Raw genomic sequence first — 45502 nt, 5'->3', positions numbered from 1 at the left:
AGGCAAAATGCATTTCAGAGGAAAGCACAAAAGCGGTCACGCTGAATCTGAAACAGGCGGTCACGCTCATTATGAAATGACCGGTCATTTGCCTGAAATGGGTGGTCACGCTGGCCTGAAATACGCAGTACATTTATCGATATAGGTATTCCTACAGACTACATTAGGGCGCAACAACTTATAAAATTCTAGTTATTTATTTTCGTTCAAGATTTTTTAAAACAATTATGGTGGGGTTTTCAATAATGATGGAATAGTTTTTTGGTGATTCAACTAGTTCGGGCCAGTTTTTTATATCAGTATTTTGAAGAAAAATATAGTCAAAATATTTGGCACAATCAAATCCTTGACAGTTTCTTATCTCAGGAAAAACCGAATATGAGAGTGGGGTTAATAAACCATCTAAAGAGTACATACCAGAGAGTGCGCTACCCGCAAGGTTAGTCCCATCCTTTGCCCAAAGTCTGTCTCCAGGCTTTGCAAGCCCATGAAGAGTATTGCCAATCTTAACCCACGGTTGCATAAAAGAGGCGTAATTTGAGAGGGAAAAACCATCCCTATGCTTAGCACGCGTTAGGGAGAATTCTCCTCCAAACACAAAAATCAGAGATGTTATAAAAACCCCAGCTTGTACAGATAGTAAAAGCATAGTCTTTTTGGCAACAGAAGAATTTTCTCTTAATAGCAATGCGCCAATTGCTAAAATAGCAATATTGGCGGGTAGTAGGTAGCGAAAAGTAAAGCCCATGTGCATATAACCAGAATACGCATGGTATATATTGATACTTAGAAAGCCTAAAAAAATCATAACTAATGATTCTTGATGAGATATTTGGCCCTCACTAGATGCTAATCTAGCGGATGAAAATTTATTTTTTATTGTTTGGAATGTATAAAAAAGCGCAGAGATATAAGATATAAGCAGAAAAATGCTAATACATATTGAAGAAATTAGATGAACTACTCCATTGCCGATAATGAAAATCTTAGATTGACCATTTTGGAAAATAATATGGCCAGCAAATGATTTAATGTATGCGGGTGTTGGCAGCCAATTATTAAATAATAATTTGTTGTAGGAGAGCCAAAACGCTATGCTGCATATGAAAAATGCTATAGCAGTAATTTTTAAGCTTTGCTTTCTATGAAAAATAATAAGATGAAATAGCGGGTAGATAGAAGCTAAAATAAACTCTGGGCGAACTAAAATTCCCAGACTTAATACTAACCATCCAAGAATATGTTCTGGCCCATACCTATTGAAAATATAAACCACTAGCAATCCCCAAAAGATTGCAAGGCTAGTTTCTATTCCTCCAAGGAACCATAGGTAGGCGGGGATGTAGGTAATAAAACCAAACAAAAGAAGGTAGATATTATCCGACCCTTTAAATTTCATTTTGTATATTAAAAAGATGCATGCAAAATAAAACGATATTCCAATTATTTTTATGCCTGTATTCCAATCATGGAAATAGTGGGCTAAGGAACCTATGTATGGCCAAATCAAGCTGGTAGATATATTTATTTTTTCTTCTGCATTCCAGTTTGGAAAGCCAAGTTCAATTACATTTTTAGTAATTCGGTACCCCATCCACTTATCATCGTTATCAAAGTCCCAGAAATATAAAATTGCACAAGAGAAAAATAGGGCAATTAATATAAATAAATCTTTTTAGATTTAATATATTCAAATACCTGCTCATAATTATTTTTATAAATGAGAACAATAGCCACTAAAGAGCCTGCAATCATCGGAGAAATTAAATATAGCTTGTCAATCAAATATTTATTGCATACACCAATGCATGGCACATCTATACCGAATAAGTAATTTCCAATCCCCGTCAAATACAGGAACAATAGCTGAAATGAAAGAATTAGCGCGTAGGATTTTACTAAAGCACTTTTCATTCTATTTACCTTTATTTTTGGAAGTGCTGCTATATATTGTTCCGCTTACTCGTTTTCCTAGTAAACTTAAACCACGCACCAGCAATCTCTTCCACGAATTAATCCATTGACGTAACTCAGAAAGCTCTGCATCTCTGTCTGCAAGTTCTTTTGAGAGGATACTAACTTCATGATTTAGGCGAATTTTCATTTCGTCTTCGCGCATATTAAATACTTCAAGCTGACGTTCACCCAATGTAGTGAAATAATCACGCACTTCATTGTTGGTAAGCTCTGGAGCACCCAGCCATTGGGCGGAGGATGGATTGGCTTGATTGTTAATGCAAATCACTCCTAAGCCTTTGGAATGTGGAAAAGAGATATGGGCATCGTATGTTTCCTGCAATTCGGCCCAAAATTTCCAGACGCCAAATCCATGATCACGCATCTCGGTGTCATGAAACAGAACAATTGCGTTAGGAGCAAGCTTTGGGAGCCAGGTTTCAAAATCATGCTTAACGGCCTCATAGGTATGCAATCCATCAATATGCAATAAATTTACGCTGCCATTAGAAAATTGGTTAAGAGCTTCGTCAAAAGTCATGCGAAGTAAGTGTGAAAACTTACTATAGTGAGCGTCATTATGAGCGCTGACTTCTTTGTATACAGTATCGTCATATTGACCTGCATGCATATCACCTTGTCAAGTATCTACTGCATAGCATTGAGTAGGTAAATGTAATTCTTTGGCGGACTGACAAAATGCAAAGTAGGAGTTTCCAGAGTGAGTACCCAGCTCTACAAAGATTTTTGGGCTGATAGCCCCCATAACCCAGTATGCGAATGGTAGATGGCCTACCCATGGGTTTGGTGATTGTAGTGATAGGGGGCGAAACCCTGCGGCCTTTAAAGGGCTAAAAGCGGTCATTTAAAAAGTCACTTTATAAGTTTGTAATTTTTAGTATCGGGTAAAAAAATAATTAGTCGATTTTCTGGGATTCGCGAACCATCCAATGGCGGCCATTACCCAAATCAGATGTCTTGCAAGGATAATCTCCATTACGGAAATAATGAGTAACTAAGCTTTTGCGGGTTAGTTTAGGATTAAAAATTTTACCGCCCCCATGAAATAGTTGACTATGCCAAATGAGGCAATCGCCTTCTTTGGGAAGAAACTGCTGCACCTTCAGGCCGCGTTGATCAATCTGAGATTGCATGTACTCCTGAAAGGCATCCATTTCATTAGCAATGGATGACATAGCACCGTTAGAGAAAAGATAAGGGGGAATTAAGTGTGATCCTGGGTAGTATTGAAGTGGCCCAGCATCGGGATGGCAGTCTTCTAGTGCAATCCAGGCCGCCGCCAAATTAAAGTCTTTGGGAGGTGTCATATATAGGCTGTCGTTATGAAACCATTACTGTGACCCATATTTAAAGTTCAGAGAATTGCATAGCATGGGATCGCCATGTAAAAACTCTCTTAAGTACTTTGTCAATAAGGGTTGAAGTGCTGCTTGACGAATGAGCTCATGCTCCAAGTAAAGATCATTGATCTTAAAACTTTCCAGCTCAGCATCATCTGGACAGTCCTTAAGATAAATACGCTTTGACTGGGTACTGACATAGATGTCAATGATCGTTTTCTCATTTGTCTTTTTATTTTTGAGAATTTGATCCACTAAATCCCGAATATTTTGAGTTTCGATGCTAGAAAACAGTTTTGGCAGAACAATATAGCCATTTTCTTTCCAAAAATCGAGATGCTCTTTTTTAAGAGATAGGCGATTGATAGTTTGTTTGATGGACTTGAAGGGCATGGATCAATTATAGCTATTGGAAGCACTTCTGTAGGAGGTTTTAAATTCCTAAATGCTTTTTTAAAGCAAGCCCCTTAGCCTTGCTTGACAAAACGCTGAAATCGTATGGGTTTCTTGTATTTCACCTGCTAAAAGAAGGGATTCAAACTCTTTAACAGAGTAGCGCTCAATAGCTTCAACACCCTCGTCAAGCTGAGGGGATCCTAAAGATTGCAGTTGGGTAAAAAAGAGATAAGAGCCATTGGCAAAAAGATTGGTGGTGCCATAAATAAAGCCTAACGGAATCAACTCACCAGCTACTCCTTCAATTTCTTCAAGCAGTTCATTTCTGGCAGTTTGTTCCAGAGTGGCATTCTCATCAATAGCGCCACGAGGGATTTCTAAGATCGATTTACGCAATGCGTGACGAAAATGTCGGATCAAAATAAGCTTATTTTCAAAAATAGGAAGAACAGCAACCCCCTCATTATTGCGATTCATGGTGCGAGTATGTAGGCGAATATCGCCATCCGAAAACTCTACCGCATCTCGAATAACCGTAACCCAAGGATCTTCTGAAATAATGCCTACCTGTGATTCTTCAGGGGGTAGTCCAAGCACTTGATTGCGTAGTAATGATGCTTGTTCTGCAGCATATATTTTTTGTGGATCAAATACGATTCGCACGCTCTCTGCATTGTTGGAAAAATGCTTGGGATGTTTTCTGGCGAACTCTAAATAGTATTCAATGCGTTTTAAAAAAGAGGAATCCATCGATATTGATTTCATTCGTTAGTAAATTTACCTACTGCCAATAGCATTACACCAATCGTTATCGTGCTCACTCCTATCCAGCGAACGGCTGTAATACGCTCTTTGAGAATAAGCGCGCTAATGAGCACTGAAAAAATGATGCTGGTTTCCCGAATCGCACTCACACCCCCAACACTTGCTTTGCTCAAAGACCAAATAAAAATCCCAAAAGAGGTTAATCCTAGTATGCCTGTAAGGGCTGTATTTTTCCATTCAATTGCCCAAATTTTTAGGGCTTTTCCTTGGGTTGCCCATAGGGCATAAGCAATAAAAACTAAGCCATCCCAAAAGACGAGGTGAACAGTAAAGGAAAAAACGCTTTCAGTAAAGCGTACACCATAAGCATCCAATACAGAATACAGGGCAACTGTTGCAGCGGCAAACCCTGCTAATAGAAAAACAAATGTCGTGACTTGTTTTTTAAGGCCATCGGTCACTAAAAAATACACTCCAGCACACACAAACAGAATGCCTAAAAGGGCAATCATGCCGGGTTTCTCACCTAATGCAAAAAAGGCAATCATGACTGCTAATACAGGACATAATCCTCGGGCTAGGGGGTAAGCAAGGCTTAGATGGGTATTTTGGTAAAGGTGCGCTAGCGCCACCTTATAGGCAAAATGAATCAACACTGAGAGGGCAATAATACCCATTGCCCAGGGCGAAAGTGGGCTAGCCGTGAAAAGCAAAAGAGCGCACACCGAAGTGGTGGCGACATTCATTCCGCCAATTGCAATAATTTGATTGCGATTGGCTTTGATGAGGGCATGCCAGGAAGCATGCAATATCGCTGCGCTAATGAGGGCCGCAATAACTAAGGGATCCAAAAGGTGAGCCTAGAAAAAAATACCATTATCGCGCATCACTATGAGATTCCTGTCTTAGAACTGATTTCACTACATCAATTCGGTTGTGCGTAGCCTTCTTATGAGTAAAAGTAGGCGCCACCCAGTTCTCTATTAGTCTTGTAGGTACTGGCGTCAATGATGGTCCTAAATAATGCTCTGGAGACGCGATACCAAATGCCAATCTCATGCACTGCTGAAGAGTGCGGTGACGCAGCATTCGAGCGCTTTTAGAGGCTCAGATCGTGGTCGATGATAAAACTACGCGTTACTTGATGAGCGCCCAAAATCGTAAGATCAAAGCCAATCAGGCACTAGCTGCTTTGAGGCAGATTGCTTGGCAAGCAGACGATAGGGCTCGAACAGTCAATCTAGGCACAGATCTAATGCCAGTAGTTCAGCCAAGCAGTCAAGGGGGCGATCGTTACCTTGGAGCAAGGCGGTGGCAATGCGAACGATGCTAGTTTTACGATCTGCGCCTAAATAGGCTAAATGGGTAAACCAAGCTCGAATTGGTTTCAAGGAGAGTAGGGTGGGGGCGGTGTTTTGCCCCTACCGCTTCTATATTGCATGTTTGAATTACAAGTGCTTTGCACCATTAGACAAAATAGACTAGCGAGGTAATTGAGTGGGGCGCAATTTGTTTAAACCTTGCCAGCACCCTTTGATCCAGTCAATATCAATATCGCTCACGTGGGGAGTAGGGGCAGGAGCTCCAGTCCATAGCCCTTGTCGCTCATAGATGGAATGGGCCATATACAGATTGGTAGAAGTGCCAATGAGGGTTGAAATGAGTAAAGCCGTCGCAACCCAGGGATCCAAAATTCTTTTGGTATCTTTTTGAGCTAAGTGCATGCCAACGGCTGCGCTTAGAAAAATCACCGAAATAAAAATACAGACTAAAGCGCTCGTATAGTGCCAGTATGCGCGGTAAGCAAAAAACTCAGAGGCGCGATTAATAAACATTTGCAATAAGGCAAAGAGGGCAAAAAAAGCCCCAATTTTAATAAAACGGCTTTTATGGGTTGGCGCTAAATAGTGGTGATAACAGTAGCACAGTCCGCTCACGATGAGAAAGACAAAAAAGGTGCCAATTGTGAGGTAGCTATTGACCCACAGTTTGATTGCAAATTTCCAGGCAGTATCCAATAAATCCAGGTAGTCAAGCGCAGAACGCTCGAATGAAGTTCCCGCCATCTTCATGCGTTTGTGACTGCCAGGCGCTACATATTGGGTCAGAACGAGACCGGCAATACAAGCGGACATAAATCCCAAATATTCTATTTTAGAAAATACAGTGTTTTGGTGTGTACGTATCAAGGCAGAAAGTAAGGTGATTGCCAAGACAATGATGATCGAGGTGGTAAGTGTAGGACCAGTGGTGCCCGCCAATAATCCCAATATAGATAACATCACTAGCCGCAAAATCGATGGCTTAGATAAAAAATGCACAATGGCATATCCGAGCAAGAACAGCGTCACTAGCTGCATGACGTAATTGCCGTTATTGGTTTGCCAGTGGGTCAGGCCATGGGCAAATGCATAGGTTTCCTGAATGGCAAATACGCGATTTTCAAAAATAAAGCCATTAAAAGACTCGGGAGCCCATAAAAATCCCCACCATAAAAAAGGAATTACGATCAATAGCAGTAGTTTGCCCAATCGAGGAAGGTTTAGGTGATAAGAAAAAAGCAATACGATGGCTGCGCCTAGCCCAAAAGCAGTGATGAGAAACGGAATAGAAGAGGCTAGCGAGATTGGAAGGTGCGCTAATGGCCAGCCTACCCATAAATCCAGATTTAATAGCGCAAAGACATAAGCGCTCTGATTATTCCATGAGTGAATAATGGGTTCGATAATGCCGCTCATACTGACTGTCCAGGCTACGCAATAATCATCGGCTGCTGGTCTTAGCCAGTGGGATACGTAGATGCTCAAAAGCACATTGAGCGCAATCAAAATGAAGGCTACTACATAGATGAAGCCAGGCGTATGGCTTAAATAACGATGGGGTAGTTTCATAGTCATTTCATTGGTTGCTTCAAAGATAGAGCCAGCATGGTCAAACTATTTTTTTTACCACTAAGGTTTGTAAATACCCTTTTTTAAATAGCACTCCAAGTTGGAAAATCATGCTTACTCCAAGGGTATAGACATATTTGATCACTATATTATTCGCTGGAAAATCAATCGATTGAATGGGAGCGTTATGGTGAATGACATCGATGATTTTCAAATCCTTGGTATTGCTAAAAAGCTTTTCTAAGCTATCTTGCGAAAAATGATTGAGGTGATGGGGATCGTATAGCCGATTAAAGATCGATGACACGCCACATAATTTTAAAAAGTTAGCAATTTGATAAAGTAGCCCCGTCTCGTTAATGGTCATAATACACGCAATACCATTAAGATTTAATAGGGAGGATATTCTTGCTGGAAAAGAATCCACCTTATCGATATGCTCAATAAAGGCAAGCGAAATCACCGCGTCAAAATGTTGATCAAATTGATGATGATTAAAGTCGCCACCAATCAACGTTATTCCATCTTTGTGCAGATTTTTTGCAGACAAGTCAATTCCTGTCAGCTTTAAATCTTTGTTCTTGTCATGCAGGTAATATAAAAAATCGCCATTACCGCAACCAATATCCAAAATCGATTTGCAATCATTAGCAGTAATTAAGCCCAGTAACTTTTGAAATAAGGGAATGTTTGGATTTTTAAACCAGTTCTCATGGGTTTTCAGATAATAGTTGACATCGTATGTCTCTTTAACTCTGATTGATTGTGTGTCGGTAAAAGGGTGATTGCATACTTGGCATCTATAGATATCTGCTGCGCTTGAACTTTTCCAAAAAGGGGCAGGCAATGCGCAAATCGGGCAGTGAAGACTTGGATGAAGGCTATTATTCATTTAATTGTGTATGGAGGGATTGCGAATGGCTGATTTGCTCAGGGGCTAGCGAAAGGACTTTTGGTTATTAAAGATAGGCTAATAGTAGTAGTGAAAGATCTTCATGAACCTCATAACGCATTTTCACCAAAATTGGTATTTAAAGCCAGTTTTTCTAAAAGATACATTCAACCTAGAGCTTTGGGGGCTCAGAAATGCAGCTCTTAGAAAGAGCCCAATAGCTGATCAGTGGGGAAAATTCGTATTTTTATAATCATTTCTTGTACTAGCATTATCTAGGCATGTCTTATTGGTGCCCCCAGAAGGTTGGATTCCCTCATATTCGTTGATTTTATACATCCTCATTCATAATATGGGTAGATAAATCGACTAGAAAAGTATGTAAGGACCATCCATTTTGTCAAATACAAAAAAGAAGCCTGAATTTGATCAATTGGCAGATGACTATGCGCAGCTTTTGAGTCAGGCGGTCACCATGTCAGGAGAGGCGCCTGACTATTTTGCTGAGTACAAGATCGCTGATCTGGCGCAATACTTAAGATCCCAATCTTTTGCCCCTCGCTCGATTTTAGATTTTGGCAGTGGTGTGGGTAACTCCATTCCTTTTTTTCGCCAGTATTTTGCGCAAGCAGCTTTAAACAATGCTGATGTTTCAGAGCAAAGTAATGCGGTAGCAAAAAAATGTTTTCCAGGAGATGAAAACTATTTCCAGATCTCAGAGGGCATTCCACTGCCAGACAATAGTCAGGATCTGGTATTTTCCTCCTGTGTATTTCATCACATTGATCCAGCAGAGCATAGTTTTTGGCTTGCGGAGATTATGCGTGTTTTAAAGCCGGGTGGCTATTTAGCCATCTATGAACATAACCCTTTTAATCCCTTAACTCAGTGGGTTGTGCGCCACTCTCCACTTGATGTCAATGCCATCTTGATTTCACCCAAAAAAATGCAGCGCCAATTTCATGCGATAGGCTTTATAGAATCTACTCTGGCTTATAAAGTGTTCTTTCCAAAAGCGCTCGCTTTTTTAAGGCGGTATGAACATCTTCTGGGCCCTATTCCCATAGGGGCGCAATATCGATATGCTGCCAAAAAACCGATAAACTGAGCTTATGAATTTAATGCCATCTCCGATACGAGTATCCATTGTTATTCCAGTTTATAAAGGCGAGAAAAGTTTGCCTTCTTTATTGGGTGAAATTGCTCAACTTCATCAGGTACAAACTACACCGTCAGGCAATATCTTTGAAGTTTCAGAAGTGATTTTGGTTCACGATTGTGGTCCTGATCATTCAGATGTAGTGATTGAGCAATTAGTGGAGCGATATGATTTTGTTCGCTCCATTTGGTTATCTCGTAATTATGGCCAACATCCGGCAACTTTGGCGGGGATGGCAAGTTGCACTGGTGATTGGGTAGTAACAATGGATGAAGATCGCCAGCAAAATCCCCAGGATATTGCTCCCATGTTAGATCTTGCAATAAAAGATTCTCTGCAAATTGTCTATGCAAAACCAATGAATGCTCCACCACATGGTTTGGTACGAAATATGCTTAGTGCCACAGCAAAAAAAATTGCGTTAACACTTTTTGGCGGCTCGCATACTCCTGGCTCATTTAATAGTTTTCGCTTGATTGATGGTGAAATAGCGCGAATACTAGCTGCCTATTGTGGCGATGGCGTCTACTTGGATATGGGGCTATTTTGGGTGGCAACGCGCATTGGTTACTGCAACGTCCTTTTACGTCAGGAAGATAGGCAGTCGAGCTATTCAATGGGTATGTTGTTGGCGCACTTTTGGCGCATGGTACTCACTTCTGGGACTAGGCCTCTCAGATTGATTGCGATTGCAGGCGTACTTTCTTTTATGTTGGCAATATTGTTAATTGTCTATGCCTTGTATGGAAAATATATCTCTAGCACTCCAATACAAGGCTGGACCTCCTTGTTGGCGATCACCGCTTTTTTCTCTGGATTAATCATGATCTCCATCGGCGTTGTCGCTGAATACCTGGCTTTAAGTATGGGGATCGCCATGGGTAAGCCCTTGTATATGATTTCGAGTAAGCCAGTACGTCCCATTCGGTAACATGAAAAAAGCGTGGGTCATTGGGGCGGGTGGTTTGCTGGGCTCTCATTTAAGGGCAGAACTTCAAGCGCAATCGGGCATACAACCATTTATCCCAAGCGCTTTATTTGCGTGGGATAACAGTGAGACACTTTTGCAGCAGTTTAAAGTGGCAGTTGAAGATTTTGCACGGACAGTGGCAGCAGAAGATGAGTGGATGATTTTCTGGGCTGCTGGCATTGGTACTATGCATAGTACTGATCAAGATTTAGCTGGAGAAACATATTTTTTTACACACTTTTTTCAATTGGTTTTGCATTCGAACTTAAATCTGAGTAAGGGAGTATTTCAGTTTGCCAGCTCTGCAGGAGCGCTCTACGCTGGATCAGCCGATGGTGTGATCAATGAAAGTTCACCAGTATTTCCGATTAATCCATATGCCAAAGAAAAGTTAAAGCAAGAACAGGTTTTAGAAAATGCTGTTCTGCAAAATCCCCAATTAACCGTATTGGTAACGCGCATCTCTACTTTGTATGGCAATCGAGTCAAGCAAGTAAGCAACCAAGGATTGTTGGCAAAAATTAGCCATCAAGTCGTTCGCAATCAAGCAATACATATTTATGTACCACTAGAGACAATGCGCGATTACATCCATGCTCAAGATGCAGCCAGTTGTATTGTGAATACCACTCTCAGTATTCGGCAAAAAGGAGGAGGTTTTTATATGAAGCTGGTTGCCTCAGAAAAAGCTTATTCGATTGCAGAGATTATCGCCATATTTAAAAGGGCCGCCCATAAAAACATCAAAGTCATTCATTATGCAATTCCAACAGCTGCTTACTATCAGAAAAATATTCAATATCGCTCAAGTTTTTTGAAAAATGACTTAGATATGTCGGCAAGAAATCTATTAATTGGAATTGCCCAGTTACTCCAAAGCGAGCGGCTCTTATACGGTCATCCAAAAATCCATCAGCAAAAGCATTCTTAATATAGACTCGATTTTTTTAAATCTATCTGGTGGGTTGCACGAGTCTACTGAAATTTTGCCGATAGCAGGCCAATGCCTAATGCCCTACTATCATCCTTAGAGATGCCGGTCTGAATCGGTGAAACTGACCCTGGTGTGCTGAACTGGATTTCCAATGATCTAGCATCATTCATATCACTTGTATTAATCGGCACCACAACAGTATTGGAATTGGCATCTTTTAGCGTAAATACTTGAATAGGCCCTCCATTGACGCGCACATGCAGTGATTGCTCGGGATGGCTTGGCGAAATAATGGTTTTCAGATCAAAGGCGATTGCTCGGGTTTTAGTTGGCACATTGGTAAAGCGCAGCATCGCCCCATCAGGTTGCGACCAAATTCCCCAAGGTTCTTGCTCGTGCCAATGCGCTCCCAGATACAGGGATCCATAGCCTTTGGGGTTAAAAAGAATAGGGCGTTTTAAAGTGATGCGGACCAATTCATCGGGAAGGCGAGGTTTGCCTTCCTTGGGAACATCAGTGCACCGCATTTTTTGCTCTGTCATCAAAGTATAGGCTTGGTTAATTTTTGAAGCGTCTGGTAAAAAATATGCCTTGGCCATGGTGGGGTAATGCCAGTAGAGGCGATATTGGTAGAGACTAAAAAATACGACACCAATACATAGTGCAGCAATATACACGCGCCTACTGTTAAATACCCTGGATAAAAAATGGAGCAAGACGCCAGTGAGGATGGCATAAAACGGCCAGCACCCGATAGTACGTAGAGCATGGGGATTACCTTCATTAGTGAGCGCTGCTGGAATAACATTACTCACAATGCCTAAAAGTGCTATGACCAGTAATTTTTTTTCAGCGTCTGAGAAATAAGCTAGAGTCGATTTTTTAAAGCGCAGCATTACCCAAGTGAGCGCGCCAACAATGAGCGCTGCGCCATCTAAATAACTAAGCTGCCCAAAAAGTCCAATCGAGTGACGCGGATTTTGATCGCCGCCAAAAAATAAGAATTGAGGACTAAAGTGAGCAGCAAATTGTTTGATGCCAATCCAAGCTAATTGCGCTCCATCCAGATTGCGATACGCATTGGTAGAGTAGGGACTCCATAGAGAGCGCAGCTCTGAGCGCGCTATGAACTCCGGTATTTGCATTTGCAGTATTAAAGGAATGGCGAGTATTAATCCCCAAAGAGAAACCCAGGCTTTTGATTTCAGATTTACGCCTGGATAAAAGAGCCAGATTAGCGGAATAGCAATGCGTAGTGGCGAATAAGAATAGGCTGCCAGGGTCAGTAGAGCAGCAGTTAAAAAGGCATCGGCAAACCGGCGGTTGGAATAAAGAGCGGCAATTAAAAAGAACACACCTAGCGGCGGATCCCAGGTAATGCGCGAAAAATGAAATGACCAGGGCATGATGGTCGCTGCAAAAGCCACATAAAGCGCTACTTTTTTGGAGGACTCATTTTTAATCCATGCATAGAGTAGCCAAATGGTTAGCATCGAAATAAAGGCGATAAAAGCACGCAGGGCAAAAATCGAATCACCAAAAAGTGCTGCCCACATTGCTTGGCCATAAAGATAAGCGGGGGTGTAAAACGCGTCATTTACGCCAGGGGCAAACAGCGGCAAAAAATCGCCGTAAAAATCATGCCCAGTTTCACGTAGGCAAAGTGCATTTACAACGCCGGCGACTTCATCAACATAAAAGCCCGGAGGGGTGTATTCCAACCCAAAAAATTTGAAGCTATTAAGAAAAATAAGGAGGTAGATCAAATCAACAATGAAGTGAGGTAAATGCCAGAGCGGATCTCAGAATATGCATGCTTACCTAAATCATAATTGATTTAGGTTGAACTGGCGACCCAAGGATAGTTGGCATCAAGTAAAGCGTCACACCATCAATTTTTAAAATTCAAAAGCAATTTTTTCAATACCAATCCCCAGTTTTCTGGTATCTAGATTGCGAGGATCGATCTCTTTGGGGGAGGTGGGGGTAGGTGGGATAATTTGTATCGTGTTTGAGGATTCTGAGAGATCAAAAGGCACTTTAAATAATTGCATCTCATTACTTAAAACAATTTGCTTTTCACTCGAACCTATTTTGATGGTGGTCGGCGCCCCTACATTTGGCCCAAACCCCTTGGCGGTAATGAGTAGATTGATTTTTTTGGGCAATAGTTTGACAAAGGTCAGGGTTACCCATTTAGCGTTATTAGCCTCACTCCACCTTCCCCAGACTTCTGGACTACTAAGGCCAGTGTGCTTCACTACAAAATAGGGATAAGCAGCTTGATTTAGCAAAAAGCCTTTACGTAAGAAAAGATAAAACGGATTTAATTCATTAGAAAAATTGAGTTTGTAAACGGCGTACCAGCGTTCTAAATCCCAAATGCTTCCTGACACAATGGTATGAATGACATCATAAAAATCATGCAGGGCAGGATCGACAATCTGATTTGTGTTACTGGCTATGGTTTCTAGATAGCCTGCTGGAAGATCACGAAAGTAATGACCTACTCGCCAGCTAGGGTCTGGGGTGATAGGAATCTTGCTCAGAAAGGGATCGGCTAGCGCGCAATCGATAATGAAATGGGTGGCTGGGCCAAAAGAGAGGATGGTAGAAATAGAGTTATCGCAAATCACCTTAGTATCTTGAATAGTTTTTAATCCAGATTCCCAGTGCAAGGGTCTAAAAGTCTCACGTTTAGCATTAAGCAACCCATAGGATTGGTAATAAAAACCTCTTTCATCCGCAATGCCAGCGGCTGAAATTTTATGAGATTCATAGTAGGAATCGCTCAGGAGGGTATATTTCATATTTGAAATTCCGAGCACTAAAAACAATAGTAACAATAGTTGAAATTGCTTTTGAGAATAGGCTTTAGAGCCAATAATAAAAATAGCCAGAATAAATGGTGCTACAAAAAAACGCCCTGACATAAAGTCGCCACCAATGTAGAAAATGTACAGAAGATATAAACCAATGCCATAAGCTATGGGCTTTAATTTGGCTTGTTGTAATCCAAAAAAGAGTCCAATGAAAATTACAGGGAGAGTGATAGAGTCCGCTCCAATTGAATCGAGAAAGTACAGACCGCCTTGGATAATCGATTGATCTAATGGAATACCGGTGCTGAGCTTGGCATAAGCAGTATTTGGTACGAGTGAGCCATAGTAAATTAGGGAAATTGCGCTCCAAGCCAAAGCAGGGAGTGCACCTAAAAAGATGCCTAGGACTAATAATTTTTTAGGAAGGCGGCTGTAATAGATTAAGCGGAGCCCAAGAGGGGCTAATAATAAAATGGCATCTTGCCTAGAGAGGTAAACACAGGATGCGATAAAGAAAAAGGCAATGAACTTTTTTAACTGTGAATGTTCTTCGACTTGGTTAGCTAGCAGTAGTGCGCAAACGAGCAGTACATTGGTGAGGGGGTTTTCTAATCCAGAGCTAGAGTAGTCTATGAAGGCTTTGGAGCTGACGATGCAGATTCCAGCCAAAATAAGGCTCTTGGTATTCATTTCTCGCCGGGTGAGTAATAAAAACACTGCTACAAGTGAGCAGGCGATGCAGGCAATATAAGCGGCGCTAAACGGATTTTGGGTAATGAGAGTAAGACCCGAGAGCAGAAAAAACCAAAGCGGATGGGTAAAGCTTTGAACGCGCTCACTTAAATTGAATTGGGCCCCATAGCCATTTAAAAAATTGAGAATCGGTCTAAACGTAAAGCCCATATCATCGCTAATCCATGCAGTTCGGATTAATTCGACTAAAAAGATAGCAATAAAAATGAGCGCAAGGTGCCGTAAGTATAAGTTCAGCTTTAATTGCATCGGAGTGTCTTGTGCTATCAACTGGGCAAACTTCTCATTATTTTAGAATCTTTAATTATATAAATTTTTATAAATATTAGACATTCTTTTTCGTCTATCCGCTCCTGCGTTTGAAGGGGGAGGGGGTGAAGTATTCGCTGGGGAAGTTACAAAACACACCATTGGGGCCTGTCCCGGTTTTTACAAAACGAACTAAATAGCCCTTATTGAGCTAATTGACTCAATAAGGGCTATTTGCTGATTGCTCCCTTGCCCCTTTCATGGGCCTAGCCTTGGCGAAAATCCCGTAGAATTTTGCAAAACGAACTCAGACTTTGGATTGGGATGCTATTCGCCTTGGGTAAAAGTGCTTTAACATAAGCCATGCCTTCCAAAAGCCTGATTATTTATCACTACTTTGAAAAAGATGCGAGTTATCGAGATAACTTTTTGCACTTTCTCATCTTTGGTATTAGCGCTGCGCACGATTATGTTGTAGTGGTCAGTGGTGAATGTTCTGTCGATCTGCCGCGTTTAGATAACGTTCGGTATGTCATAACTGAGGCCAAAAAAAGTGATTTTGGTGGCTATGCCCAGGTGATTAATGCAGGTCTTGATGTGGCAGCGTATAAGGCCGTCGTATTTATTAATTCCTCTGTACGTGGCCCTTTGGTTCCACCTTATCAAACCCAGTCATGGCTAGAGATTTTTTTGGCTCCTTTGGCAGGAGATGTGGGGATGGTGGGCGTCTCGATCTGCACCTTAAAAGAAGACTTTCGCCATTCGATCCATTATCAAGAGCGCTTTGGTGGGCAGCCTCCTTACTCACATGTACAAACCATGGCCTATGCCATACGCCCAAAGGTGCTAGATCAACTCATTAGCGATGGCTTTTATCAAGAAGATCGGGATAGCAGCAAAACTTTGGCGATTGAAAATTACGAAATTCACCTATCTCAATTAGTTTTGGCGATGGGGTGGAATTTACGGGGCCTCTTGCCAGAATTTAATCGCATCGACTATCGCTTGCCACATGTGAACCCTAATCCGAGCTCTACAGTGGGAGATCCCAATGAGGTGCTGGGTTACTTTGGACGCAGTGTTCATCCCTATGAAGTGCTCTTTGTTAAAACCAATCGCCACCTCTATACCGAGGGCTATTTGGACCGCTTAGCGTACTCTATGTATCAGGCTCTGCCTAATGCTTTACCTCAGACGCTACTCTCCAATAGCAGTGTCCAAGCTTATGTCGAGAAAATTCGTGCTAGCGCCTTATCCAAACAAGCAGTAGCCGATTTTAGCTATCTGCCCGGGCAAGTTGAAGATGCTGCTCAGCTAGCAAGGCTGACTGAAGAATTTGCTTACAGCCAAGTGCAATTGCAAAACATATTGAATTCGACTTCTTGGAAAATCACAGCGCCCTTACGCCGCTTGATTGCCTTACTGCACAAATAAATATCGATCCAAACTGTTAACTAAAAGCATTAGCTGTCAATTTTTTTTAGTTTGGATCCTTAAAGGCGTTTGCACGTATAACGCCACCACCATTGTTGTAAAAAATGAGCCCTTAATTGAGTGCTAAATGGAAATGGTGCCTCGGGATGAAGCTTTGCAAAATAAGCTTGATATTGTGGCAAAAGAGTTTCTAGCTTTGCCTCGGGGAACTTCCAATTGAGGTAGCGCACTTCTTTAGAAAAAGCTTCTGGGCTAATGCCAAACTGGCTTTGCCCTTCCCAAATGCCATTGGCAATATGAATGTCATTAATGATTTTGACTTTGAGTTTTTGTGCAAAGACTTGGTAGTAAAAATCGCAATCAAATAAAAGCTTGAGATGCTCATCAAAAGTAATTTTGGTAAGTATTGACTTGCGAACAGTCAGCACTGAGGGTGAGCTTGCGGTGTTGTTGCCAAATAGAAAATAGGGATTTTCTACTGGAGTCATTGGGTTAAAAAAGGTTAGGCTATCTTGCGTATGGGTAGCAGCGCTCATGATGCAATCAGGATCGTGCTGCGCGATCTGCTCAAGCACAGTTGCCAAGTAATTGTCTTCTACCAATAGATCATCTTGAAAGAGGATTTTGACAAAGGATCCCTTTGCATAGCCAATGGCACAATTGAGGTTATGGGCTGCTACACCTTTGCCAGTAGTGGTTCGGTGGTAGTGCACAATAATCCCATCTGGTTGATTGGCAATCAGGTCTTTAGTAAAGCGTTCAACAAAATATTCAATCTCATGATCAGCTGATTGATCGCTAATACGTACTTCAATCAAAGCGGGATCTCCAAGTCGCTGCTTTTGGATGGAATCTAAACAGCGTTTTAAGAAAGTGACCCCTTGAGCCTTCATCTCATAAGTAGGAATGACGATCGAAATGATGGGCGGCGATACTTTGGGCATGTGCTTATGGATAGTAAGAGATGGCGCTCGGGTAGCGTAACAAGCCAATTGGATAGCCTTGTGCTTGCGCTATATGCGCTAAGCTGCGTTCAATGGCGTGCATGATCGTGGCATCACTTTGGCCTTGCTCAAGATCAAAGTCACTAGGCGTAAAGGGATAGTTGAGCAAGGGTTTGAGAGCTTGTGGGTTAGCCCAAAACATCGTGCCCGCTGGAAATTCAATATAACCATCAGGCGGCTGGGGTACTGTGAGTTTGTTGCATAAATCATGCGCCCCCGCTAGATTTTGTGCCCACTGACAATTTTGCACGTCAATGAGCGGAAACTTTTGTGGGTAAATCAGACCATAGGTGGATAAAAGCTCGATGATCTTGGGTATGCGTTCTTGCTGATTAGAGAGCAAACCCTTCCAAAGATAATCTCGCCAAAGATTGCCAATAGCATTGGTAGCTACACTTTTTTTAGTGTGGACATGGGCGATGCAATCGTATTGTAGTAAGTCTTTTCCATAAGCGTAGAGCATGGGTCCAAGGTCGCGACCGCGATTAGGGGTAATACGAATGTGTAGCGCCTGTAATTGCGCTAGCCCGTGAAATTGACTACGCAGTAACTCTTCATTTGTAGCATCGACTGCAGAGATCAGTAGATCGAAGGGCAATGGAAACTGCGATAACAGTGCTACTAATTGCGGGACTAAGTCGAGATAAAAAATATGGGCGTGAATCGCAATTTTTTTAGAAGGCGATGTTGTTGGACTGGCGATCTTTTCAAGATCGATGATGTGAATTGAGCTAGGGCGATTGTCAATAAAGAATGCGCAGGCTTTCCTCCAATCTTGATAAGCCGAGCTTTGTTCAAACACACTAGGCAGATTGCCAAAGAGAAAATTGCGCCAAGCAAATCGATAGGGTGGCGGCATTTTTTCAATTGATACCAATAGCTGATGTTGCAAGTGGTTGGTCGCGCGAATTTTGGCGCTACGCATTAGGCGCAAGATAGTTGATGGTGGAGAGAATTGCGTCATACAAAAATAATGCGCACTAAGCCTTAAGGCAAAAATCGCTTATGAGTTACTTCCCAGTGTGCTTGCTCACTCTTGGGCGTTTTATTGTCAATAAATGCACCTTCATAGCCCATACGGTTTTTGATCCAATTGCCCAGTTCTGGTAATTGAGCAACGCTACTAGATAGCCAGCTACTCGTAGTAGCTTGCCATCCCAATCTTGCTCTAGCTGCTTTTAATGCTTGAGTCGCTTGTGCCATGTAAGTTTGATAATCCTCACTACGCTGTCCTTCCATCATGCGAAAGCCTCCAAGCGGGTAACTGACGCCATGGAGCTGCGCAAATTCATAAAAGCGGCACCACAGCGCAAAGTCACCGGCCAAATCGTAATTAGGAATAGCGGCACCTGCTTTTTCCCACAAGGAGCGGCGCCAAAAACTCGACTCTTGTTGGAGCCAATATCCTTTTTTGGTAGTGGTGGGTAAGTAGAGGCCATCTAAAAAGGCTTGCCGGCTAAATCCCGGTAGCATTCTGACTTGCGCTAGGTTGCCTTTAGCATCCCAAGAAGCCGGTTGCAGGGAAGTGATCCACTCTACTGAATGGAGCTGCGAAAAAATATCAGCAACGACAAAGAGGGCATTGGGTAAAAGCTTATCATCGGCATTAAGCCAACACATAATCTCACCAGAAGACTTGGCTAAACCTTGATTGATAGCATCGTATTGACCACCATCGGACTGACTTTGCCAGTAAGTCAATTCATTGGCATAGGTTTCAATAATTTGCGCGCTGCCATCGCTGCTAGCACCATCCATCACGATGTATTCCAAGTTTGGATAGCCTTGGCCAAGAACGGATTCAATCGTTTGGGCAATCGTACCTTTAGCGTTAAATGCAGGGGTGACTATGCTGATTTTGGGATGGTGCATACAGCTGCGCTCTCAATCTGAGGGTAGAGGTGCTCAGTATAAGCTTTTGGGATGGGTTTTCAGGCCAAAATACCTCAAGTGCGCCTTCAGATGGATCGCTAAAAGCCCTTATAATTCATGGCATTATGTCATTTCCCTTTTCCGGCCAGGCCGATAGATAAGTCTTTATGGATCCCGTTAAATTTTTTGATGCAGATGTGATTGTGATTGGGACGAGTATTGCGTCTCAATCGGTGATTGGTCAGCTGCGCAATACAAATTTACGTATTTTGGTGCTTGAAGGCGGTGATTATGAGCGTACGGACTTTGCCGATAGCCTCACCTTTAGTGATGAGCGTGGGCATTACGTTAACCATCATTGGGGCGGTCATTGGTCGCGCGTCTATGGTGGCGCCTCGCGCATCTGGAATGGCTTTTCGGCTCCCCTAGAAAAATGGGATATGGTTGGTATTGATGGTAGGCCAAAGTGGCCAATATCCATCGATGAGCTGGAGAAATGGTATCGCCTATCGGCGCCTTTGATGGGGGAAGATCCCTCAATCGCCAACTTAGTCAAGTACGACACGGCCAAGCTTTTTGTAGACCGTCCTTACATCATCATGGATCCACCGTTGTCTTATTCGGATCCCAAGTTGCTGACCAAATTGAAGAACGTGGAATTACGCGTCAAACACAACGTCATCAAATTTACGGCCGATGAAAGTGGAGCTCATATTAATGGGATTTGGTATTCAGTTGATGGAAAAGTGCAGTTCGCAGGTGTCAAGAAAAATACCAAGATTGTTTTAGGTGCTGGTGGCCTGGGTAATGCCCAAGTTTTATTACAGCCTGCAGAGAACCGTCAGGTACCTGTTGGAAATGAATCGGGCCTAGTGGGTAAAACCTTGATGGCTCACCCGCATGTCCCAACTGGCGAGGGCTTTGTAGATCCTAAGGTAGTGGCAAAACCCACTTGGGCTCAAGTCAAATACCGTAAATGGCTACCTGCTTACATTGTGGGAGCAGACTATAAAACAAAACTCAATTTACTCAATGCCTCGATCTCCCTTACCTTGGCCGCCGTGCGAGAGCTCAGCCCCAATGAAGCAGCAGTGCAAGAGTTTTATGAGAAAAAGTGGGGCAAGAAATTAGAGTTACATACTTTTTATGCTCGTACAGAGCAGCTTCCTAATCCAGACAATCGCATTGAAATTGTGGCGGAAAAAAATGGTGCAGGTTTACACAAGCTCAAAATTTATTGTGTCTTTGGCGCTAGGGACATGATGTCCATTGATACGACTGCCAGGATGTTGGCTGATCACTTATTGAAAAATAAGTTGGGTGTTACCACCATTGACAATGAGTCGATTTTCTTGAATACCTGGGGTTGGGCGCATCCAAGCGGAATCACCCGTTTTGGCAGTTCACCAAAAGACAGTGTCTGTGATAGCAATGCACGGGTGTGGGCGTATCAAAATTTGTATATCAATGGAAGCAGCTTATTTCCAACAGTGGGATATGCCAATCCTACTTGGGGTATTGCTGCTTTGGGTATGCGCTTAGGTGATCACCTTAAGCAAACTTTTGCGAAGAATGGCTAGGTAAGGTCACCTTATTTATGAATAGAAGACAAATTCTCAAATTAGGGCTTAGCTCCACCATTGTTGCTATGGTGAGCCCCTGGGTGATGGGTCAACCTAGTAAAGCCCCAGCTGCAGCGCCTAATCCTGCCTCTACGGTTGTCGATGACACCATCTCATATAACGCAGGCTGGGTGATTCAGTTAGATGATAAGGCGCGCCTGCTTGAAATTGAGGCTAGAAAGAATCAAGAAAAAGAAGAGCTATTAAAACAAAAGGCGAACAAGCAGGGCGATGGTACTGCAGCGCCTAAAGAGAAGTCCAAATCGATTGGCGACAAAATGCAGGACTGGGCAGGAAAGATCAAAAACTTATTTTAGACCTCTCTATTTTCAGGGGAATATGACTGAAATTTTTGTTCACCATATTTCTTTTTGAATGTAATCTTTGCGGCTCCCATATTAGTGAAACTCGTTTTACCTATGCAAACACAAAAAATATTCTTGCCTGGCGGCGCAGGTTTGGTAGGGCAAAATTTAATAGCTCGGCTAAAGGCTCGCGGGTATAGCAATATTGTGGTTTTTGATAAGCATGTCACCAATACCGCTATTTTGAGATCCCTACATCCTGATATTGAAGTTGTTGAGGTTGATTTATCTAAGTCAGGCCCATGGCAAAAGCGCTTTTCAGAAGCAGATGTCGTTGTGATGTTGCAAGCCCATATTGGTGGATTAGATTACGCAGACTTTGTTGCTAATAACATCACCAGTACTGAGCATATTCTGAGTACCATGAAAACGGATCGACCCCCCTATCTGGTTCACATTAGTTCATCGGTAGTGAAATCGATAGCAGATGATTTTTATACCCGTAGCAAAATTATTCAAGAAGAGATTGTGCTTAAAAACGGCATAGATTGCCCCATTTTGCGGCCCACCTTAATGTTTGGTTGGTTTGATCGCAAGCATTTAGGGTGGCTCTCACGATTTATGCAAAAGACCCCCTTTTTTCCTATTCCAGGCAATGGGCGCTTTATGAGGCAACCGCTTTTTGTGGGAGATTTTTGCGACATTATTATCAGCTGTATCGAGTCCCGCAAGGCGGGTGGAATATTCAATATTTCTGGCCAGGAAAAAATTGATTACATCGATATGATTCGGGTGATTAAAAAAGCGACGCATTCTTCAACTCGCATTATCAAAATTCCCTACAATGTGTTTTATGGCTTACTGTGGTTGTGGAGCTTGGTAGATAAAAATCCACCTTTTACTACTCAACAATTAGAAGCTTTGGTAGCTAAGGATGAATTTGAGGTAATCGATTGGCCAGCTATTTTTAATGTGAAATCGACCCCATTTGAACAAGCAGTTGCTCAAACTTTTACACACCCTATCTACAGTAAAGTAAGCTTAGATTTTTAATGAGCCAACATACTCCATCCACGAGCAAAAAAGAACGCATTGCTGTTCTTGGCGCTGGTCCTATGGGCCTAGCAGTGGCATATCAGCTAGCTCGCGATGGTTATGAGCCCGTGATATTTGAAGCGGATGATCGTATTGGCGGCATGACTGCTGCCTTTGATTTCTCAGGTACCAGTATTGAGCGTTACTACCATTTTCATTGCACTTCAGATCAAGCATTTTTCGATATCTTGAAAGAGCTTGGTCTATCAAATCAATTACATTGGACGCATGCCAAAATGGGATTTTGGTTTGGCAATCAATTGCAAGACTGGGGCAATCCGATCGCGCTCCTAAAGTTTAAGGGTTTGGGTCTTATCGCCAAGATCCGATATGGCGTACATGCTTTTTTATCAGTCCGTCGCAATGATTGGCACAGTTTGGATCATAAGGATGCAGTGACTTGGGTAAAAAAATGGGTTGGACCTGAGGCCTATGATGCCCTTTGGCGGCTATTGTTTGAATATAAGTTTTATGAGTACACCCATAATCTATCTGCTGCCTGGATTTGGAGTCGCATCCGCCGTCTTGGTCGTTCGCGCTATGACTTATTTCGGGAAAAATTGGGCTACTTAGATGGTGGATCCGATACGCTCCTGCGCGCCATGCAAAGTGATATTGAAAAGCATGGTGGCGTGATACGCCTAAGTACTCCGGTTCAAAAGGTGCGCATTGAAAATGGAAGTATTCAGGGCGTAGAGCTCAAAGATGGATTTGAATCCTTTGATAAGGTGATAAGCACTATTCCGCTGCCTTATGTACCTAAGCTAATTCCAGATTTACCCCCAACGATTTTGCAGCAATTTATTGCGAAGAATAATATTGCTGTAGCCTGTGTCATTGTCAAAATGCGCAAAGCGCTCACGGATTATTTTTGGCTCAATACTAATGATCCGGAGATGGATATTCCTGGCCTAGTGGAATATTCCAATTTGCGACCCATGGGTGAAGAGCACATTGCCTATGTGCCGTTTTATCTGCCGGGCGAGCATCCTAAATTTGCAGAGTCTGATGAGGTCTTCAGGAGCAAGGTGAAGGCTTACTTTAAGAAGATTAATCCAAGCCTATTGGACGCAGATTTTATCGATATGCGGGTGAGTCGCTATCGTTATGCTCAGCCGATCTGCGAGCCAGGATATTTAGACAGCTTGCCGCCAGTGCAATTGCCGATTCAAGGCCTCTGGTTGGCTGATACTTCCTATTACTATCCAGAAGACCGGGGAATTTCAGAAAGCATTGGTTTTGGTCGAAAAATGGCAAAAGCCGCTACAACATCCATATCTTAGGGGTTGATGCTTCTATACTTGGGGCAATAGGGATTCTGATTACACGCCGGAAGGTGTGTCGCCCTCAAAACAGCAATAGTGACTAGGAATTGATGTAAATGAATGGAAGTGACTTAGCAGAGTTATATAAAATCCGTTTTGCAGAGGATCAGTTGCCTCGAAAAAATGATATTTGGCGAGTCATTTGCCAAAATTTCCTCCAAAAACTGATCAATCCGGGCGGCACAGTTGTGGATATCGCTTGTGGTTATGGGGAGTTCATCAACAATATTGTCGCTAAGCGAAAAATTGCAGTAGACATGAATCCGGATACGCGAGCTTTTTTGAGTCTGGATGTTGAGTTTCACCAATGCAATGCACTTCAAATTGATAAAGAATTGCTAGGCTGTGCCGACACTGTCTTTACTTCCAATTTCCTTGAGCACCTTCCTAGTAAAGATGTCTTAAATGAATTTTTGCAACAAGTCATGGGTCTATTGAAGCCGGGTGGTAAGTACATCATATTAGGGCCTAATTTGCGCTACATCCCAGGCTTATATTGGGATTTTTATGACCATCACTTAGGCTTGACGCATCTAGCCTTGATTGAGGCATTGCTGATGCAAGGATTTAAGCCTGAAATTTGTATTGATCGATTTTTACCCTACACCACACAAAATAGATTGCCAAATCACCCCTGGTTGGTAAGACTTTATCTTCAGGTGCCTTGGGTTTGGAAGATTATGGGACAGCAATTTCTGATCGTTGTTAGCAAGCCCAAATAAAAACAGAGGGCTGGGGCGTGAAAAAGATTTTTAGCGCAAAAACGATTTCCACACCAATTTTAGTTTTACTGGCCTTTGCATTATTATTGCTTCGAGCTTGGCCTCGACTCATACATCCAGAGGTTTGGATTGAGGACGGGGTAGAAAATATCTATGGTCTAGTGAACTATGGGCCTATAGATATTTTTAGACCAGTGGGTGGATATCTTGTCCTTGTTCCCAAGTTAATTACCTTAGTTTCGCTCTGGGTTTCTTTTATGTATTACCCTCTGGTTAGCACCATTTTGGCTTGGGCTTTTACTATTTTTGTTTTTATAGTAATTGCTAAGTCACCGCTGTATCTAAAAGGGCAAATTTTTCTGGCAATGGCATGTATGCTCATCCCATCAGATCCAGAGTGCTTTGGCTTGCCAATGTATACCTACTGGTGGAGCAGTTTACTGCTGTTTGTGATGGTGTTTTGGAGACCTCGTCAATATACCCCACTCAGAATTATCTTGATTTGTCTTTCATCACTTTCGTCACCAGTGTGTTTGGTTACTTTGCCACTTTTTTTGGTGAGATGTTTTATCTTTAAACAAGATCGATCGGAAATTAGACTATTTGGGTTGGCGCTTGGATGCGCTTTAGTTCAGATCTACGTCATGCATTCCCATGGTAAGTCAGCAGATTTCAACTTACTTTTTTCCTATCGCGCAGTATCGGTATTTTTAGGTTCTTACGTTATTGGAAATATAGATCCTGGCTTGAATTGGCTGGTCGGATGTTTGCTATTAGGGTTTATGGGTTGGGGGCTTTATAAAAACCGAAGCTTCCCACTGATTGCTTTGTATTACTTACTTTTAGTAAGTATATTGATGTCAATATATCGTGTCGATATTAATATTCTCAATCCAGTTAATGCTGGGCCGCGGTATTTCTTTTTCCCTTATATTTTATTGAGCTGGATCTTGATCCAGCTTGTATTTGATGGCCGCTATTTAATGCTGAGACTGGGGACAACTCTCTTTTTGCTCTCTTCAGTGGCTAATGCCATTCCACATCTCCAACGTAGCCATGAAGTACTCAATTGGCGGAGTCATATAAGTGACTGTTTACTTGCCGATAAACATTTATTTCCTGTGCATTATGTTGGTAGCGCTAGCGGTGTTTGGACTTTTGAGTTGACTAGAGAACAATGCGCTAATTTAGTCAAACGCGACTTTTTCTACCGAGTGCCTTAATGTCAATTTTTTCCTCAGCACTCAATAAGAACCCTTTGCATTGGCGTTATTTGGAACCAATTATTCGATACGGCCTGATTTGTTTTACCTTATCTATTGTGATTGGGCTCTCTTGGTTTCAGGGACGCTATCAAATCGATCCACATCATTGGGGCTTGATGTTGAGCAATGTGCAAGATATGGTTAGAGGGCGCCTTCCATATCAAGAAATATTTTTGCAATATGGAATTCTCACGCCCATCATTCAAGGCGCATTTTATGTTGTGCTTGAGGGTACTCTTCAGTCGATTTTTTTTGCAACAATTGCAGCCTATGCAATGGGGTTGTTGGGTATTTATTATCTTAGTTATGAACTAAGCTCGAGTCGAAAATTAGCCTTGTATGCATTGATCAGTTGCGCCTTATTGCATCCGATTGTCATTTACCCTTGGTCCAATTATATTGCTTTCCCCTTTATAGTTTTTGGCCTGCTTTTTTATATCAAAGGGCACAAAAAATCTTGGAATTATTTTCTTTCGAGCGTGCTGCTTTCTCTTGCCGTACTCTGCCGCGAGGGGCTCCTTATGCCCGTTATCGCTTTTGCGGTTAGTGGAATATTGCTGAAATTGGTTTATCGGGATCGATTCATTCAAGGCCGTGAGCTCGTTTATTTTTTAGTGGGACTGAGTTTTCCATTGGCGCTATTTTTTATTTATTTGATTGGTCAGCAGATCTTGGGATACTGGTATATCGATGCCGTATTACTTCCCCAAGCATATGCCCGTCAATTAATGGGCAATGGAATCTGGGGATCAGTAATGCATATGCTGAGCTATTTCAGCTTCGGCTTGCGGGTATTAGACGCGCGTTTAATGCTTTTAAGTTTGACTGTGTTTGCTTCAGCTTGTACCTGTTGTGCTGTGCTTCTTGGAATTGGTTGGCTGCGTGATCGCTGGAATTGCTTCATGGTGGGCCTTTTGTCACTACTACTATTGAGTTCCTCATTGCATTTGACGGAGTTATTTAGGCTTGCAACAGGGATGGTGGTGGGCGTTCCCTTGCTTTATTTTGTAGCCAACCGTTATAGGATTGCCACATTACTATTCTTGGGGTTTTCGATTGTTTCGGGGTGGACGATTATTTCAAATCCCCATAATGATTGGTTCCCGACCACTGAGCAACGCTATGATGGCTATAAGGGGGTTAAGCCATCAATATTTATGGGGCAGAGGTGGCCAAAGAAGACCTTCGATTATTACCAGGCAGTACAAAATGATTTGATGACTTTGCAAATGAGGGGTTGTGGCATCCAGTTCCATATAAACGATACTGAAGATTCATTCTTAGCAACGATTAGTCCCTTTAATGCCTTCCAAATGGCACCCTTTGGAAGGGGGCTTGCCAGTTCCCCAATACCCCTATTTGATGAATTGCGTCCTGAATTCAATTTTCAGGAAAAAATACGCTCCTCGAATGAGTTAGCAATTCTGACCTTTGAGGATAGAAAAGTATCTCATTTTGAGCCTCCAAAGGGCTATTTCATCTTTTCTAGCTTCCAGGCGCCTGCTGCTGCCTTTATTCCTGAGGGTAGGCGCTTGCTACTTTTGGCCCCATTAGCGTGTATGCCACCCAGTACCAATTAGAGCGCTATTCAAGCAGTTTTTGATGCACTTTGGGACCTTTTTAGTTTTTGGGTTTGGTCTTCTAAACTGAGATAATTGCAGCATTTGGTAAATAAATCCATGATTCTAGGAATTCTTTAAAAATGAAGGCTGTCATTTTAGCGGGGGGCTTAGGCACCAGAATCTCTGAAGAGAGTTCTGTGCGACCAAAACCCATGATTGAGATTGGGGGAAAACCCATTCTTTGGCACATCATGAAAATGTATTCCCATTACGGCATCAATGATTTTATCGTTTGCTGTGGCTACAAGGGGTATGTCATTAAAGAGTATTTTGCAAATTATTTTTTGCATATGTCTGACATTACTTTTGATATTAAAAATAATTCTATGGAAGTGCATCAGCATTATTCTGAACCATGGAAAGTGACCCTGATTGATACTGGTGAACAAACAATGACCGGCGGACGTCTTAAGCGAGTACAGCAGTATGTGGAAAATGAAGAGGCCTTTTGTATGACCTATGGGGATGGGGTTTCTAATATTGACATTGCTGCCTTGATCAAGTTTCATCAAGAGCAGGGATTATTAGCTACCTTAACTGCAGTCTATCCGCCCGGCCGCTTCGGCGCTTTAGATATTCGCGATCACAAAGTAAATACCTTTCGAGAAAAGCCCAAGGGTGATGGCGGAATGATTAACGGCGGATTTTTTGTGCTTTCGCCAAAAATTTTCCCCTTACTCAAAGATGACTCCACCGTTTGGGAGCAAGGACCATTAGAGGCGCTTGCCAATCAAAAACAGATAGCAGCCTATGAGCATCACGATTTTTGGCAGCCTATGGACACCTTGCGTGATAAGAATTACTTAGAGGAATTATGGGCCGGTGGTAAGGCGCCCTGGAAGAATTGGTCATGAAGGAAGCAGTAGATCCACAATTTTGGTCCGGAAAAAAAGTCTTTTTAACTGGACATACTGGCTTCAAGGGTGGCTGGCTCACAGTTTGGTTGCATTCAATGGGGGCAAAAGTCAGTGGCTATGCGCTTTTCCCTAACACTAAACCTAATCTCTATGAGGAGGCTCGGGTATCGGGTTTATGTGATCATTCTTTCATTGGGGATATTCGAGATTTATTGACTTTACGTCAGGCGATGAATCAAGTTGCCCCTGATATTGTCATTCATATGGCCGCTCAACCATTGGTGCGCTACTCTTACGAAAATCCTGTAGAAACATACGAGACCAATGTAATGGGAACGGTTCATCTTTTAGAGGCAGTACGAACTTGCCCTAGCGTCAGAGCGGTGGTGATTGTGACTACAGATAAATGCTATGAAAATAAAGAATGGGTTTGGGGCTATCGAGAAAATGAACCAATGGGTGGTCATGACCCCTATAGTAATAGCAAGGGATGTGCGGAATTAATAACAGCTGCTTATCGACAATCCTTTTTTTCAGAAGTAAATTATTCAAGCCATCGTGTGGCAATGGCTTCTGCTCGTGCTGGTAATGTAATCGGTGGCGGCGACTGGTCGACCGATCGACTCATTCCAGATGCCATTGCCGCATTTGAAAAGAAGGTCCCCCTTTTAATTAGAAACCCATTAGCCATCCGCCCTTGGCAGCATGTATTAGAGCCTTTATCGGGATATCTGGTTTTAGCTCAATCCCTCTATGAGCAAGGCGTTGCTTTTAATGGAGCATGGAATTTTGGCCCCCAGGACGGTGATGCACGGACAGTGCAAGAGGTCATCACATTGTTCATTGCCCAATGGAATCAACGTATGGGCGAGGTAGCAAGCTGGCAGCAAGATCATCAATTTCAACCACACGAAGCACACCTTTTAAAGCTGGATTGCTCTAAGGCCGGTCAGTATTTACATTGGAAAGCAAAGTGGTCACTAGAGGCTGCTGTTGATGCCATTGTGCAGTGGCATCAGGCATTTCAGCGCAAAGAAGATTTGCAAGTCTTAATGCATGAGCAGATTAAGATGTATTGCGCTTCTTAAAATAAATTTAAACGTAGAAAAAATATGACCGAGACTAAAATTTCAACAGATCAATTTGCCAAGGATAGAATTCGTTCAAAAATTCTTGAGCTAGTTCAAGAGTACTCTGACTTGCAATATGCCCCTCAATCCTTTATTGCTGGTCAAACTCTTATTCCACCTTCGGGAAAAATGATTGGCGCACAAGAGCTCAAAAATATGGTGGAGGCTTCGCTCGATGGTTGGCTTACAACGGGGCGTTTTAATGAATTATTTGAGAAAAAATTAGCAGAATTTATTGGTGTTAAATATGCTATCACGGTAAATTCAGGCTCCTCTGCTAATCTAGTAGCTTTCTCAGCCCTAACCTCTTCTAAATTAGGGGATCGTGCAATTCGTCAAGGTGATGAAGTGATTGGGGTAGCAGCTGGCTTTCCAACTACCGTTAACCCAATTTTGCAGTTTGGTGCTGTTCCCGTTTTTGTTGACGTGGACTTGATAACACACAATATCGATGCCGCTAAAATTGAAGCTGCTATTAGCCCAAAAACCAAAGCAATTATGTTGGCTCATTCCCTGGGCAATCCATTTAACTTGGATGTGGTTACCCAATTGTGCAAAAAATATAATTTATGGTTGATTGAGGATTGTTGTGACGCTTTGGGTTCGACCTATCACGGTCAAATGGTTGGTACCTTTGGCGATATCGGCACTTTAAGTTTTTATCCAGCACACCATATTACTATGGGTGAAGGTGGTGCGGTATTTACCAATAACTATGAACTTAAGCAAATTGCAGAAAGTTTTCGTGACTGGGGTAGAGATTGTTATTGCCCTCCTGGTAAAGACAATACCTGTGGCAAACGTTTTGCCTGGCAATTAGGTGGCCTACCATTTGGTTACGATCATAAATATACCTACAGTCATTTAGGATACAACCTCAAAATTACAGATATGCAGGCTGCTTGTGCGTTAGCTCAGCTAGAAAAGGCACCCGGATTTATTCAAGCGCGCAAAGATAACTTTGCCTTCTTAAAAGAGCGCCTCAAATCTTGTGAAGAATTCATTCAGTTGCCACAGGCAACGGAAGGATCTGATCCATCTTGGTTTGGTTTTCCAATAACCCTGAAGGATTCTTGCCCAGTTTCCCGTGTAGATCTAACGACCTATTTGGATCAAAATAAAATTGGCACACGTCTTTTGTTCGCTGGCAATCTCACCAGCCAGCCCTATATGTCCAATGCAAAATATCGTATTAGCGGCGAGCTCACCAATACTGATAATGTGATGAATAATACTTTCTGGATTGGTGTGCAGCCTGCATTAACTCAGGAAATGCTTGAGTACACAGCAAAGCATATCGAGACTTTTTTGGGCGTAGATTTCTAACCTAGTAATTGGCTAATGAACGATAAAATTAAAGTAAGCGATTTAATTGCCCAAGCTCTTGAAGAGCTAGATATTCGACATGCCTTCGGCATGGTTGGTGCCGGCAATGTACATCTGTTTGAGGCGATCGCAAAAAGAGGTTTCACCGAGATTATTTGCATCCATCATGAGCAAGCGGCTACCATGGCAATGCAAACTTACTACCGCACCTGCGGCAGAATGGCTGCTTGCTTATTAACTACGGGGGCAGGTGCATCAAATGGTGTTACTGGAGTGTTATCGGCGTGGGCCGACTCAATTCCTGGAATCATTATTGCTGGTAACGAGAACTCCAAATTTACTAAACTGGAAAACCCCCTGCGAATGTGGGGCGTGCAGGGCTACGATTCAGTAGGGGTCGTCAGCAGTATTACTAAATATGCCAATCGTGTAATGTCTCCATCAAAGGCTATCTATGAGATTCAAAAAGCAGCATTTACTGCTTTGAATGAGAGGCCGGGTCCTTGTTGGATTGAAATACCAATGGATATTCAATCAAGCCGGATTGATCCAACAGATCTGGAGCAATTTATACCGCCTGTAAAAAAGACATCACAAGATCAGTTGCTCATTGACCAGGTTGATTTAGTGGTTGAGTCTTTGAGGTCGGCAAAGCGTCCAGTGCTATGGCTTGGTCATGGAATTCGCTTGGCTGGCGGGGAGCAAGAAATTGAACCTCTATTAAAACAATTGGGTATTCCTGCCTTGGTATCGTGGGCTGGTATTGATATGGTTGATTCTGGTCATCCCTTGATTTATGGTCGAGCAGGTGTTTATGGCCAAAGATCGGCAAATTTTGTTTTGCAAAATTGTGATTACTTACTCACTATTGGTACACGTCTAGCAATACCCCAAGTTGGGTACGATTTATCAGAGTTGGCGCGAGATGCCATCATTGACGTGGTGGATATTGATGAAGACGAAGCAAAAAAACATCAGTCGAGAGTGCGCTCAAGTATTGTGTGTGACGCAAAAGAGTTTATAAGAATGATCGGCGAGCGCCTTCAACAGCAGGCGCTATTGCCAAAAGAAGAGTGGGTTAAGCAATGCGATCTTTATCGCCAAAGATTTCCTTGGGTCGATCAAGAGCATGACGATAAAGAAGATTTTATGAACTCTTATCGTTTTATGGAGCGCCTTAATCAATTCTTTAAAGCAAATCAGGTAGTAGTTACTGATATGGGGACTGCACTGTTGTCAGGTCATCAGGTATTGCATATGAAAAAAGGCCAGCGCTTAATGACATCAACCGGTCTAGGGGAGATGGGCTTTGGGCTGCCCGCAGCGATGGGGGCATCATTCGCCTTAGATCGTGGTGAAGTAATGTGCCTTAATTGTGATGGCGGCATGATGCTTAATTTGCAGGAATTGCAAACCATTGCACATCATCATCTACCCATCAAAATCATTGTTTTTAACAATGATGGGTACTTAATGATTAAGCATACCCAAAATGCGTTATTTAAAAATAGTCATGTTGGCACAGATAAAGCATCAGGAGTCTCTTGCCCTGACTTTTCAAAAGTAGGGGCAGCTTTCGATATCCCCACGTATCAAATTGACAACTGGGAACAGTGTGGCCCAGTTTTAGAGCAAATACAGGCTAGTAAAGGCCCAGTAATTTGTGAAGTTTTCATGCATCCCAAACAACTCTTTTCCCCAAAATTATCTCTAGTAATTCAAGAGGATGGAACTTTGGTATCGCCTCCTTTGGAAGATCTTTCACCACTTCTATCGAGGGATGTATTGAAAGACGCAATGATTGTGGGTATGCATGAGAAATCAAAATCCCTATAGCAGGTCAAAATAGATCATGACTATTGATGTGAAATCTCCTAAAAAATTAAAGATTGCAATTATTGGTTCTGGCAATATCGGAACGGATCTTTTAGTTAAATCGACTCGCTCGGAATTTATTGAATGCACTTTATTTGCCGGTAGAAATCTCAATTCTTTGGGCATGAAGCGCGCCAATGGGTTGGGGGTTACCATTTCTGATCGTGGCATTGAGGCCATTATTAACCAACCAGAAATTTGTGATCTGGTATTTGATTGCACCTCAGCTCAGGCGCACATCGAACATTGGACGGCATTAGAAAAGTTAGGAAAAATAGTCATAGATATGACTCCCGCAAAATTAGGCGAGCTTTGTGTACCTGCCATCAATGCAGATGAGTGCGCAAGTCAAGGGTCGAAAAATATCAATATGATTACCTGTGGTGGCCAAGCTTCAATTCCAATTGCTTATGCGATTTCTCAAGTACATAAAGAAATTGAATATATTGAAGTAGCATCTAGCATTGCTTCTCGGAGTGCTGGGCCGGCAACTCGACATAACTTGGATGAGTATGTAGAGACGACTGAGGCGGCATTAAAAAAATTTACTGGCGCCAAGAAAACAAAAGCCATTCTCATTTTGAATCCCGCTACTCCTCCAATTGATATGCAAACCACCATATATGCTAAGGTGCTTAATCCGGATATTGATCGTATTCAAGTGGCTGTCTCGAGCATGGTTAATAAAATTTGCCAATACGTTCCAGGGTATAAATTAATCGTTGAGCCAACAATTGATGGCGATCGTATTTTTACGACAATTAAAGTAATTGGAATGGGGGATTATCTTCCGCAGTATGCTGGTAATCTAGATATTATTAATTGTGCCGCTATTTCCATGGCTGAATTGATTGCCAAATCAAAAAATCTTTGAGGTTGATGCATGAATAAGCGAATATTAATTTCTGATCCCACGCTGCGCGATGGCAATCATGCCATTCGGCACCAATTAACTAGACAAAACTTTATTTCTTATTGCCAGGCCGCTGAAGCAGCCGGCGTGCCTGTTGTTGAAGTAGGGCATGGCAATGGTTTGGGCGCTTCATCTATGTTGGTAGGTGAGTGCAAATTAAACGACGAAGAAATTTTGTTTGTTTCCCGCGAAAATTTGAAGAATACTCGAATGGCCATTCACGTCATTCCAGGATTTTGTACTATTAAAAATGACTTAGCTCGAGCAGTAGATTTGGGGGTTGATATTTTTCGCGTGGGCTCACATTGCACTGAGGCAGATATTACTGCGCGTCATATTGCTTATGCTAGGAACGCAGGTAAAGAGGCGTATGGCGTTTTGATGATGAGTCATATGGCATCTCCTGAGGTATTGCTCGAGGAGGCAAAAAAGATGGAGTCCTATGGGGCTGAAGCTATTGTGATTATGGATTCTGCAGGAGCATATTTTCCTAGCGATGTCACCGAGAGAATCATAACTTTGGTAGATGGCCTCAATATCCCAGTAGGATTTCATGGGCATAATAATTTAGGGATGGCGGTAAGCAATTCAATTGCAGCCGTTAATGCTGGCGCAAGCATTTTAGATGGCAGTATTCGTGGCTTTGGAGCAGGCGCAGGGAATACCCAATTAGAGGTGTTAGTTGCCGTTCTTGGGCGCTTAGGCTATGAGACTGGAATTGATTTATATAAAATTTTAGATGCGGCAAGTATTGCTGAAAAAGAATTTAATCCAGTAGCCCCTTTTAGCTCGCCCATTTCAATAGTGAGTGGGTTGGCTGGCGTTTTTTCCGGCTTTTCTAAGCAAGTAGGTGCGATCGCTCAGGAATATAAAGTAGATCCTAGAGATATTTTCTTCGAGCTTGGCAGGCGCAATGCCGTAGCAGGTCAAGAAAGCCTTATTTTAGAAGTTGCAAAACAATTGGCAAGTGCGCAAGAGAAGCGGAGCTAGGAAATGACCTCCCAAGATTTAGCAGTAAATATGCTTACAGAGTTACGCAATGATTGTTTGGCTGCGGCGGTAAATCAACCTGAACTCCGAACTCAGCTTAAAGCAAAGCGCATTGCTGTGACTGGAGGCACTGGGTTTATGGGTACCTGGATTGCAGAAATGGTGAGTGCCCTTAATGATGAATATAGCCTTAAGGTTATATTGGATCTCTATGCGCGAAATACTACGGGATGGGCCAAGAAATATCCTCATCTAAGCTCTCGCCCAGATATTTTTCTGAGAACCCAAGATGTTCGTTCACCTTTTGAATTTCAAAAAGAAACGCATTTTGTGATTCATGCTGCTGGAATTCCTGATAACCGTATTCACTCTTCTGATCCACTACGGGTCCATCAAACTACTGTGCTTGGGACTGCGAATACTCTTGATGCCGCAAATCAGCTCAGTGGATTGGAGAAATTGCTTGTTGTGAGCTCGGGCCTCGTAGTCGGTAATTCTAATCAAGGTAAATCAATTTTAGAATCTGATCATTTTTCATCGGAAGTTGGCAAACTTCATAATGTCTATGCTGACTCAAAACGTGCTGCAGAAAGTCTCGCCTCCATTTACCGTAGTCAGTTTCGCATACCAATTGGTATTATTCGGCCCTTCACCTTTATCGGCCCTTATCAGGATTTAGACCGACCATGGGCATTAAATAGCTTTATGCAAGATGCAGTGACAGGTCGAGAAATTCGCATCCACGGAGATGGTAGTGCACGACGTAGCTATTTATATGGATCTGATGTGGCCTGTTGGGTATTGGTGGCTTTAATCAAAGGGCAGAATGGCGGTATTTACAACTTAGGTGCCTCACAGCCAATATCGCATACAGATTTAATTGATTTAATTTGTATGAAAACTTCTTTAAAGCCCCGTTTAAGTTTTAATACAAATAGCGGTTTGGCCAAATCAAATCATACGGATGATTTTTACCCTAATTTGCAGGCAATTCAAAAGTCCTTAAATGTAAATCAGACTTGCTCTCTAGAACAGGCGCTAGATAAAACTTGGCGTTGGTATTCGCATCGCTTTGCTTTGTCCAATCGATAGGCTTTAGTTAACTCTATGCGAATCGCTATTTTTGGAGGAACAAGTCAGATTGCAAAAGACTTTGTTCTTAGCAGCTCGAATTTCGGTAACGATGAGCTTATTCTCTTCTCAAGAGTAGCAAAAACAGTTGAACATTGGCTTGGAGGAAATGGTCTATCAGGCCGCTATAGCTCTAAAGATTATGCAGAGTTTGAGACTGCTTCGCCATATGACGCCATTATAAATTTTGTGGGAGTTGGTGACCCTGCAAAGGCTTTAAAGTTGGGTTCAGCCATTTTCGAAATCACTGAGCAATATGATCAACTTGCGATAAAGTATTTGCGTAAGTATGCCCAATGCCGTTACATTTTTATGAGTAGTGGGGCGGCATATCTTTCTGATTTTAAGGAGCCAGCTAATGCTGCTATGGCTTCAGTGCTACAGTTAAACCAAATAAATCATCGTGATTGGTACGGGATTTCTAAGATGTATGCAGAAGCACGTCATAGGGCTGATCCTCAGCTGGCAATTGTAGATATACGAATCTTTAACTACTTTAGCCATACACAAGATATGAGCGCAGCTTATTTTATGACTCAGGCCGCTCAATCCATAGCTAATAGCATCATATTGACAACTTCCTCTGATCCTATGGTTCGAGATTACTTACATCCCCTTGATTTTTATCAATTGGTGTTCAAAATTATCGAATTTCCTGCTATTAACTGCGCCGTCGATGCTTATAGTAAGGAGCCAATTGATAAGGCTACTTTATTGCGCGTAATGGAGTCGAGCTTTGGATTGAAATATCAAATTTCAGATAATGCATCAGATACTAATGCTACTGGGCTAAAGCCCTTTTATTATTCCGAGAATCATTCAGCATCCCATTTTGGATATAAACCCCAATATTCATCTTTGGATGGCATTAAAAAAGAGTTATCGCTGCTATTAAATAAATCATAGCCTTCTAGGCTTGCCATGTAGTCTTAAACGTTTTATTGGCAGAGAAGTGGAAAATTCAGAATATAAATTCTCTTATCAGCAGGACATGCCCAATTTCATTGGCTACAATCACTTAATTACTCAATATTAAGCTTTGTTTAAAGCTAAGGACTTCACAAATGGCTTCATTAATTAGTCTCTCCATTCCTTGCTATAACGAGGAAGAAAATGTTGATGAGCTTTATCGTCGTATTTGCGAGACTGTTGATAAAATAATTCAATACCAATTTGAATTTGTCTTTATTGATAATGCTAGCGAGGACCAGACGGTACAAAAATTAATCTTTTTGGCCTCAACGGATCGACGAGTCAAAATTATTGTTAATACCCGTAATTTTGGGCATATTCGCTCTCCTTACTGGGGGATAATGCAAACAAGCGGTGATGCTACGATTGCATTGGCTTCAGATCTCCAGGATCCTCCCGAGCTAATTCCTCAGTTTATTTCTCAGTGGGAACTCGGCTGGAAGGTGGTCTTAGCAGTGAAGCCACGAAGTAAGACGAATTTTTTTGTACATAAATTACGTCGCTTGTACTATCAGATTTTAGATGGCATTGCCAATATTGATTTGGTAAAGGATGCCACGGGATTTGGTCTGTATGACAAAAAAGTATTAGATCAAGTTCGGAAAATTTCTGATCCCTATCCCTATCTTCGTGGGCTCATTTGCGAATTAGGATTTCCAATAAAGACAATTCCTTTTTTGCAGCCTAGACGTGAGCGAGGTATATCTAAAAATAATTTTTATACTTTATATGATATCGCCATGCTGGGTATTGTTAGCCACTCGCTAGTCCCCATAAGATTGGCTAGTATTTGTGGCATTGTGATTGGATTTATGAGTTTATTAGTCGCTATTTTTTACACCATCATGAAATTACTCAATTGGTATTCTTTCCCAGTGGGGATGGCTCCAATTGTTATTGGTATATTTTTACTATTTAGCTTACTCTTTATTTTTATTGGAATTCTAGGGGAATATATTGGATCTATTCACTCCTACGTAAAAAACCGCCCTATTGTTGTGGAGCGCGAAAGAATTAACTTTGAAGAGTAGTCATTGTTTTCTAGAGACAGCATTAGGTCTCAAGATTTTGTAGAGGGGCCAAATTAATATGAAAGCCCAAGATAATATAGTGAATGACAGCATAAATTTTAGCCATTTTGGCTCATATTCCATGGAAATCAAGTGCACTCCATTTACTGAGGAAATTTCCATAAGCCCCAATTTATTTTTTTGAATTTCTAAGGGCTTGTGATTTTGATCATACCCTCTCCAATTGGGCGAATAGGGTGTCGTGATAACAATGGATTGATTCCCTAAATCCCCTAAAAGTTTTATCTTGAGTTGGTTTGGGGTTAACGAAGTTAACTCATATCGAATCGGCTTGCCATCAGACGTGATTGCATAATATTTTAAGATCTCCATCTGACCTTCGGCGATGAGTTTAGTGATCGCAGGGTTCCTTTGCGGCAAATATCCTTCGATAAGTGGTCTTTTAGAATAATGCTCATTTTCTGAATCTGGATATTCCGGGAATAGATCTCTAGAATTTGGCGGAATCGTAAAGGCAGGCAAAGCATTTTTAATGGCTTCCCTTTGCCTTTGTTGAATTGCATTAGCTTGTACTCCGAATCTTGTGTTGAATCCCTCTAGATCCCATCTAATGCTAGCTAGATATATTTGGGATAGGGATAAAAAAACTATGCATATAGATAGTAAAAGCCTTGTAGGCTTGGAGCTATTTGCAATCTTTTGAAATGAAATGAGAGATGTGATTGAAATAAGTGCTGTTATAGAAAGGTACTTCCAATCCCTATCAGCTTGAGTGAAATAGGTTGCGATAATGATGATGATAGTTATCAGTATTGCCGACTTATATTCTTTGGGACTATATTGTGAATCTTGGTAGAGCTTGGACAATCCCAGCGATCCTATGGTGATTAATAAGAAGACTAATAAAATGGAAAGCCATGCATGAAAGCGGATTTCTTTGAAACCTGACAACAAACCCACCAGAAATTTCGCTACTGCATATTCCTTTGAAAGGCATGCCATTAAAGTGACGGCAAAAGCAAGTAGGGCAGCAATCATTACCCTATTTGGTTTAAATAGTGCATAGATAAGACCGCCTATCAAAATTGATGGCACGTATAGCATTACATCATGACCTCCAAATGGATCTGCTATGAATGGATTGACTCTGTTATCAAAAAGATTTTTAAGAGATTCAAGCTGTATGGCGGCTGTAAACGGGTCAACATTCCTTTTGGTAAAAAAATCTAAACCAAGATTAATAAGAGTTTCTGTTATTGGTATGCATAGCAAGAGCGCACAAAGAGCTAATGAGGTTAAAAAATAAACTATAGGAATCCATCCATTTCCTGGAGATTTATTTGAATCAAATCCTGCCAATGAAAGGTGGTGAATACATATAAGCAATAATGCCCAGATTCCCAATAGTTCAAGCATCAATAAATTTGTACCTAAATAGCCAGACGTAAATGCAAGCCCCAGCCCTCCAGCAAGTACTGCAACTCCAATTGAATTTTGTTTTGAGATTTGATACGCCCCAAGACAAATCCATGGGATTGCAACTGCAGAACCCATGGCCTCTAAATTAATTTTGGCTTGAAATAGCAGATAAGGGCTTAGGGAGTAGCTTAAAGCACCTAAATATGCAATAAAGGTTGAGGATCTGGTTTTAAGCCACAGCCACATTCCAGTAAATCCAAGGAAGTTCAGTACAAGTATTTCTAGGACAAATAGAACAGTGTCATATTTTCTTAGAAGGGATAGAGCCCAGATAATTGGTGAGAGCCCGATGGATGTGTAAATTGAATGCAGAGGAACTCCTGCTCCAATATAGGGATCCCAAAGCGGGAAAATACCTGATCTTAATGAAGCTGAAATAAGAAAACGCGTAGGAAGCCCTAAAAATGCGTTGTCGTGCAATATTGGGAATGGAGTATTAAATCCACCAAAGAGGTAAAAAAGAAACGTATTTAATAAGCCAAGTGCTAGAACAAAAAAAGTCAGCTTATAAAATCGATTATTTAGGCTCTTCAACGTTAGGCCAAGCATTTATGTCATGTATTATAAAAATTAATCGGTAGTGATTGAAGAAATTATAACAAATCTTGGCGATTGATCATATATTAAAAATATAATGACTCAATCAAATTTGGTCTTAAGGCTTGAAGAAATTATTGCATGCTAAAACAGCATTTAAACACTAATTATTCTTTCATAAACTTGAAGTTGTTTTTTCAACTTTTTTTTATGATAACGGTTTTATTCGTCTTTATCCCATTTAAACCAGGGATGCCTTCCGATGCTAATCCACTTGATCCATCTTGGATTTTGGGTGTGAATTATGCAGTCTCTAAGGGCTGGGTGTTTGGTAGGGACTTTATGTTTACATTCGGCCCTTTTGCTTCGATTTATTCTAAGGGATACTATCCCGCCACTGATGATCTAATGATGTTCGGAGCTGCATATCTTGCCATTCTTTATATGGGGGCAGCGCTATATCTAGCAAGAGAATGTGTATGGTATGTAGTGGCGATTCTCGTTGCCGCGACCTTATTTTTAAGCATATCTCCTGATGCTCTATTGCTGTCATATGCGTTATTAGTCGCAATATTTACTTTTAAAACTGCCCCTGTTGTTTTAAAGACTACTACTGAAAAAAATCAATTAACTATATTTACAGCAATATTATTTAGTGCTTTTGGGCTTTATCCTCTAATTAAGGGGACCCTTTTCGTCCTGTACTTTATTGTTGCTTTTTGCTCAATTGCCATCCTTTTTTACTATAAAAAATGGCTTACTGGAGTTGCGGTTTTCATTGCAATTCTCATGTCTACTTTCTTTTTTTGGGGCTATTCAGGGCAATCTCTGGTTAATTTACCGGGCTACTTTCTGTCCATGAGTGAGATCATCTCTGGCTACAGCGAGGCCATGATGATTTCTGGGGATATTTCAGAAATTTTTGCATATCTTTTAGTGTCGTTAGTACTGCTCGTTACTATTTCTAAAATTGATTCTTCTAAGGTATTGAGGTTGTATTTAGGTTGCGTCTATCTCATTTATCTCTTTATTTCATTTAAGAGTGGATTTGTTAGACATGATGCCCATGCATTAATTTCTGCAAATGCGCTACTTTATGCGAGCCTACTCCTTGTGCTAGTGGCCCCAATTCAAAATTTAAAGCTAAGTACCGTAGCGTCTATGATTTGTGCATTTTTTATAGGATTTCATTATTTGACGCTAACAGGTGCCATTACTTATTTAACTAATACTTATGAAGATGGTCTAGTGGGCCTAGTGACTCGCTATCAAACGGAGGATCGGTACACTCTAGAGTATGAGCATTCTCTGACTCAAATTAAATCACGCTCAGGCTTTCCGGACTTGCATGGATCTGTGGATAGCATTCCAATCAATCAGGCTAAGTTAATTAGTAATGGGTATGATTGGCAACCTCGCCCCATTTTTCAAAGTTATGCAGCTTATAACCCCGCTTTAGCAACAAGAAACTATAACTATCTATTGGGAAGCAATGCACCAGAAAATATTATTTTTCAAGTGTCAACCATTGATGATCGTTATCCAAGTCTTGATGATGGACTAAGCTGGCAGATTTTGCTATCAAACTACCACCCTATAAAGGAGATAGATGATTTTATTTTTCTAAAAAGGAATAAAGGCATTAATGCCGTTGATAGTAGACGTCTTTTATTAGTTGGTGAGTATGTAATTGGAAAAAAAGTAATTCCCCCTAAAAATAATGGATTGGTTTATATGCAGTTGGATATTGAACCAACTCTTTCAGGAAGGCTGCTAAACATCTTTTTTAAATCAAGTGAACTGAGGATGATGGTATATCTTAAGAGTGGTGCAGTCAGGAACTACAGGATTATTCCCAGCATGGCTAAGACAGGGTTTATCCTTTCCCCCCTCATTGAAAATTCTGTCGAGTTCAGTTCCTTATTCTTGGATCCTAAGATTTTGGCTCCAAATGAGGTTGAGTCATTTGCTATTTATCCGGAGAATAAAGCTTGGGCTTGGAAGCAGGCCTTCAAGATTCAATTTTCTGAATTTAATTTTCCCCTCAAATCTCATAAAGTAGAGATGAAATAAGATTTCTTACGGGATATTAAGCATTTCAGGTAAGTTATTTTTAGCCCAGGGAATAAAGTATGCCTCAAATAGCAGCTTACTCGCATATTCCGATAGATGATGGTCCTCATCTCTAAATGCTGGCATGCCGTTAATAATAAATGAGCAGCTTTGATCTTTGCAAAATAAGTCATTCTGGTTGAATCCAAGAACCTTTGGATTAGTTATATTGATTTTGGAGATCAATTGATTGAATTGGCTTGTTCTCTCTATGTATTCTGAGTAAGGAAAATTGCAGTCATTTTTAGTTTTGATGAGTGGTCGTGAAAAGCACGACTTAATATCATAGCTATGGTAAATATGAGGTGCAAACAGGATGACTCTCGTATTATTGGCTTCTAAAAAATCGATTCGTTTTTTTAGAGCTGCATAGCTTTCTTCATTAGCTGATTCATCATTCAGGCCGCCTATGATGATATAGCGTAAAGACTTTTCATTCTGAATAATTTGATTAATAAAGACTTGCTGTTCATAAGCTTTAATCGCTCCACATGGATGCGGAGATTCGTCTCCCTTTTTACTTGGGGGGGGTTCTAACCACTGCGCAGAGCAGGCCCCAATTGATAAAACGCTATGATGCTTTAGCCGCTGATTTTCAACGATTCCCGGATATAGTTGATTGGCATAGCTACTACCCAATACAAGCAGAGTTGGTGGCTTATCTGTATTTGCTACGCAAAACCACCACGCATAATTTTTAGCTGGCGCAAAGGGATATTGTTTCTGACATGCATCATTTGTGGAGTATTTCCACATAGATCCTACGAATTGTGAATTGATAGCTTTGGCACTTGAGATTGAGGCCCTATCCTCAAACCCATTTCTGATTCCCGTATAAAGCCCCATAGACGAAATGATAAGCAAGAGAAGTATAAGTGCTAAAGCTTTCTGTTGTTGGTATTTGCCAAAACGGATAGGGATTTCCACAAAACGATAGCTTAAATACGCTAGCAAGAATGAGGTGAGAACTATTAGAGCTCGAACAAAGTGAGGCGGTGTTCCCCCCTCCATTATTCTTGCGAATGAGAGCAATGGCCAGTGCCATAGATATAGCGGGTAACTGATAAGACCAATCCAAACTAACAGTCGATTTGATAGGATCAACTTATTAATGATTGCTTTTGAGCCGGAGGCAATGATGAGTACCGCCCCAATGGTGGGTATTAGCGCCCACCATCCAGGAAAGTTTATTTTTTTATTAATAACAAAAAAACCAGCTGCTATTAGTAATAAGCCCGCGATGGAGATAATATTTTTTGTTAATAATGAGATTTTTTTAGATTCATTTAATCCTAAATAGGCTAGGCATGCGCCCATTAGCAGTTCCCAAAAACGCGTTTGTGGGGAATAGAAATCTGCTACAGAATTAAACGCAATATTTGCTTGAAAAATATTGAGGGCAAAAGAACAGGCGCCAATAAGTACGGTTATCGCTAAAAAATTCCATTTAGCTTTGTATGAGACCCATAGAAGAACTGGCCAAATAATATAAAACTGCTCTTCAATGCCAAGGCTCCAAAGATGAAGCAATATCTTTGTTTCAGAGCTGTTGTCAAAATATCCTGATTCAGACCATAGCAATAGATTTTCTACAAAAAATCCACTTGCAGCGGTATGAATTCCTAGTTGCCGATATTCATCAGCCAGTAATGCAAACCAACCAAAAATGAGGGCGCAGACTAAGACTAGAAATAGCGATGGAAAGATGCGTCGTATCCGATGACCATAAAAATCTAAAAAGCTAAAGGTACCACTTTCAATTTTTCTAAATATGATGCTTGAGATGAGATAGCCTGATATCACAAAAAAGATATCTACCCCAATGAATCCACCTGGAAGTCCATTGGGAAACGCATGGAAAAGAACTACCGAAAGTACTGCAATAGCTCTTAGGCCATCTATATCTGGTCTGTAATGTGGGGGCAGTAGCGCTTTCATAAAGTTCCCGGCGCTATCTATGGGATGGTTCTATAGCCTAGGGCACGCATTTTTTCATCAAAGGAATTAATGCTTTCTATTTTTGATAGGACCCCTTTTTGTTGGGCGTAATTAAACTCATATAACCAGAGGTTATCCGCGCCTGTTTTCCACCATCCATTAATTTCAATATCATTATTTCTTATCAGAAGTCGATTAAAGTCTTGTCTTTTTGAATCAATAACAGCACCATCTTTAACTTTTCCATTCGAGAATAAAGCGAGAGCCCCACCAAAATCCCAAGGTTGACTAAAGATGATTTCGTCGTTGTAATTTGGGATTAAAAATTTAGGAACATCTCCAATGACAACTATTTTATTGGGGGCATTTTCCCGTTCAATTAAATTCAGTACGTCGCTAATGATGATCATTTGAATCTTCCAAGACTCAATATAGTTATCTCTTTGAATTGCAAAGGAAAGGGTACTCATAGCCCCAAAAACAATAATCAGCGGAAGAATTAGGATTTTTCTCAGGGCCACAAGACTGCATAGGCTGCCCAAAAGAATGCTTAATGAAAACCAGGTGGAAGAGAGCCCACGTGCTTGGTATCCCCAGGAGTTAGCCGATTCATTTGAGAGTATGAAGATGCTTGAGGAAGCTAAAAAGCATAACGTACTCACCACTAAAAATCTTAAAGCCACACCTGTTTTTTTGCTCACTTGGGATTTAAAAAATCCAAGGAAAATAGTCAGCATGGAGATCGTGCACAAGATGAAATAGCTTGGTTTTACATAACTTGTGGATTTTATAAATAGATTGGGGATTTGAGCAAAAAAAACATGTCCCCAGGTATGCAGCTTAGCAAGCATTTGTTGAGGATTAAGCTTCAAACGGGAGTCCACCTCCATAAATTGGGGCGCGATACCTTTTTGCCATAGAACAATAATCGCTAAAACGGCGGCAATAGGCAAAACAAATCGAATGAAATAGTTAAACCAATTTTTTCGAAGTGTATTTGGATTGATGATGAATGGTAGAAGGATTGTAAAAACCAACAAAGGCAAAATTACTTCATAGGTTAAAAATGCTATCAACAAATAGACATAAGTTAAAACATATGATTTTTTGTGTGAGGAGTTTACGAAATTATTTAACTCATTAAGGGATAAAGCCCACAATAGAAATGAAGCCGTTGCTGTTAGCTGGTTGATGGGGGAGGCAATGACAGGCATTGCAATAAATGGAATAGCTGCAAAGAGTGCAAAGACAATAGATGGGCCATTTCCTACTAAGCGAGAAATCACTCTTCGAGTTAGAAAAATGGCCAGTAGGTAAGTTACTGTATTTAATATTAAATAGCCGGGAAAAAAAGTTCCGAATATAAATGTGCTTATAGTAATTGGCAGGGGGGCCAAAGGCCTATTGGAAAACAAAGGAAACCAGCTTTGATAGCAATGAAAAAAGCCATCACAATCAAGATTATGGGCAATGTCTCCCCAGTCATCAACGATGATTCCACCGTTCATAATGAGGGGCAAATAGGCAGCAACACAAAAAATGGCCAGCGCAATAAAGGACCAGTTAAGGTTTGCTATGACAGTGCTATTGGTCCTAGGCATTAAATCTATGATTCCTTAAATGGGTGCTAAATCTATAGCCTAATTTTATATGGGGCCGCTCTCCCTCTTGCCCCTACTCAAAAACCACACTCTTAAGCCCAATACCCAATAGGCGATCATCTGGAGCAATACCCAATGCCTTAGGGCTTACTGCCCCGGGTATCTTAAAGGCAATATCGAGCCATTCTTTGCCTTG

38 protein-coding genes and 1 pseudogene are annotated in these 45502 nt (G+C 41.5%); 21 read left to right on the top strand and 18 right to left on the bottom strand.

Going from position 1 to position 45502, the window contains the following annotated elements; all coding sequences use genetic code 11:
- Positions 1-196: 196 nt before the first annotated feature.
- The 10 genes and pseudogenes from ICN47_RS11845 to ICN47_RS11800 all read right to left on the bottom strand — a co-directional run bounded on the left by ICN47_RS11845 (position 197) and on the right by ICN47_RS11800 (position 8261).
- The gene (locus ICN47_RS11845; RefSeq protein WP_216220147.1) at positions 197-1594 is read right to left on the bottom strand and encodes a hypothetical protein; all 1398 of its coding nucleotides are present in this window, start codon (positions 1592-1594) and stop codon (positions 197-199) included.
- A gap of 321 nt (positions 1595-1915) precedes the next feature.
- Positions 1916-2587, bottom strand: coding sequence for a class I SAM-dependent methyltransferase (locus tag ICN47_RS11840; protein WP_216220146.1), 672 nt, complete (start codon positions 2585-2587; stop codon positions 1916-1918).
- Positions 2588-2873: 286 nt separating this feature from the next.
- Positions 2874-3290, bottom strand: a pseudogene (locus tag ICN47_RS11835) (phytanoyl-CoA dioxygenase family protein); the annotation flags it as partial.
- An 18-nt stretch (positions 3291-3308) separates the two neighbouring features.
- The gene (locus ICN47_RS11830; RefSeq protein WP_216220144.1) at positions 3309-3710 is read right to left on the bottom strand and encodes a hypothetical protein; all 402 of its coding nucleotides are present in this window, start codon (positions 3708-3710) and stop codon (positions 3309-3311) included.
- Between the two features lie 60 nt (positions 3711-3770).
- On the bottom strand, positions 3771-4478 hold the full coding sequence (locus ICN47_RS11825; protein ID WP_216220143.1) for an NUDIX hydrolase: 708 nt from the start codon (positions 4476-4478) through the stop codon (positions 3771-3773).
- The gene (locus ICN47_RS11820) at positions 4475-5329 is read right to left on the bottom strand and encodes a DMT family transporter (protein ID WP_216220142.1); all 855 of its coding nucleotides are present in this window, start codon (positions 5327-5329) and stop codon (positions 4475-4477) included. Before ICN47_RS11820 ends, ICN47_RS11825 begins: the two co-directional genes overlap by 4 nt.
- A gap of 25 nt (positions 5330-5354) precedes the next feature.
- Positions 5355-5567: a hypothetical protein gene (locus ICN47_RS11815; RefSeq protein ID WP_216220141.1), complete on the bottom strand. Its 213-nt coding sequence runs from the start codon at positions 5565-5567 to the stop codon at positions 5355-5357.
- A gap of 146 nt (positions 5568-5713) precedes the next feature.
- Positions 5714-5869: a hypothetical protein gene (locus ICN47_RS11810; RefSeq protein WP_216220140.1), complete on the bottom strand. Its 156-nt coding sequence runs from the start codon at positions 5867-5869 to the stop codon at positions 5714-5716.
- 90 nt (positions 5870-5959) lie between these two features.
- On the bottom strand, positions 5960-7369 hold the full coding sequence (locus ICN47_RS11805) for a DUF6056 family protein (protein ID WP_216220139.1): 1410 nt from the start codon (positions 7367-7369) through the stop codon (positions 5960-5962).
- 40 nt (positions 7370-7409) lie between these two features.
- Complete coding sequence (locus tag ICN47_RS11800) at positions 7410-8261, bottom strand: bifunctional 2-polyprenyl-6-hydroxyphenol methylase/3-demethylubiquinol 3-O-methyltransferase UbiG (RefSeq protein WP_216220138.1); 852 nt, start codon at positions 8259-8261, stop codon at positions 7410-7412.
- A 397-nt stretch (positions 8262-8658) separates the two neighbouring features.
- Here ICN47_RS11800 and ICN47_RS11795 point away from each other — a divergent pair, with 397 nt between their 5' ends.
- The 3 genes from ICN47_RS11795 to ICN47_RS11785 are packed head-to-tail and all read left to right on the top strand — an operon-like array spanning position 8659 to position 11321.
- A complete protein-coding gene (locus ICN47_RS11795) occupies positions 8659-9369 on the top strand; it encodes a class I SAM-dependent methyltransferase (protein WP_216220137.1) in 711 nt (236 codons plus the stop codon).
- A gap of 4 nt (positions 9370-9373) precedes the next feature.
- Entirely contained in the window at positions 9374-10351 is a 978-nt protein-coding gene (locus ICN47_RS11790) for a glycosyltransferase (RefSeq protein WP_216220136.1), read from the top strand.
- A gap of 1 nt (position 10352) precedes the next feature.
- The gene (locus ICN47_RS11785) at positions 10353-11321 is read left to right on the top strand and encodes an NAD(P)-dependent oxidoreductase (RefSeq protein ID WP_216220135.1); all 969 of its coding nucleotides are present in this window, start codon (positions 10353-10355) and stop codon (positions 11319-11321) included.
- 44 nt (positions 11322-11365) lie between these two features.
- Here ICN47_RS11785 and ICN47_RS11780 read toward each other — a convergent pair whose 3' ends face one another.
- Together ICN47_RS11780 and ICN47_RS11775 are read right to left on the bottom strand one after the other, a co-directional pair.
- A complete protein-coding gene (locus ICN47_RS11780; protein WP_216220134.1) occupies positions 11366-13045 on the bottom strand; it encodes a glycosyltransferase family 39 protein in 1680 nt (559 codons plus the stop codon).
- 177 nt (positions 13046-13222) lie between these two features.
- Positions 13223-15148 (bottom strand): glycosyltransferase family 39 protein, encoded by a 1926-nt coding sequence (locus ICN47_RS11775; protein ID WP_216220133.1) that lies wholly within the window; start codon positions 15146-15148, stop codon positions 13223-13225.
- Positions 15149-15511: 363 nt separating this feature from the next.
- On the opposite strand from ICN47_RS11775, the gene ICN47_RS11770 reads away from it, so the two are divergent.
- Entirely contained in the window at positions 15512-16582 is a 1071-nt protein-coding gene (locus tag ICN47_RS11770) for a hypothetical protein (RefSeq protein WP_216220132.1), read from the top strand.
- A 59-nt stretch (positions 16583-16641) separates the two neighbouring features.
- On the opposite strand, the gene ICN47_RS11765 is transcribed toward ICN47_RS11770, so the two are convergent.
- The 3 genes from ICN47_RS11765 to ICN47_RS11755 are packed head-to-tail and all read right to left on the bottom strand — an operon-like array spanning position 16642 to position 19458.
- Positions 16642-17526, bottom strand: a complete 885-nt coding sequence (locus ICN47_RS11765; RefSeq protein WP_216220131.1) for a glycosyltransferase — start codon at positions 17524-17526, stop codon at positions 16642-16644.
- A gap of 4 nt (positions 17527-17530) precedes the next feature.
- Positions 17531-18550 carry a rhamnan synthesis F family protein gene (locus tag ICN47_RS11760; protein ID WP_216220130.1) on the bottom strand — a complete coding sequence of 340 codons (1020 nt, stop codon included), beginning with the start codon at positions 18548-18550 and terminating at the stop codon, positions 17531-17533.
- Between the two features lie 23 nt (positions 18551-18573).
- Positions 18574-19458 (bottom strand): glycosyltransferase family 2 protein, encoded by an 885-nt coding sequence (locus ICN47_RS11755; protein WP_216220129.1) that lies wholly within the window; start codon positions 19456-19458, stop codon positions 18574-18576.
- Positions 19459-19625: 167 nt separating this feature from the next.
- On the opposite strand from ICN47_RS11755, the gene ICN47_RS11750 reads away from it, so the two are divergent.
- From ICN47_RS11750 to ICN47_RS11675, 16 genes are all read left to right on the top strand, one after another.
- Positions 19626-21038: a GMC oxidoreductase gene (locus tag ICN47_RS11750; RefSeq protein WP_216220128.1), complete on the top strand. Its 1413-nt coding sequence runs from the start codon at positions 19626-19628 to the stop codon at positions 21036-21038.
- A 17-nt stretch (positions 21039-21055) separates the two neighbouring features.
- Positions 21056-21397 carry a hypothetical protein gene (locus ICN47_RS11745; protein WP_216220127.1) on the top strand — a complete coding sequence of 114 codons (342 nt, stop codon included), beginning with the start codon at positions 21056-21058 and terminating at the stop codon, positions 21395-21397.
- A 102-nt stretch (positions 21398-21499) separates the two neighbouring features.
- Positions 21500-22438: an NAD(P)-dependent oxidoreductase gene (locus ICN47_RS11740; RefSeq protein ID WP_216220126.1), complete on the top strand. Its 939-nt coding sequence runs from the start codon at positions 21500-21502 to the stop codon at positions 22436-22438.
- On the top strand, positions 22438-23763 hold the full coding sequence (locus tag ICN47_RS11735; RefSeq protein ID WP_216220125.1) for an NAD(P)/FAD-dependent oxidoreductase: 1326 nt from the start codon (positions 22438-22440) through the stop codon (positions 23761-23763). The genes ICN47_RS11740 and ICN47_RS11735 overlap by 1 nt, the downstream gene beginning before the upstream one ends.
- A gap of 98 nt (positions 23764-23861) precedes the next feature.
- Positions 23862-24527 carry a bifunctional 2-polyprenyl-6-hydroxyphenol methylase/3-demethylubiquinol 3-O-methyltransferase UbiG gene (locus ICN47_RS11730; protein WP_216220124.1) on the top strand — a complete coding sequence of 222 codons (666 nt, stop codon included), beginning with the start codon at positions 23862-23864 and terminating at the stop codon, positions 24525-24527.
- Between the two features lie 17 nt (positions 24528-24544).
- Positions 24545-25750 carry a hypothetical protein gene (locus tag ICN47_RS11725; RefSeq protein ID WP_216220123.1) on the top strand — a complete coding sequence of 402 codons (1206 nt, stop codon included), beginning with the start codon at positions 24545-24547 and terminating at the stop codon, positions 25748-25750.
- Positions 25750-27372, top strand: coding sequence for a hypothetical protein (locus ICN47_RS11720; RefSeq protein WP_216220122.1), 1623 nt, complete (start codon positions 25750-25752; stop codon positions 27370-27372). Before ICN47_RS11725 ends, ICN47_RS11720 begins: the two co-directional genes overlap by 1 nt.
- A 122-nt stretch (positions 27373-27494) precedes the next feature.
- Positions 27495-28268 carry a glucose-1-phosphate cytidylyltransferase gene (rfbF, locus tag ICN47_RS11715; protein WP_216220121.1) on the top strand — a complete coding sequence of 258 codons (774 nt, stop codon included), beginning with the start codon at positions 27495-27497 and terminating at the stop codon, positions 28266-28268.
- Positions 28265-29359, top strand: coding sequence for a CDP-glucose 4,6-dehydratase (rfbG, locus tag ICN47_RS11710; RefSeq protein ID WP_216220120.1), 1095 nt, complete (start codon positions 28265-28267; stop codon positions 29357-29359). Before rfbF ends, rfbG begins: the two co-directional genes overlap by 4 nt.
- A 24-nt stretch (positions 29360-29383) precedes the next feature.
- Positions 29384-30727: a lipopolysaccharide biosynthesis protein RfbH gene (rfbH, locus tag ICN47_RS11705; protein ID WP_216220119.1), complete on the top strand. Its 1344-nt coding sequence runs from the start codon at positions 29384-29386 to the stop codon at positions 30725-30727.
- 15 nt (positions 30728-30742) lie between these two features.
- Positions 30743-32563: a thiamine pyrophosphate-binding protein gene (locus ICN47_RS11700; RefSeq protein ID WP_216220118.1), complete on the top strand. Its 1821-nt coding sequence runs from the start codon at positions 30743-30745 to the stop codon at positions 32561-32563.
- Positions 32564-32591: 28 nt separating this feature from the next.
- On the top strand, positions 32592-33476 hold the full coding sequence (locus ICN47_RS11695; RefSeq protein ID WP_216220149.1) for an acetaldehyde dehydrogenase (acetylating): 885 nt from the start codon (positions 32592-32594) through the stop codon (positions 33474-33476).
- A 9-nt stretch (positions 33477-33485) separates the two neighbouring features.
- On the top strand, positions 33486-34505 hold the full coding sequence (gene dmpG / locus ICN47_RS11690; RefSeq protein ID WP_216220117.1) for a 4-hydroxy-2-oxovalerate aldolase: 1020 nt from the start codon (positions 33486-33488) through the stop codon (positions 34503-34505).
- A gap of 3 nt (positions 34506-34508) precedes the next feature.
- Complete coding sequence (locus ICN47_RS11685) at positions 34509-35597, top strand: NAD(P)-dependent oxidoreductase (protein WP_255539010.1); 1089 nt, start codon at positions 34509-34511, stop codon at positions 35595-35597.
- Positions 35598-35612: 15 nt separating this feature from the next.
- Entirely contained in the window at positions 35613-36542 is a 930-nt protein-coding gene (locus ICN47_RS11680) for an NAD-dependent epimerase/dehydratase family protein (protein WP_216220116.1), read from the top strand.
- Positions 36543-36700: 158 nt separating this feature from the next.
- Positions 36701-37639 (top strand): glycosyltransferase family 2 protein, encoded by a 939-nt coding sequence (locus ICN47_RS11675; protein ID WP_216220115.1) that lies wholly within the window; start codon positions 36701-36703, stop codon positions 37637-37639.
- Here ICN47_RS11675 and ICN47_RS11670 read toward each other — a convergent pair whose 3' ends face one another.
- Entirely contained in the window at positions 37640-39667 is a 2028-nt protein-coding gene (locus ICN47_RS11670; protein ID WP_216220114.1) for a hypothetical protein, read from the bottom strand. It lies immediately after the preceding gene.
- Between the two features lie 129 nt (positions 39668-39796).
- On the opposite strand from ICN47_RS11670, the gene ICN47_RS11665 reads away from it, so the two are divergent.
- Positions 39797-41728 (top strand): hypothetical protein, encoded by a 1932-nt coding sequence (locus tag ICN47_RS11665; protein WP_216220113.1) that lies wholly within the window; start codon positions 39797-39799, stop codon positions 41726-41728.
- 6 nt (positions 41729-41734) lie between these two features.
- On the opposite strand, the gene ICN47_RS11660 is transcribed toward ICN47_RS11665, so the two are convergent.
- The gene (locus ICN47_RS11660) at positions 41735-43705 is read right to left on the bottom strand and encodes an acyltransferase family protein (RefSeq protein ID WP_216220112.1); all 1971 of its coding nucleotides are present in this window, start codon (positions 43703-43705) and stop codon (positions 41735-41737) included.
- Between the two features lie 17 nt (positions 43706-43722).
- Entirely contained in the window at positions 43723-45306 is a 1584-nt protein-coding gene (locus ICN47_RS11655; protein WP_216220111.1) for a hypothetical protein, read from the bottom strand.
- Between the last annotated feature and the right edge of the window lie 196 nt (positions 45307-45502).

It is taken from the genome of Polynucleobacter sp. AP-Latsch-80-C2, from assembly GCF_018882185.1.
In the GTDB taxonomy this organism is placed as follows: Bacteria; Pseudomonadota; Gammaproteobacteria; order Burkholderiales; family Burkholderiaceae; genus Polynucleobacter.
Note: the sequence above shows the minus strand (reverse complement) of the source record. Positions and strands in the feature narration are given on the sequence as shown.

Bases quoted from the DNA above. Each gene is read 5' to 3' on its own strand.
- ICN47_RS11700 (WP_216220118.1), top strand. From the start codon at position 30,743: ATGAACGATAAAATTAAAGTAAGCGATTTAATTGCCCAAGCTCTTGAA.
- ICN47_RS11785 (WP_216220135.1), top strand. From the start codon at position 10,353: ATGAAAAAAGCGTGGGTCATTGGGGCGGGTGGTTTGCTGGGCTCTCAT.
- ICN47_RS11670 (WP_216220114.1), bottom strand. From the start codon at position 39,667: ATGCTTGGCCTAACGTTGAAGAGCCTAAATAATCGATTTTATAAGCTG.
- ICN47_RS11685 (WP_255539010.1), top strand. From the start codon at position 34,509: ATGACCTCCCAAGATTTAGCAGTAAATATGCTTACAGAGTTACGCAAT.
- rfbF (WP_216220121.1), top strand. From the start codon at position 27,495: ATGAAGGCTGTCATTTTAGCGGGGGGCTTAGGCACCAGAATCTCTGAA.
- ICN47_RS11655 (WP_216220111.1), bottom strand. From the start codon at position 45,306: ATGCCTAGGACCAATAGCACTGTCATAGCAAACCTTAACTGGTCCTTT.
- ICN47_RS11730 (WP_216220124.1), top strand. From the start codon at position 23,862: ATGAATGGAAGTGACTTAGCAGAGTTATATAAAATCCGTTTTGCAGAG.
- ICN47_RS11830 (WP_216220144.1), bottom strand. From the start codon at position 3,710: ATGCCCTTCAAGTCCATCAAACAAACTATCAATCGCCTATCTCTTAAA.
- ICN47_RS11805 (WP_216220139.1), bottom strand. From the start codon at position 7,369: ATGAAACTACCCCATCGTTATTTAAGCCATACGCCTGGCTTCATCTAT.
- ICN47_RS11775 (WP_216220133.1), bottom strand. From the start codon at position 15,148: ATGCAATTAAAGCTGAACTTATACTTACGGCACCTTGCGCTCATTTTT.
- ICN47_RS11750 (WP_216220128.1), top strand. From the start codon at position 19,626: ATGGATCCCGTTAAATTTTTTGATGCAGATGTGATTGTGATTGGGACG.
- ICN47_RS11740 (WP_216220126.1), top strand. From the start codon at position 21,500: ATGCAAACACAAAAAATATTCTTGCCTGGCGGCGCAGGTTTGGTAGGG.
- ICN47_RS11825 (WP_216220143.1), bottom strand. From the start codon at position 4,478: ATGAAATCAATATCGATGGATTCCTCTTTTTTAAAACGCATTGAATAC.
- ICN47_RS11720 (WP_216220122.1), top strand. From the start codon at position 25,750: ATGTCAATTTTTTCCTCAGCACTCAATAAGAACCCTTTGCATTGGCGT.
- ICN47_RS11735 (WP_216220125.1), top strand. From the start codon at position 22,438: ATGAGCCAACATACTCCATCCACGAGCAAAAAAGAACGCATTGCTGTT.
- ICN47_RS11770 (WP_216220132.1), top strand. From the start codon at position 15,512: ATGCCTTCCAAAAGCCTGATTATTTATCACTACTTTGAAAAAGATGCG.
- rfbH (WP_216220119.1), top strand. From the start codon at position 29,384: ATGACCGAGACTAAAATTTCAACAGATCAATTTGCCAAGGATAGAATT.
- ICN47_RS11680 (WP_216220116.1), top strand. From the start codon at position 35,613: ATGCGAATCGCTATTTTTGGAGGAACAAGTCAGATTGCAAAAGACTTT.
- dmpG (WP_216220117.1), top strand. From the start codon at position 33,486: ATGAATAAGCGAATATTAATTTCTGATCCCACGCTGCGCGATGGCAAT.
- ICN47_RS11845 (WP_216220147.1), bottom strand. From the start codon at position 1,594: ATGGGGTACCGAATTACTAAAAATGTAATTGAACTTGGCTTTCCAAAC.
- ICN47_RS11840 (WP_216220146.1), bottom strand. From the start codon at position 2,587: ATGCATGCAGGTCAATATGACGATACTGTATACAAAGAAGTCAGCGCT.
- rfbG (WP_216220120.1), top strand. From the start codon at position 28,265: ATGAAGGAAGCAGTAGATCCACAATTTTGGTCCGGAAAAAAAGTCTTT.
- ICN47_RS11755 (WP_216220129.1), bottom strand. From the start codon at position 19,458: ATGCACCATCCCAAAATCAGCATAGTCACCCCTGCATTTAACGCTAAA.
- ICN47_RS11765 (WP_216220131.1), bottom strand. From the start codon at position 17,526: ATGCCCAAAGTATCGCCGCCCATCATTTCGATCGTCATTCCTACTTAT.
- ICN47_RS11790 (WP_216220136.1), top strand. From the start codon at position 9,374: ATGAATTTAATGCCATCTCCGATACGAGTATCCATTGTTATTCCAGTT.
- ICN47_RS11815 (WP_216220141.1), bottom strand. From the start codon at position 5,567: ATGCTGCGTCACCGCACTCTTCAGCAGTGCATGAGATTGGCATTTGGT.
- ICN47_RS11760 (WP_216220130.1), bottom strand. From the start codon at position 18,550: ATGACGCAATTCTCTCCACCATCAACTATCTTGCGCCTAATGCGTAGC.
- ICN47_RS11665 (WP_216220113.1), top strand. From the start codon at position 39,797: ATGCTAAAACAGCATTTAAACACTAATTATTCTTTCATAAACTTGAAG.
- ICN47_RS11675 (WP_216220115.1), top strand. From the start codon at position 36,701: ATGGCTTCATTAATTAGTCTCTCCATTCCTTGCTATAACGAGGAAGAA.
- ICN47_RS11800 (WP_216220138.1), bottom strand. From the start codon at position 8,261: ATGAATAATAGCCTTCATCCAAGTCTTCACTGCCCGATTTGCGCATTG.
- ICN47_RS11745 (WP_216220127.1), top strand. From the start codon at position 21,056: ATGAATAGAAGACAAATTCTCAAATTAGGGCTTAGCTCCACCATTGTT.
- ICN47_RS11660 (WP_216220112.1), bottom strand. From the start codon at position 43,705: ATGAAAGCGCTACTGCCCCCACATTACAGACCAGATATAGATGGCCTA.